The following is a 48,295-nucleotide window of genomic DNA, read 5'->3' as shown; positions in this document are numbered from 1 at the left end:
CCAACCGCGTCATGGACACCCTCCACGACACAAACCGCCAGGTCACCATAGGTATCCTAGGCAGAACTCCAGATAACCTGGGAACGGCTCAACAAGGAGATCCGCCGCCGCACCGACGTCGTCGGGATCTTCCCCCACCGCGACGCCCTGATCCGCCTCGTCGGCGCCGTGCTGGCCGAACAACACGACGAATGGGCCGAATCACGCCGATACCTGGGCCTCGACGTCCTCAGCAAATCCCGCCTGACCACCACCACAACACCAGAACAGGAGGACAACCCCGCGGCACTAACCGCATAAAACACGACATCGAAGAATCACACGACGAGGTCGTACACCACGTCCCTGGACTTGACCCTGTCCTGCCTGCCTTCGCTCTCCTCGATAACCGACTTCGGCAAGTTCCCAGCAGAGTCAACGAATATCCAGTCCACCACTCCGGCGACTTCAGCCAGCGGGTGAGTGCTGAGCAGGACCATGGCACTGGATTCCCAGCGCTCCAGACGCTCCTCGGCAATGGCTTCGACCTGCTTCCAACCCTTTTCTCTACGCTCCCGGTTCGTCCGAGCCATGACATAGCCACTGAAGTGAACAGTCAGCCACTGCGCTTGGGCGTAAAGGTCGCTCAACTTGGGGCCTGGGGCTGGCATGAGTGAACCCGGTTCAGGCCACCTTCTCACTGGCTCTGGGCTCCCGCAGGGCTCTGGTCCCCGGAGGGGGTTACCCCCGGTCACCCGCAGGGTGGCCGACGAGGTTCCCGACGGTAATACCTCCTCTACCTGTACTTCTGGAGAAGTACTTGAAGTACTAGAACTACTATTGCTCGCCCATTTTGACTGCACGCCCCCGGTTTGAGCAGCACCGTCATTTTGAGCGGTGCGGTCAAAATGAACGGACTCTGAGCTGGCTATTTGGTAAGCGTTGCTGATACGCCGATGGTTGAGAATGACGGGCTCCACCTTCAGAAGCCCTGCCTCGCACAGGAATTTGGAGTACCGGCGGCACGTGCTCGCACTGATTCCCATTGCGGCGGCGAGTTGCTTCTGGGGAATTACGGCGGCTTCGTCAGCGCCGAGGTGACTGAGGACGCCGAGCAGGACTGCGGGGCCTGGCCCCATCTGCTCAAGATGCTGGCTGTTGACAACGTATTTCGGTCTTTCGGGGGGTATCATCGGCTCTGGTCTCCTCGGTTGGTGGCCAACGTTTTTCTGGGAACGGAAAGCGTGTCCGAGGCCTCTGCTCTGGCGGGGGTCTCGGTCTTTATGAGCGTGTGAGCGATGGCGGCAGCGATGGCTTCTCTCCCTAGCCGGGCCTGCAGGAGGTCCAGCAGGTTGGACAGGCGTCGCTGATCAGTGCCGCCGGCAATTTCTCGGCAAAACATGGCCACGGCCTGACGTTGCAGCGCGTCAGTGGCCTGGACTGCATCGGAAGACAATCCCAACAACTGAGCCTGCAGCGCAGCGAAATTCGTGGCAGCCCCGCTCTGATCAGGTGGTGCTGACATGTGTGTCCTTACCTTTCTTGCAGGGTGGTTGTTGCCCTCGGCCGTAGGCTTCGAACTGCCCAGGGACGTCGGGTATGGCTTTCATGCGTTTGCGGTGTTTCATGGCCGAAGGAGATTGGCCGCCCGACGTCCCGCGACGACTCGACCGCTAATTGAGAGATGCGATTTGATCGCTGTGTAAGGACACGCCGGCGTGGTCGTCTGCTGGGTTGATAGGGATGCCAATGATCACGGAGGTGGCTGTGAGCCAACAGGTCTGGGCCGGTGTCGATGCCGGGAAGTCCGACCACCATTGCGTGGCTATCGATGCGGAGGGTCAGCGACTGCTGTCGCAACGGGTAGCCAACGACGAAACCGCACTGCTGGAGCTGATCGACGCAGTAGCGGCGCAATCCGACGGCGGTGAAGTTACCTGGGCGATCGACCTGAACGCCGGTGGTGCCGCGCTGCTGATCACCTTGCTCATCGCCGCCGAGCAGCGGCTGCTCTACATCCCCGGCCGCACCATCTACCACGCCTCGGCCGGCTACCGTGGCGACGGCAAAAGCGACGCCAAGGACGCCGCCGTCATCGCCGACCAAGCTCGGATGCGCCGCGACCTGCAGCCGCTGCGACCCGGTGATGACATCGCGGTCGAGCTGCGCATCCTGACCGCTCGGCGCACCGACCTGGTCGCCGATCGCACCCGGGTGATCAACCGGCTGCGTGCCCAGCTGCTTGAGTACTTCCCCGCCCTGGAACGCGGCTTCGATTACAGCGCCAGCAAGGCCGCGCTGATCCTGTTGACCGGCTACCAAACCCCCGACGGGCTGCGCCGCGCCGGCGCTGCCCGCCTGACAGCTTGGCTGCATAAACGCAAGGCCCGCAACGCCTCTGCTGTCGCGGCCACGGCTATCGAGGCCGCCAGCGCCCAACACACCACCGTGCCCGGCCAAAACCTCGCCGCCGCCATGGTCGCCCGCCTGGCTAAGGAGGTGATGACCCTCGACACCGAAATCGCAGAAACCGACACGATGATCGAGGACCGATTTCGCCGCCACCGCCACGCCGAGATCCTCCTGAGCATGCCCGGCTTCGGCGTCATACTCGGCGCCGAGTTCCTCGCCGCCACCGGCGGCGACATGAGCGCTTTCGACTCCGTCGATCGTCTTGCCGGCGTGTCCGGGCTGGCCCCGGTACCGCGGGATTCCGGGCGCATCAGCGGCAATCTCAAACGCCCCCGCCGCTACGACCGACGACTGCTGCGAGCCTGTTACCTGTCCGCCCAAATCGCCATCCGTACCGACCCCGCATCCCGGACCTACTACAACCGCAAAAGAGCCGAAGGCAAAACCCACACCCAATCCATCCTCGCCCTGGCCCGCCGGCGCCTCAACGTCCTGTGGGCCATGCTGCGCGACCACGCTGTCTACCAACCCGCAACCACTACTGCGGCGGCTTGACAACGTCATTGAGATTCTCCTTCCGTTGAATGCCGACCGCTTCTCGGCGTGCGAGGCCACGAGTCTGGTTGCCGCACAAGTCGCTTGATGAAAGCGCTGAGTAGCTGCAGGACCCGGCGGTGATCTGCCGAAGGGTTGTCGTGCTGCCGCGCCCTTGGCCACCGACGCCGCGACTCGATGGCCTGGCCGCACGGCCTGCTCATTTCCCGTCCCAGTGGAAGGTCATGACCTCGCTGCTGCGACGGGGGCGATCTGGCCAGTCATCCAGCCAGACCACGTTAGCGGCCTGGTTCGTTTCTTGCTGCTCGGCACGGTGTCGGCATCTGGGGTCAGCAGCAAGCAGCATCGCCTGTAAATTTGAGATCATTTCTGGCATCTCGGTATTCCTTTCAATTGGTGGACGTACTTGAGGTATCCGCGCACCGGACGGTGCAGATTCCGCTGTCTGCAGTCCCGCGCTGAAGTCGAAACACGCCGAAAACTGGGTCATATTGGCCGCACAAGGGCAGAAGCCACCGATGAACTGGTCGGCCAGATCAGAGGTATTCCGCATTTCGCCCCGCGTGCCCCCGAGGGGGTCGTGGCTTCGGCTGAATCTGACGCCGTTGCCGTTGGCCCACTGCTCGGCCACGAGGGACAGGGCAAATCCTGCACTGGCTTCCGTCTGGTCATCGGTGAACCCGAGCCGGAGCAGCGATTTCAGGGCCTTGCTTACTGAATCTTGCTGCTCGAAAGGCGAGTTCATCGTTAGGGCTGAGTGCTGGCCAATCGCGGGGTTATCGAAGAGCTGGGTTATCATGTCTTTGACGCTCCTTAAGGCAGGGTGTTGAGCAGGTGCCGGGGTCCCGTGTCAGCGGGGCCTCGGTTTTTTTGGGGTGATCTGGGTCTTGACAGGGACCAGAACTCACCCGGTACACATCAAAAACTGGGTCATAGCGGCCACAGGTTGGGCAGAACCCAATAACGAACTGGTCGGTCACGTTACGGCTGATCTCTATCCGCGGCCACGAGTTGCCTTGGGCTTAGTACGGTAGATGCAGCAAAAACTGCTGTGCTGCAGGCGTTATCACGTCTATTGGCGATCATGAGAGGCTCCTCTTTCGGATGAATTGTGGCTACAGGGCTACCTCCTCTCTCTCCTCGGGGATTGCTGAGCGTGTGTGTGGGCAGCAGTCGGGCAGCGCGAAGAGGTGCGCTCCTCCGAACCACTGTTGGGATCAGCACTCACCCCGGCGGACGCGTCGAGCAGTCGTCCTCGTCATCGAACTGCCCTGGGGCGCAGTACGTTCGCCGCCTGCCGAAGTTGCGAATGTCGGGCCAACTGCGCACAGGCGAAGGATTTCGTCCAAGTCCTCGCGGGTGAAATACCAGCGCCGCGAAACTTTTCGGCCTGGGAAGCGGCGGGCGCGAGCCTGATCGGCGAGCCATCGTTCGCTCGCTCCAATCTGCTGTGCCGCCGCCGCAATGTCGAAAACAAGCGGGAGTGGTAAATTGGGGTCGTTAGGCATAGGCGCGTTCCATCGCAAGATGAAGGTCCGACTGTCGACCGGTGGTCAGTAAGCCAGGGGAGTTCGGATGAACCACATTGGTACCGACCCTGAACTCCACTTGACGGTTACCGGGCTTCGCGCTTCCGATGCGCGCCTAGTGTGCGCTCGGCCAAGGGAGACTGGAAAACAGGGAAATGGGCCTTGCGCACCGCCAACGATACGACTCTTTCCGGCTCGATGCAACTCAAAGCGTTTGAGCTGTAACAGTATTGACCTACAGAGACCTACAGAGAATTTACAACCAGCAGGTCGGACGGCCTGACAACCTAGGTTACTTCTCTGTCGCCGTCGAGTCGAGGGCCTTGCCGACGACATCGGCAACCACCCGCGACGACCTGCGGTCTAGATGCCCGTAGCGGTCGGAAGTGGTCTGGATGGACTCATGGCCGAGATGACGCTGGATCACCGTCAGGGGAACTCCGGCCTGGATGAGCCAACTGGCGTTGGTGTGTCGGAGGTCGTGGACTCTGGGCTTCTTGGTCAAGCCCGCTTCTTTAGCCCGGAGCAAGGCGGGCACCCACACGTTGGGGTTGAAGTTGTGGGCTCGGACAGGTCCCGCATCCCCACGCCGACCTCGACCGGAGTTGGTGAACACCCAGTCCCCCGACATGTCCAACTTGGCCAGCGTGAGAGCTGGTATGTCGATGGTTCTTTCGCTCCGCCGGGTCTTGGGCGGCCCCAACTGGTACCCCTCACCGGACACATACCGCCACGCCCGCCGGATGGCGACGGTTCCCTCGGCCAGGTTGATGTCAGCAGGCTTCAGGGCGCTGGCTTCACCCCAGCGACACCCGCTGGCGACCAAGAACTCAACCAGGGGTCGCCATGGCTCGGTGACTGCGTCCAGCAGGATGGCGAACTCGTCATGGGTGAGGAACACCATCTCGTTGGGTTCATCGCGGCGCAGCTTGTTGCCGTCACACGGGTTCGCCGAGATGTGCCGGGCTCGCACCGCCCCGTTGAGCGCACCGGCCAAGAAGCCGTGTTTGTTGGCCGTGGTCTTGGCAGCTCCGGTCAAACCGTTGAGCCATGTGGCGACATCACTGTGGGTCAGTGCTGTCAGCGGCAAAGCCCCGATCTTGCTCGGGATGATGTCGTTGGCGATATAGCGCCGATACTTGGTCCTGGTCCCGTCGTTGACTCCAGTGAGGTGGTCAACGTAATGGTTACACCAGCTCGCCACGGTGAAGCCGTCAGCAGCCGGGCGCGCAGTTGCCCACACCTCCACAGCCTTGGCGGGGCTGGTCTTGTTGGCCAGCGTTTGGAAATCGACCGCTTCCCGATGATCGTTGAACGAGGACGACGATTGCTTGCCGTCGAGTACGTAAAGGACAGCCCAGTAGACCGAACCGTCCTTCCGCTCCCGTTGCCGAATTGACGCCATGTCAGCGCATGCTACGCCGAATCTTGACGGGAATCTTGACGTAGCGCCTGGTCAAGAGGGATTCTGCCCTCTGAACTGCGGGTTTCTTAGTGGAGCTAAGGGGACTCGAACCCCTGACCCCCACACTGCCAGTGTGGTGCGCTACCAGCTGCGCCATAGCCCCAAGAAGTCGTGCTCATCGAAGCTACACCACTGGCCACACGCACTCAAAGTCGCTGCCTACGAGGGGTGATATCGCCGGTGATATCACGTTTGCAGACAACTCATCACTTCCCCGGAGGTACTGGTGTGACGGATGTGACGCCGAAACCTACCCGATCACGGAATTGACCAGCTCGCGCGCAACCGCCTGCACCTCCGCCAGGTGCTCCGCACCCAGGAACGACTCGGCGTAGATCTTGTAGACGTCCTCAGTCCCCGACGGCCGGGCCGCGAACCACGCATTGGCCGTGGTCACCTTGAGTCCGCCCAGCGCCGCACCGTTGCCGGGCGCGGTGGTGAGCTTGGCGACGATCGGCTCTCCGGCAAGCGAGGTGGCGGTCACCTCCGACGAAGACAACCGCCCCAGCCGCGCCTTCTGCTCGCGATCGGCCGGCGCGTCCACCCGCGCATACACCGGCGCTCCATACTGAGCGGTCAGCTGCGCATACCGCTGCGACGGCGTCAATCCGGTCACCGCCAAAATCTCGGAGGCCAGCAACGCCAGGATGATCCCGTCCTTGTCGGTGGTCCACACCGAGCCGTCGCGCCGCAGGAATGACGCCCCCGCCGATTCCTCTCCCCCGAATCCGATGGTCCCGCCGATCAGCCCGTCGACGAACCACTTGAAACCGACCGGCACCTCCACCAGCTCCCGGCCTATGCCCGCCACGACGCGATCGATGATCGACGAACTGACCGCCGTCTTGCCGACGCCCACGCCGGACGGCCACGACGGCCGGTGCGTGTAGAGGTAGTCGATCGCCACCGCCAAATAATGGTTTGGGTTCAGCAGCCCCCCGTCGGGTGTGACGATGCCGTGCCGGTCGGAGTCCGCGTCGTTGCCGGTGGCGATCTGGTACCGGTCCGAGGTGGCAATCACCGAAATGAGCCGAGCCATCGCGTCCGGCGAGCTGCAGTCCATCCGGATCTTGCCGTCGTGATCCAACGTCATGAACCGCCAGGTCGCGTCGACGAGCGGGTTGACCACCGTCAGATCAAGGCCGTAACGCTCGCCAATCGCACCCCAGTAGTCAACGCTCGCCCCGCCCAGCGGATCCGCACCGATGCGCAACCCGGCCGCGCGGATGGCGTCGATGTCGACCACGTTGACCAGGTCGTCGACATAGGCGCCCAGATAGTCGTGACGCTGCACCGCACCCAGCGCACGCGCCAGCGGCACCCGACGCACACCTGACAGATCACGCAGAATCTCGTTGGCGCGCTTGGCAATGAGACCCGTCGCGGCACTGTCGGCCGGACCGCCGTTGGGCGGGTTGTACTTGAAGCCGCCGTCGGGCGGCGGGTTGTGCGAAGGCGTCACCACGATCCCGTCGGCCAGCCCCTCGGTGCGGCCCCGGTTGTAGGTCAAAATGGCATGGCTGATCGCTGGTGTCGGCGTGTAGCGGTCCCTTGAATCAACCACGGCCACAACGCCGTTCCCAGCCAGCACCTCCAGCGCCGACACCCAGGCCGGCTCTGACAACCCATGTGTGTCACGTCCGATGAACAACGGCCCGGTGGTGCCCTGCGCCGCCCGGTACTCGACGATCGCCTGGGTGGTCGCCAGAATATGCGCCTCGTTGAACGCACCGTGCAAAGCCGAACCCCGGTGACCGGAGGTGCCGAAGACCACCTGCTGAGCGACGTCGTCGGGGTCGGGCTCGATCGTGTAGTACGCCGTCACCAGGTGCGGCAGATCCACAAGGTCTTCGGGCTGGGCCGGCTGTCCGGCTCGCGGGTTGGCCATGTTCACCAATTCTGCCCGCAACGCGCGACACGCTTTAGGCTGCGTAGGCGCACAGTTGGCAGACCGGAAGGAAACAGCCCGTGGCACGGCCTGACTATCGCGAGTTGGCAGCCATCTTCGCCGGCGGTGCGCTCGGCTCGGTAGCGCGAGCCGCCCTGGCCACCCTCGCCGTCCCCGACCCGGCGCGATGGCCGTGGCCCACGTTCGTGGTCAACATCCTCGGTGCGTTCCTGGTCGGCTACTTCACCACCCGACTGCTCGAGCGACTGCCGCTGTCCAGCTACCGACGTCCGCTGCTGGGAACTGGATTGTGTGGCGGCTTAACCACTTTCTCCACCATGCAGGTCGAAACCGTCAAGATGATCGAGCACGGTCACTGGGTACTGGCCTGCACGTACACCCTCGTCAGCATCGCAGTTGGCTTCGTGGCGGTCTACCTGGCCACCGCCCTGGTACGCCGGGCGCGCATCCGATGACGACGGTCCTGGTCTGGCTCGGGGTCATGCTCATCGGCGGCATCGGTTCCGTGACAAGGTTCCTGGTAGATCGCACGGTGGCCCGGCGGGTGGGCCGGCCGTTCCCCTACGGCACGCTAACGGTCAACATCACCGGTGCCGCACTGCTGGGGTTCCTCACCAGCCTGGCCCTGCCCAAGGACGTGTCGCTGCTGATCGGCACCGCGTTCGTCGGCGCCTACACCACCTTTTCCACCTGGATGCTGGAGACGCAGCGCCTCAGCGAAGAACGCCAGGTGCTTGCGGCGTTCGCCAACATCGCCGTCAGCGTGCTGCTCGGGTTGGGCGCGGTGCTGCTCGGACAACGGATCGCGGGGCTGATATGAGCGAGAAGAGCCTGAAGCTGACCGCCTACTTTGGCGAGCGGCAGCGCGCGGTCGGCAAACCACGCCGATTCCTGGCCGACGAAATGCTGGACCTTTTCGGTACCCGCGGCGTAGCGACCAGCGTGATGATGCGCGGTGTCGCCAGTTTCGGGCCCACCGGCGGCTTGCACAGCGACGTCTCGCTGAGTCTGTCCGAGGACCCGCCGGTGACGATCGCCGCCGTCGACGTCGAATCCAAGATCCGCGGTCTCGTCGACGACGTCACCGCGATGACCGGCCATGGGCTGGTGACGCTGGAACGCGCGCGCCTGATCACCCGGGACAGCGGCACCGATGCGCTCAGCGAGATCGACAGCCGCACCGGCGACGCCGCCAAACTGACCATCTACGTGGGCAGGCAGGTGCGCGTCGCCGGATCCCCGGCCCACGTGGCGGTCTGCGACCTGCTGTGCCGACACGGGTTCGCAGGCGCCACAGTCCTTCTCGGCGTCGACGGCACCGCTTACGGCACCCGCCAGCGGGCCAGGTTCTTCGGCCGCAACGTCAACGTGCCGCAGATGATCATCGGCATCGGCCTGCCCCCTCAGGTGTCAGCGGCGGCCACCGAACTGGCCGCCTTGCTGCCCAACCCACTGTTGACCGTCGAACGCGTCCGGCTGTGCAAACGCGACGGGGAGTTGTTCGCCCGCCCGCAGGAGCTGCCCGCCACCGACAGCCAGGGACGCACGCTGTGGCAGAAGCTGATGGTGCACACCGCCGACTGCGACAACAACGAGGGCCAGCCGATCCACCGCGCAATCGTGGCGCAACTGATGCGCTCCCGAACCGCCCGCGGCGCGACGGTGCTGCGCGGCATCTGGGGCTTTCACGGCGAGCATAAGCCGCACGGAGACAAGCTGTTTCAGCTTGCCCGCAAGGTACCGCTGACGACCATCGTGGTCGACACTCCCGACGCGATCGCCCGCAGCTTCACCGTCATCGATGAGCTCACGACCCGCCACGGCCTCATCACCAGTGAGATGGTGCCGGCGGCCATGTCCCTGGACGGCACGCCGCGCATGCCCGAGACACCGCTGGCCGAGTACGACTACTGATCCTCGCGCATCCGCGGTATGTCATCGAGCGTGCGCGGCAGCACGTAGAGCGCCCGTCGCTGGTTCAGGCTGTCGTGCTCGCCCAGGAAGACGCAGCCACCCTTCTCGCAGAACTCCCGCAACGGCACATTGCGGTGGTGAGGATCGAACATGATCCGGCGGCATTGCGGCTCGGCATTGAAGACACTGGCCACGAAGTGCGGCAACAGCAGCAGCACCATGCCCTGGCTCAGCACCTTAAGATCGGCCATCGCCAGCCGGACACCCAGGTCGGACGGGTCGCATTCGTATTGTGTCGACACCAGATCCTTTGCGGCCCGGTATAACTCGACGTAGCCGTGGTCCTGCCCGTCGATGCTGCCGATGAACGGCCTGGAATAACTGCCGGCGAGTTGGGCGCGCAGGCACTCCCGCCATTTGGAAGCGGGCCAGGCTTGGTCCCAGTTGCGCAGGATGTGGGGCCGGTGCATCCACTCGGCGATCAGTTCGGCGTCGGCGTCCGGATCGGCCAGCCGGCAGGCATAGGGCGACGGCACCTCCGGCGTCGGAGGCGGCGGCACGCGGCGGATCTCGTCGGAAAGATCGGCCAGCTCTCGCGGTAACAACTCAGCGTTCATAGCGCGGATTTCCATTCGTCTGCCAAAGCCGAAATCCAGCCGGGCACAGCGTCGGCGGTGTCCGGCGGCGCCTCCACCAGTACCAGCTCGTCGACGCCAAGCTCGGCCAGAGCACCGACATCCTCAACCCTGGGTGCAGCCAAGGCTACCGCCAACCGCAACCCGGCCCGGTCACGCCCCGCTTCCGTGCACAACTTTTCGAGCCGGCCGATCCGGTCCCGCACCTCCTCGACACCGCCGAGGTTGAAGCCGTACCAACCGTCGCCCCAGGCGGCGACCCGAGCTAGCGCAGCGTCGCTGTTGCCGCCGATCACCACTGGGAGTCCCTGTCTGGCAACAGGTTTCGGGTTCACCCGGATGGCGTCGAAGGCGACGAACTCCCCATGGAACGACGCGACATCCTCGCGCCAGAGGGTACGCATCGCGGCGACGTATTCGGCGGTGCGCGCCGCGCGCCGCTCGAAGGGCACCCCAAGTGCCTCGAATTCCTCGCGCGACCAGCCGACGCCGATGCCCAGCGTGAGCCGGCCGCCGCTGAGCCTGTCCAGGCTGGCCGCCTGCTTGGCCACGATCACCGGGTTATGCTCGGGCAACAACAGCACACCGGTCGCCAGCCGGATCCGCGACGACGCGGCCGCGGCGAAGCTCAGCGCAATCACCGGGTCCAGCCAATCCGCCTCCGCGGGAACGGCAATCACGCCGCTGTCGGAATACGGGTAGCGCGACGTCAAGTCGTCCACCATCACCACGTGTTCGCCGGCCCACAGCGTGGCGAACCCGTGGCCCTCCGCCGCTGAAGCGACGGCATCGATCACCGCACGGTCAGCGCCGGACCCGATTCCCAACGCATGCAATCCCAGCCGCATCCCACGATGGTCTCACGTGAGTCAGCGCCTTCCGAGGAGCTTGGCCAAGACAGCCGCATGGCTGCCGTCCAGGTCGCGGTTGGCGGTGACCAGTGTCACCACACCTTGCCGGGCCAGCTCGCGCAGCTCATCCAGGGCCGGGCTGCCGGCCAGCTCCGCCTCGTAGCGCGCCGCGAACTCATCGAACAGCGCAGGCTGATGGCGGTACCACTCCCGCAGTTCTTTCGACGGCGCGACGTCCTTGAACCAGATGCCGACTCGTGGGTCGTCCTTACGGATGCCGCGCGGCCAGATGCGATCGATCAGAACGCGTTGACCGTCCTGCGCGCTGACCTCGGCGTAGATCCGTTCGGTGCGAACCACGGGCACGAGCGGTCAGTAGTGGTAGGTGTCCGAGGGGGCCGGCGAGTGCACCTGTTCGTCCTCGAACTCCGATGCCACGATGCCGTAGGACCGGGCGAGGTCGAGGATCTTGGTGGCGCGGGCGATGCGGGGCAGGTCCGAGCCGTTGCGGATCTCGCCGCCGTCCCGCTCGAACTCGGCGAAAAACTCTTTCGCCCAACCGATTTCGTCCTGCGACGGGGACAGGCCCTCGTTGACCACGGCACACTGGTCCGGCGACAGGCAGATCTTGCCGGTCATGCCGAATTCGACGGATACCGCGGTCGCCTCGATCAGCTTCAGCGGGTTCGAGCCGATGGTGGGGCCGTCGATCGCGCTGGGCAGGCCGGCCGCCTTGGCGGCGATCGTGAACCGGGAGCGAGCGTAGGCCAGGGTGGCGGGTTCTTCGCCGAAGCCGGTGTCCCGCCGGAAGTCGCCGATGCCGAAAGCGAGCCGGAAGGTGCCCTTGGCGGCTGCGATCTCGGTGATGCGCTCCAGCCCGCGTGCCGTTTCCACCAGCGCGACGATCGGCACATTCGGCAGGCGCTTGGCGGTCTCGGTGACGTGGTCAACCGACTCCACCATCGCCAGCATCACCCCGCCGACCGGGGTATCGGCCAGCTGCGCGAGGTCGTCGGCCCACCAGGGGGTGCCGAAACCGTTCACCCGGACCCAGTCGTTGTTGTCCGAGCCCAGCCACCGCACCACGTTGTCCCGGGCGCTGACCTTGTCCTTGGGTGCCACCGCGTCCTCGATGTCGAACACCACGATGTCAGCGCGGGAGTGCGACGCGGCCTCGAACCGGTCGGCATGCGTGCCATTGACCAACAGCCAACTCCGGGCCAGAACCGGATCGATGCGCGAGCCGACGTCGGCGGGATCCGTCGCGTCGTAATTGGCTTGGTCATACATTGCGTACTGTGCCGCCTTTTCGTGCCGGTCGGTGTCGGGCTAGTCGCCCATTACCGTAGCGACACCGCGAAGTCGTGGCCGCGTGACCTACGGAGCAGCCTCGCCGAGCAGCGCCGCGCCCAGATCGAGCGGCTCGACCTCCAAGCCGGCGAGATCGGAGTTGTAGTCGGGCCCCATCAGGTGACCGCGTTCATGCATCTGCCGCAACGGTCCGCTGAGGAATTCCTCCAGGTCCAGTGCCGCGGGCGTCATGTCCGCCCACGGTCCGGTGGCATGCCGGCGTGCGTACGCCGCGGCCGAGAACACCAGGTGAACGACGACGGGTTGGCCGTCGGGGCCATCGTAGTGATTCGACTGCACCCAGGCGCCTTGCATGTCCGGGTCGATCAACAGCCAGACCGTCCCTTCGCTGCGCACACGTGCCACAAAGCGCCGATAACCGGCGTCTAGTTCGGTGTTCAGATGCAGTGCCATGCCATCTATTACATAGAGAAACAGTAGTAGTTGTAAATAGTGTGACGTAGTTCGCATCGGGCTCGCGCCGAATCGCCGACAGGACTGGCGTCATGGTGTTGGATGGCGGGGTGGGAGATATCAGCCGCACTCGGACGATAGCGGCGCAGCCGCAAGCGATTTGGGATGTCCTTGCCGACTTCGGTGCGCTGAGCTCCTGGGCCGACGGCATCGACCACTCCTGCATCCTCAATCACGGTCCCGACGGCGGACCATTAGGAACCACCCGACGGGTCCAGGTGGGGCCGAACACCCTGGTCGAGCGCATCACCGAGTTCGACCCGCCCGCCACGCTCGCCTACGACATCGAGGGCCTGCCCAGCCGCTTACGTAAGGTCGCCAACCGCTGGACGCTGCGCCCGGTCGGCGCCCACACCGCGGTCGCGTTGATCAGCACGGTCGAGGTCGGCACCGGCCGGCCGGCCCGGATGGCCGAGTGGGTCGCGCTGCGGGTGCTGGCCAAGCAGTCCGATGCGCTCCTGGCCGGACTGGCACAACGAATGGAGAACGCGCATGTCTGAGCGCCCCGACATCGTCATCGTGATGACCGACGAGGAGCGGGCAGTACCGCCCTATGAGTCGGACGAGCTACTCGCCTGGCGGCAGCAGACGCTGACCGGCCGCCGCTGGTTCGACGAACACGGCGTGAGCTTCACCCGGCACTACACCGGGTCGCTGGCCTGCGTGCCGAGCCGTCCGACGATCTTCACCGGCCAATATCCCGATCTGCACGGCGTCACCCAGACCGATGGCATCGGCAAGCGCTTCGACGATTCGCGCCTGCGCTGGCTGCGCGCCGGCGAGGTGCCCACCCTGGGCAACTGGTTCCGGGCGGCGGGCTACGACACCCACTACGACGGCAAGTGGCACATCTCGCACGCCGACCTGGAGGACCCGGCGACGGGCGGCTCCCTGGCCACCAACGACGACGACGGCATCGTGGATCAGGATGCCGTGCAGCGCTACCTCGACGCGGACCGGCTCTCGGCGTACGGCTTCTCCGGCTGGGTGGGTCCCGAGCCGCACGGGGCGGGCAATGCCAACAGCGGCTACCGCCGCGACCCGTTGATCGCCGACCGGGTGGTGGCGTGGCTCAACGACCGCTATGCCCGGCGCCGCGCCGGTGACCCCGACGCACTGCGCCCGTTTCTGCTGGTGGCCAGTTTCGTGAACCCGCATGACATCGTGCTGTTCCCGGCTTGGGTGCGGCGCAGCCCGATCCAGCCCTCTCCGCTGGACCCGCCGCACGTGCCGGCGGCGCCCACGGCCGACGAAGATCTATCCACCAAGCCGGCCGCGCAGATCGCCTTCCGCGAGGCCTACTACTCCGGGTACGGTCCGTCACCCGCGATCAGCCGCTCCTACAAGCGCAATGCGCAGCGCTACCGCGACCTGTATTACCGGCTGCACGCCGAGGTGGACACGCCGATCGACCGGGTGCGTCGAGCGGTGACCGAAGGCGGCTCCGACAACGCCGTGCTGGTACGCACCTCCGATCACGGTGATCTGCTCGGAGCGCACGGCGGCCTGCACCAGAAGTGGTTCAACCTCTACGACGAGGCCACCCGGGTACCGTTCGTGATCGCCCGCATCGGCGCCAACGCGACCCAGGCACGCACGGTTGCGGCGCCCACCTCGCACGTCGATCTGGTGCCGACGCTGCTGGGCGCGGCCGGCGTCGACGTCGACGCGGTCGCGACTGAGCTGGCCGAGTCATTCTCCGAGGTGCACCCGTTGCCGGGCCGCGACCTGATGCCGGTCGTTGACGGCGCACCGGCCGACGAGGACCGAGCCGTCTACCTGATGACTCGCGACAATGTGCTGGAGGGCGACACCGGCGCTTCCGCGTTGTCGCGCCAATTGGGTCGCGATGTGAATCCGCCTGCGCCACTTCGCATCAAGCTGCCCGCGCACGTGGCCTCGAACTTCGAGGGCCTGATCGTCCGGGTAGCCGACGAGGACGGCGGTTCGGGGCACTTGTGGAAACTGGTCCGCACCTTCGACGACCCGGCCACCTGGACCGAACCGGGCGTGCGCCACCTGGCCGCCAACGGGATCGGCGGCGAGGCCTACCGCACCGACCCGATCGACGACCAGTGGGAGTTGTACGACTTGACCGCGGATCCCGTTGAGGCGCAGAACCGTTGGGCCGACCCGGACCTGCACGAGTTGCGGCAGCATCTGCGGATGCAACTCAAGCAGGCCCGGGCTTCGTCGGTGCCGGAGCGCAATCAGCCGTGGCCGTACGTCAACCGGCAGCCTCCGACCGGTGAGTCAGAGGGGCTGGTGCGCCGGGTGCTGGGGCGGTTCCGCTAGCGCTGCCCGCCGGCATTGCCGTGACGGTCGTGCCGCAGCGAATCACAACCAAGAGCGCAATCTCGGCGCCCGAGCTATCCGACCGGTTGCAGCTTGCCCAGGAACTCGTGGCAGCGCTGTGCGCGCTCGGAATCCTGCGCCATCACTTGTTCGAAGAACGACGCGACGTCATCGAGTCCCGCGTTCTTCGCGTCGCGGACATACTGTCCGTAATCGTGGCCGGCCTTCAGTGAGTGGTACTGCACGGAGATCAAATCGAAAGAGACGTCGTCGAATCCGGTTTCACCGGTTGCCATGTTTCCTCCTCGGGTTGTGTGCTGACCCGTCAGTCCTACCCCGGCGCCGGCCGCCTAAACGGTTGTCAGGACTGTAAATCCAGCGCCGCACCGATCAGCGCCAGATGGCTCAGGCCCTGCGGCAAGTTGCCCAGAAATGCCGTGTCGCCGGGATCGATCATCTCGGCATACACCCCGACGTCATTGCTCAGTGTCACAAGCTGATTCATCAGCTCACGCGCCTCATCGCCTCGACCCACATAATGCAACGCCGAGACCACCCAGAAGGAGCACGCGACGAACGCCCCTTCGCCTTGCTCACGCGCCCCGCTGCATCGGTACAACAGCGGCCCGCTGCCGAGGTCGCGCCGTAGCGCGTCGACGGTCGACGACATCCGCGGTCCGCGGTCATAGCCGCTGCCCGCGTGCAGCAGGATCGACGCGTCCAGTTTTCCGCTGCCCGGATACCACTCGTATGCGCCGAGCGCCTCGGACCAGCACGCCCGCTCCACCCACTCGCGGATGCGTTCGGCCTCGCGCGCCCACCGCTCCGGATCGCCGGGAATCTGACCTTGCTCGGCCAGACCCACCGCACACCGCAGCGCGTGCCAGCAGCCGAGCTTGGAGGTGGTGTAGTGCTCGAGTTGTTCCAGCTCCCACATGCCGGCGTCCCGGTTGCGCCAGGCGTCGCAGGCCTGGTCGGCGAAGTCGGCCAACAAGTGGCCGGTCTGGGTGTCCAGGGCGTGCCCGGCATCGACATACAGCCGCACCGTATTGAACAGGTCGGCGTAGATGCTCAGCTGCAGCTGGCTGTGGGCGCGATTGCCGGTCACCACCGGGCCGATCCCCCGCCACCCGGCTGCTTCGCGCTCGATCACCGGATCGACAGGTGACCCGTCGAGGCTGTAGAACACGCCGGTACCCGCGCCGTGCCGGCGGACGGTTCGCAGCAGCCAGCTGATCGCCGCATGGGTCTCCTCGCGAATGTCCAACCGCCGCAACGCGTCGAGGGCGTAGGCGGTGTCGCGAACCCAGGCGTATCGATAGTCCCAGTTCTTGCCGCCCGACAACCGCTCAGGCAGCGACGTGGTGGCGGCCGCGGCCACCGCCCCGGTGGGGCTGAAAATCAGCAACTTCAGCAGCAGCACGCTGCGGTGCACCGCGGCATCCCAGTCACCGTCGCAGTCGAACTGGCCCGACCAGTTGGTCCAGTGCTCGATGGTCCGGTCCAATCCGTGGTCGATATCGGCCACCTCCGAGAGCATCAACGGCTCGGCGTCGGTGGCCACCACTCCGATGACCCGCCGGGTGCCGCCGTCGACCGTGCAGGTGCCCGACACCGCCTGATCGGTTACTTCGGCGTGCATCCCCTCGGAGACGCTGACCCCCAGGTTCAAGTCCTTGAGTCGCAACACGATTCCGTGCGGCGTCTGCCGGGCCCACGGTGACGCCGTGTTGAAGCAGGTACCGGGAGCGACACGCCAACGCATCGGCACCTCGCCGTCGATGCCGTCGATGCGTCGCACCAACTCCGTCCACGGCAACCGGCCGTCGAGTCCCAAGTTCAAGGCGTCCGTGACCCGCACCCGACCCGATTCAGTGACGAAAGTCGTTTCCAGCACGTTGGTTTGGGGCAGATAGCGGCGCGAAGAGGTGAAGGAAACCGCGGGCGTGAGTTCCAGCCGGCCGCCGTTGGACGAGTCGAGCATCGCCGCGAACGCCGGGATCGAGTCCAGGTTGGGGATCGGAAACCAGTCAATGGCGCCATCTTCGGCGACCAGTGCGATGGTGCGCCCGTCGCCGATCGGGGCATAACTGCGCAGTGCAACGAAACTGTCTTCTCGACAGGGGGATTCGCTCGGCGCCGAGGTGACTGGGTCGAGTTCGGGTGCCGGCACGCCTCCGCGTTCCCCGAATCCCCCTCGATAAACACCGAAATCCCCCGTCTGACTGGGTCAAGAGCGGGTAACCGGGTGCGATGTCGACTATCGGATACTTCTTGTCCTGCGAGCAGTACGGACCAGCAGAACTCATCGACCAAGCCAAACGTGCGGAGGCAGCGGGTTTCGACGCGCTGTGGATCTCCGATCACTTCCACCCGTGGAACGACGATCAGGGCCAGAGCCCGTTCGTCTGGGGCGTCATCGGCGCGCTGTCGCAGGTGACCTCGCTGCCGGTCACCACCGCGGTCACCTGCCCCACGATCCGCATCCACCCGGCGATCATCGCCCAGGCCGCCGCCACCGCCGCGGTGCAACTGCACGGGCGCTTCATCCTCGGAGTGGGCAGCGGCGAGGCACTCAACGAACACGTGCTGGGCGATCGCTGGCCGTCGGTCGGGGTGCGCCAGGAGATGCTCGAAGAGGCGGTCGACGTAATCCGCCTGCTGCACAAGGGTGACGAGGTCAGCCACCACGGCAAGTACTACGAGGTGCAGGAGGCGCGCATCTACACCCTCCCGGAGCAACCCGTCCCGATCTATGTCTCCGGATTCGGACCGCAGGCAGCCGAACTCGCCGGCCGCATCGGCGACGGGTTCTGCCTGGTGATGCCGGAAGCCGAGCTGGTGGAAACCTTTCGCGGGGCGGGCGGAGGCGACAAGCCCGTCCAGGCCGGCACGAAGGTGAGCTGGGATCGCGACCCGGACAATGCCCTCAAGGTGGCTCATCGGCTGTGGGCCAACGACGCGCTGCCCGGTCAGTTGCCGCAAACCTTGCCGCGGCCAAAAGATTTCGCATCGCTGATGTCTTTGGTTTCTCCGGAGCAGGTGGCCGAAGCCATCACCTGCGGACCTGATCCCGACAAACATGCCGCGACGGTCCGCCAACACTTCGACGCCGGCGTCGACGAGGTGTACGTGCAGCAGATCGGCCCGGACATGGACGGGTTTTTCGCGGCGTGGGAGCGCGACGTGCTTCCGCAGCTGCGTCAGTGACTTTCGGAGAGATCGCGGTAGCGGTCGTGGTCTCGCGCCGATCACAGCCATAGCGGCAATCTCGCGGCAGTGCGGGCGGAACGTCCCCCAGCTGACCGGACGTGAACGCCGACGCTGGTCGTTACTGAGGATTCCCCGACAGTGACTTCGTCGCCCTTTGCTGCCGCGCGGCATAGAGGATAGAACCCGCCGTCTGGAACGGCACGGTGTCTTGGTGGGCGGTCGCGATGGGCAGGTCGGCGGCCCGGCGCAGCATCATCAGGGCGAGAGTGCCGTTCGTGGAGTAGGGGACGATCAACACATTGGCCAGCGCGTCGGCACCGGTGACCGTCATCACGTGCTGCTGTTTGTGCTGCCAGCCCTGCCAGTTCAAGTCGGGCGGTCGTTGCAGCGGCGGCCAGTTCACCGCGATATTGGTGATCTCGCCAAGGCGCCCCCGCAGCGCAAGAGTCAGCTCCGGCAACTCAACGCCGATCCGATCGGTGCGCGGCCACCAGGCGCCGTCGATGTCATGCCCGAGCTCGGTGGCCAGGGTGAGGCGTATCGGGGTGGACTGGCGTCGCACCCCCAGCGAGTGGTTCACCGGGGCTGTTCCTTCATGCTCGGCGACGTCCGCCCCGCGGGTGCGGGACGACGGAGGAATCGCATTGCCCACCGGCACGGCCCGTAGCTGGGACCATCGCTGACAACGAAAAGGCTCACGCGTGACGCTACGCCACCACGAGAGCGGTCGGACCGCGGGTCAGGAATCGGGATCGGCGACGGTTGCTCCCGACATAGGGGAGGATGGATGGATGACCACAGACAATTGGTGCGACGCACCCGAGATTCATCCGTCGGAGATCCGGGTAGGTGACACCATTGGCACGGTGGACTCCGAACATCTCCCATACCAGGTCAAGATGATCAGCACCCCACAGGCAGGCTCAACTAGGTGGACCTTTTTCGGCCGCGACAAGAACGGCCGGCAGCACTCCAGCACGTTCCGAGATGGTCAACTGGTTCGCCGATACGCCAAAGCATCCTAAGACCCGGGACCGAAAAATAGATGCCGAAGTTTTCGCTGCCCGAGGAGAAACCCGACGGCCTGGCGTCACCCGCGACGGCCAAGATCATCAAGTACTCGGCGAAGGCGCACGTCGCGATCTTCAAGCTGACCAACGGCCGCATCGGCAACAAGTGGCGCATCGGCGCCGGCTTCGACAAGCCGGTGCCCACGCTGCTACTCGAGCATCGCGGGCGCAAATCCGGCAAGCTGTTCACCACTCCGCTGCTCTACCTGCGCGACGGGGACAACTTCGTCATCGTCGCCTCACAGGGCGGCCATCCCAAGAATCCGCAGTGGTACTTCAACCTCGTCGCGGCTCCCGACACCCGCATTCATGTCAAAGGCCAACGCAACCTTGAGGTTTCGGCCCGCGTCGCATCGCCCGCGGAGCGTGCCGCGCTGTGGCCCCGGTTGGTCGATCTCTACGCCGACTTCGAGAAGTATCAGCGGTGGACGGACCGGGAGATCCCGGTGCTCATCCTCTCCCCGCGCTAGCGGTCAGCCGGAATAAGGCGCGGTCCAGCGTCGGCAAAATCTCGGTGATCGGGATCTCCCCGGCGGCAAATCGTGCGACCAGACCGTAAGCCAGGTTCGACACGATCGGCGGCAACTCCTCCACCAGCTCGGGTTCCGCGTGGGAGAGCACGGCCATCGCGGCGGGGATCACCGCGTCCACACCGCGGCTGACCAGCCGCTGCCCGCCCGGGGCTGAGCGCGCGCGAAAGTAGGCACGCAGCATGTCGGGATGACGCTCCCACGGCTCGAAAATGGTGCGGAAAACCCGCATCAAACCCTGGTAGACGGACTCACCGGGCGCGGGCGTCTGGGTAGCCAGACCGGCATAACGGTTCTCGTCCATCCAGCGCTGCAAAGCCGCCAAGATCAAGGTGTCCCTGGTGGGGAAACGTTTGTAGATGGTGGTCAACGAGGTGCGCGCCCGCTTGGCGACTTCGCGTAGCTGCACCGCGTCATAGCCGTCGGTTTCCAGAATTTCGACGACCACATCAAGGATCGGATCGGACTCGTCGGCCACAACCTCAGCGCTGACCACATTCCCCCTTCCTCCTTGCCACCGCGGCAGTAACACGGTTACTGTACCGGGAGTAACGAGGTTACTCCACGAGGAGGATGCCGATGCCCGGCCGAGTAGCAGGCAAGGTGGCGTTCATCACCGGCGCGGCGCGCGGCCAAGGGCGCAGCCACGCTGTGCGACTGGCACAAGAAGGCGCTGACATCATCGCCATCGACATCTGCCAGCCGTTCGACAATTCCCCCGCTCCGGCGTCGACACCAGAAGATCTCGCCGAAACCGCCGATCTGATCAAGGGCCTCGACCGGCGGGTGGTCACGGCCGAGGTCGACGTCCGCGACTACGACGCCCTCAAGGCAGCGCTCGACAGCGGGGTCGAGCAACTCGGCCGCCTGGACATCGTCGTCGCCAACGCCGGCATCGGCACCGGCGGCGTCCGGTTGGACCGGATGGACGAAGACCTGTGGCAAGAGATTATCGACGTCAACCTCAGTGGTGTCTGGAAGACGGTGAAAGCCGCTGTGCCACATCTGCTTACAGGCGGCGGCGGCTCCGTGGTGTTGACCAGTTCGGTGGCCGGCCTGAAGTCCTATGCGCACACCGGTCATTACGTGGCGGCCAAGCACGGCGTGGTCGGACTGATGCGGTCGTTCGCCGTGGAACTCGGCCCGCGCAACATCCGGGTCAACTCGGTGCACCCGACCCATGTGAACACGCCATTGCTCATCAACGAGACCACTTTTCGGCTGTTCCGGCCGGACCTGGAGAACCCGGGACCCGATGATCTGGCGCCGATCTGTCAGAGCTTCCACACCCTGCCCATCCCCTGGGTCAATGCCGAAGACATCAGCAACGCGGTGTTGTTCCTCGCCTCCGACGAAGCGCGGTATATCACCGGCGTCACGCTGCCGGTGGACGCGGGCAGTTGCCTGAAGTAGCGAAAGGACCTGCCGTGACCATCACTTCGGACACCGACGTCTATTACGACCCGTACGACGTCAACATCACCGCCAACCCCTACCCCACCTTCGCCCGCCTGCGCGACGAGGCTCCGCTGTACTACAACGAGCGCTACAACTTCTGGGCGATCTCCCGCCACGCCGACGTCGAGAAAGCGCTGTCGGACTGGGAGACGTTCTCCAACAGCCGAAGTGACATCCTGGAGCTGATTCAGTCCAAGTTCCCGATGCCTCCGGGCGTGATGATGTTCGAAGACCCCCCGACCCACACCATGCTGCGGGGGGTGATGTCGCGGGTGTTCACTCCACGCCGGATGGCCGCGATCGAGGATCAGATCCGGGCATACTGCGTGCGCTGCCTGGATCCACTCGTCGGTTCGGACGGCTTTGACATTATTGCCGAACTCGCGTCGATGATGCCGATGCGCGTGATCGGGATGCTGCTGGGCATCCCAGAGGCCGACCAGATCGGTGTGCGCGACGCCAACGACGCCAACCTGCGCACCAAACCCGGCACACCGATGAAGGTGGCCGACCCGGATTCGATTGCCGACGGCCGTATCTACGCCGACTACGTGGACTGGCGCGCCAACAACCCGTCCGATGATCTGATGACCGCGCTGCTCAACGTCGAGTTCGAGGACGCGAGCGGCGTCACGCGCAAACTGACCCGCAAGGAAGTGCTGCACTACACGCAGGTCGTCGCCGGCGCCGGCAACGAAACGACCGGACGGCTGATCGGTTGGCTGGCCAAGGTGCTCGCGGAGCATCCCGACCAGCGGCGGGAAGTCGAGCAGGACCGTTCGCTGCTGACCCGCGCGGTAGACGAGACGTTGCGCTTCGAGCCGACCGGCCCGCACGTGGCGCGCTACACCCTGCGCGACTTCGAGGCCTACGGCACCACCGTGCCCGCGGGTAGTGCGGTCCTGCTGCTCTTCGGATCAGCGAATCGGGATCCGTTGCGCTACAAGGACCCTGACACCTTCAGCCTGCACCGCGACAACATCTCACACCTCACCTTCGGCAAGGGCGTGCATTACTGCCTGGGCGCCAACCTGGCCCGCCTCGAAGGCAGGGTCGCGCTCGACGAACTGCTGAACCGGTGGCCCGAATGGGACGTCGACTATGACAGCCTCAAGCTCGCGCCGACCTCGACGGTCCGTGGCTGGGAGCGCCTGCGCATCGTCTTTCCCTGACACGTCAACGCAATTGGGCCAGCTCGGCCAGCTCGTCCAGGCTTCGCAGCGACTCGTCGCGCGGCTGGGTCTCCAGGTCGAGCAAGACCCGCTCCACCCCCAGCGGTGCATAACCCTGAAGAGTTTCCGCCGTCGCGGGTCCCCATTGGCACACCGTCACCGGAACGTCGAGGCCGGCGACCGCACGCAACTCCTCCAGCGGACCCGCCAGCAGTTCCGGGGACGGGCTCAGCGCGATCCAGCCGGCATTGAACCGGGCGATGCGCTTGAAGCAGGCCGGTCCTCCCCCGCCCACATACAGCGGCGGGTGGGGCTTCGTCACGGGCTTCGGCCAGCAGTAAATCGGGTCGAAATCGACATAGTCACCGTGAAACTCGGCTTCTTCCCGCGTCCAGATCTCGACCATCGCGCGTAGCCGCTCGTCGGAGACTCGGCCGCGCACGGCGGGATCGACGCCGTGGTTGGCGACCTCCTGCCGCAACCACCCCACGCCCACCCCGAAGGCGAATCGGCCCCCGGAGACGAGATCGAGGGACGCGACCTCTTTGGCGGTGATGATCGGATCCCGTTCCGGCAGTAGCACTATTCCAGTACCCAGCAACAACTCTCGGGTCGTGGCGGCCACCGCCGTCAACGCCACGAACGGGTCGAGTGGCCGATAGTACTTCCGCGGAATTGGCCCGCCGCTGGGGTACGGGCTGTTGTGGGTGACCGGGATGTGCGTGTGCTCGGCAATGAACAGGGAATCGAAGCCCCGCTGCTCGAGCGCCGGACCCAGTTCGATCGGGCTGACGCCCTCGTCGGTGATGAACGTGAGAATCCCGAAGCGCATGTTCTTCCCTTTCGTCGGGGTCCACTCTGACAAGAAAACGCAGCCGTGGGAATTAATTTCTGCACGCGGCGGTAGAACAACGCATGAAGCTCAACGACGCGGCACGTGAATTGATCGGCAAGGGCGCCGACGCCACGCTGGTCACCCTCAATCCCGACGGCAGCCCCCAGGTGAGCGTGGTCTGGGTGGCGCTGCAGTCCACACCCGACGGCGACGAACTGGTCACCGCACACCTGGCCGAACACAAGAAGGTGCGCAATGTCCGCAACGATCCCCGGGTTGCCGTGACCGTCGTCTCGACCGACGACCCGGGCGGTGCGATGCGGCCTTACCTCGCCATCAACGGCACGGCGCGCATCGTCGAAGGCGGCGCGCCGGAACTGTTGAAGGAACTCGCCCAGACGCTGTCCGACCCGAATGTGTTCCCCCCGGCCGGTGCGCCGCCGGGATTCCTCACCCGCATCCGCATCGACAAGATCGGTGGCATCGGGCCCTGGAGTTAATCGGTAGCGAGCGCTTCAGGCGCACGCCTGGCCGGGCGGGCCGCGCCCCACAACCCCACGCCGATGCCGACAATGGCGCCGCCGAGTCCGATGATCTGTTGGGAGCGCTTGAGTTCACCGTGCACCGATAGCCCGCCCAGCAGATCGGCCGCGTCCGCACCGCCGGAGGCCAGAAACCAGCCGCGAGTGTTCTTGCCGCGCAACGCAGATGTGGCCAGCAACCCGCCGATCAGCGCATCGCGGTAGCCCATCGACCGCAACAGCAGTTGCGCCGTGGCGGTCTGATCGTCCGGGTCTCCCCACAGTTTGTTCGCCTTGATGGGATCGACGAGGAACGAGATTCCCGACGCGAGTCGGATACTGCCCGCGATGAGTGCGGCACGATCGATGGCCATGGCGGCAGCTTAGAGTCTTCCCACACCACAGGAGAAGGAGTCTGGGATGACGTGGCAGATCGTGATGTTCGTCGTGAGCCTGATCGTGGCCGGGGTCGCGGCACTGGGATGGCTGGCCACTAGTGAAGACAAGGCCCGCACCCGGCGCAGGACGGTGGTGATCGGAGCGCTGGCCGCTGCGGTCCTGTTTTTCCTGCTGGGCTGTTTCACCATCGTCGGAACCCGTCAGATCGCCATCGTCACCACCTTCGGCCGCCCCACCGGAGTCAGTTTGAACAACGGATTCCACGGCAAGTGGCCCTGGCAAATGACGCACCAGATGGACGGCGCGGTGCAGATCGACAAGTACGTCAAGGACGGCAACCACGACGAACGCATCATGGTGCGACTGGGCAATCAATCCACCGCCTGGGCCGACGTCAGCATCCGCTGGCAACTCAAGCAACCCGCCGCCCCCGAACTCTTCCAGCAGTACAAGACCTTCGACAACGTTCGCGTGAATCTCATCGAGCGGAATCTGTCGGTCGCGCTCAACGAGGTGTTCGCCGCGTTCAATCCGCTGGACCCGCAGAACCTCGACGTCTCGCCATTGCCCAACCTCGCCAAGCGCGCCGCTGACCTGATGCGCAAGGACGTAGGCGGGCAAGTCGACATCTTCGACATCAACGTCCCCACCATCCAGTACGACCAGGGCACCGAGGACAAGATCAACCAGCTCAACCAGCAGCGCGCGCAAACGTCCATCGCGGTGGAATCTCAGCGCACCGCCGAAGCGCAGGCCAAAGCCAACGAGATCCTGTCCCGCTCGATCAGCAACGACCCCAACGTCGTCGTCCAGAACTGCATCACTGCCGCCATCAACAAAGGCATCAGCCCGCTGGGTTGCTGGCCCGGTACCACGGCAATGCCCACGGTACCCGTGCCCGGACGGTAGCCATGCCCGGCTGATCGCCATGAGAGGGTGGTTCCTCATGGAGCTCCCGTTCGCCGACGTACTGCGGGGCCGATTCGGCCCTCGAAAGGCGCCTACGTTCGATCTCGCGCCGGCTCCCGAGGATCTTCAAGACCTCGAAGACCCTGAGACCAAAGCCACCGACGCGGCCCTGGACACCGTCGACCTGCCGTCGGCGGACCCGGCCCTGCTGCTGCAGAAAATGGAAAACCGGCTGGTGCGTCATCACCTGGCCAACCCGGATGTGCTCACTGAGGAGGAAGTGCGCAAGCTCCGCTACATCCTGAACTTCGCCCGGCTCGCCGACTTCGAACCCGGGGTCGCGGGACCGGGGGGCCGGCGGGGCCGCGGGGACATTTCGGTGGGCGCGGAGATCGGACCCTGGCGCTCAAGGGTCGTCGATGCGTTGTTCGGGCCGTTGCGTGAGGAACCCGATCAGATCAAGGCGTTGACGGCGGCACGCGAACTGCTGGCCGGCCTGGCTGAAGACCAGGACGACCAACGGCAGGTACTCATCGATCGCCACCGCAATGATTTCTCGGCCGCCGAACTCGACGCCGAAGTGGGTTACAAGAAGCTCGTCACCGTGCTCGGCGGGGGTGGAGGCGCGGGCTTCGTCTATATCGGCGGCATGGCACGCCTACTCGAAGCCGGGCAGGTACCCGACTACATGATCGGCTCGTCGTTCGGCTCCATCATCGGCAGCCTGGTCGCCCGCGAATTACCGGTGCCGATCGAGGAGTACGTGGCCTGGGCCAAGACGGTGTCCTACCGCGCCATCCTCGGACCCGAGCGGGTGCGCCGCCGACACGGCATGGCCGGCTTGTTCGCGCTGCGCTTCGACCAGTTCGCCCACGCCCTGCTCAGCCGGGAAGACGGTGAGCGGATGCGCATGTCGGACTTGCAGATTCCGTTCGACGTCGTGGTCGCGGGGGTGCGACGGCAGCCGTACGCGGCCCTGCCCTCGAGGTTCCGCCGCCCCGAGCTGGCGGCGCTGCAATTTCGCTCAATTCCCTTCCGGCCCATCGGCATCGGTCCGCTGGTGGCGGCACGCATGTGGCAGGTTTCGGCGTTCATCGACCTGCGGGTAGTCAAGCCGATCGTGCTATCCGGCGACGACCCGGCACTCGACTTCGACGTCCTCGACGCGGCGTCGTTCTCCTCGGCGATTCCCGGTGTGCTGCACCACGAAACCCGTGACGCCCGGATGGTGCCACTGCTCGAGGACCTCTTCGCCGAGAGGGACATCGCGGCACTGGTGGATGGTGGTGCGGCCAGCAACGTACCCGTGGAACTGGCGTGGAAGCGAGTCCGGGACGGCAAACTCGGCACCCGCAACGCCTGCTATCTGGCCTTCGATTGTTTTCACCCGCAATGGGATTCGCGGCATTTGTGGCTGGCCCCGATCTTGCAGGCGATTCAGCTGCAGATGCTGCGCAACCTGCCCTATGCCGACCATCTGGTGCGCTTCGAGCCCACCTTGTCACCGATCAACCTGGCCCCGTCGACCACCGCGATCGACCGCGCGTACCGATGGGGACGGGCCAGTGTCGATCAGGCGATCCCGGTCACGTCGGCGCTGTTGACGCCCACCTGGTGGGTAGGTGAGGCTCCCCCGATCCCCGCCGCGCAACCGCAGGAACACGCGAAGTCAGTGGCGTCGTCGATGAGCTCGGTGATGGCGGCGATCCAATCGCCCAGCGGTCGCCTCTCCCGCTGGCGAAACCGCCACCTGACCTGAGACGGTCTCTGCGGACTACCATGACCCCATGGTCGACCGGGTCGGAGGAGCCGACTACAACGCGGGCGAGACAGCAGAGTCGGCAAGCCTGGCATGGTCGAGCGGTAACGAACTGCCGGACGTTGCGGACCCGTCGGCAGTCGCCGGCATTCCCAGCCGGGCGAACCCCGCCGCAGTCCCCGACGAACCCGATCTCGACCAATCCTGGACCACCGCGTGGACCCGGGCTGCCACCGTCCTGCTGGTCTGCCTGGCGCTGGCCGTGGTGATCGTTGTCGCGGGTTGGTTGATGCACAAGAACAACACCTCCGAGACGGCCTCTGCGCCGGCGCGTACCACGACCGCGCCGGTGACCACCGCGGCGCCGGCCACGACCACCGTCTCATCCACGCCGGACCAGGACAGCCGCTACATCGCTGCGCTCAACGACAAGGGCATCCAGTTCGCCAACCCTGAGGCCGCGGTCTTCAACGGAAAGACGGTGTGCCAGAACATCGGGCAGGGCATGACGGTGCAGGAGGTGGTGGCGCAGTTCAGGTCCAGCAGCCCGGACTTCGCCGGCCATGCCGAAGACTTCGTCGCCATCTCGGTCCGCACCTACTGCCCGCAGTACAACAAGCTGGTCGCCGCGATCTAGGTCAGTCCGTCACCTTTCGGAAGGCGCTCACCAGCTCCGTCAACACCTCGTGCGCCTGTCCCGGATCTGAGGGCAGCGTCCCCGAAAACCGGATGTCGGTGGCGCCGTCGGCCACGATCCGCGGGACCACCGCAACCGAAGCGTGCACATCGATGCGGCGATCGGAACCTCTCAAAAGGCCCGCCGAACCTTGCACCTGCAGATCAGCCGGGTCCGCCCCGGTGTCGGCGATCGCCCGCTTCATCGCCGGGATGGCGCCGTTGAGGTCCGTGATCGCCGGGCCCCAGGGGATCCAGCGCATCCCGAACCGGCTCAATCGCCGCGCCACTGCCGGGTTGACAGTCCCGCTGACCCAGATGGGAATTCCGTTGGACTGCAACGGCTTCGGCATTTGATGGATGCCTTCGAACGACAACTCCTCCGAGCTGTAGGTGCCACGCTGCTGTGTCCACAGGGTTTGGCACACCTCCAGCGTGTGATCGAGCAGGCGGCCGCGGCGCTCGAAGGGTAGCCCGGCCGCCTGGTACTCCTCGCGCTGCCAGCCGATCCCGACACCGAGATCGATCCGCCCGCCCGACAACACATCCATCGATGCAAGCTGCTTGGCCAGCACGGCGGGGCGTCGCAGCGCGGCCAGCAACACCGACGTTCCCAGCCGGATGCGCGTCGTCGTGGTGGCGATCGCGGTCAGCAGGACCAGGGGTTCCAGCCACTGGCCGTCGGGACCAGTTGGTTGCCGGCCACCCGTCGTCCCTCCGACCGCTGGATCGGCGTAGGCGTCGAGGTTCTCGCCGAACACCACATGGTCGGACACCACGACGCGATCGACGCCGGCGGCATCCATGGCACGGGCGGTGTCGAGGGTGGCGTTCCAGTCTGGGTTCGGGTCGTCGCTGAAATTGCGCAGGTAGACCGTCAGCTTCGGGCGATCCGTCATATGCCAGTTCCCATCACCCACGGAGTATCTCGGATGGTCGCGGCCGGGCGGCGGGCGCGGCAGCCGATTGACGGCTGATTCGATCTCTATCAATATAGACACGTGTCGATGAGCGCCAAACCTTCGGTGTTGTTCGTCTGCATCCACAACGCCGGCCGCTCCCAGATGGCTGCCGGGTTTCTCGCGGCACTGGCCGGTGATGCCATCGAGGTGCGCTCGGCGGGCAGTGCGCCGGCCGATGCGATCAACCCCGCTGCCGTGGCCGCCATGGCCGAGGTCGGCATCGACATCTCAGCAGCTAACCCGAAGATTCTGACCACCGACGCGGTCGTGGCGTCCGACGTCGTGATCACCATGGGCTGCGGAGACACCTGCCCGTTCTTCCCCGGCAAGAGTTACCGCGACTGGGTGCTCGAGGACCCCGCCGGCAAGGGCGTGGACGCGGTACGGCCCATCCGCGACCAGATCGAAGCCCGCGTCAAAGACCTCATCGCCGAGCTGCTGCCGGACACCGAAAAACGCTCAAAATCGTTCTAGCGACAGCAATTCGGGTCGAGGACCCCCACCAGGGCAGCCACCGCGGCGCGGTGCGGGCGGTGGTACACATTCGTGCCACGCCTGGTCGACTCGACCAGGCCGGCGTTTCGCAATTGGTTGAGATGGTGGCTCACCGTCGACTCGCCCACTCCTATGGCCGCTGCCAACTCCCCGCTGTTGCATCCATCCGTTGCACTGCCGAACAACAGCGACATGATCTTCACCCGTGCCGGATCGGCCAGCGCCTTCAATCGCAACGCGACATGCAGGGCATCGTCGTCGCTCATCACACCCGCCGCCACCGGCGCGCAACACACGGGCGCAGAGATATCGATGACCGGCAACGCTTTGGGCATGAACCCATCATGCCACAATGTTTGACATATATCGAAAAAGTGGCATGCTGGGCAGTGTCCCATTAGTTCGACATATGTCGCAAAGGTTGCCAGGAGGCCACCCCATGTCCCGTATTCAGTTGGCGCTCAACGTCGATGACATCGACGAGGCCATCGCGTTCTACTCCAAGCTGTTCAATACGGCACCGGCCAAGATCAAGCCGGGCTATGCCAACTTCGCCCTCGAAGAGCCGCCACTGAAGCTGGTCCTGCTGGAGAATCCAGGCCAGGGCGGCACGCTCAACCACCTCGGGGTGGAGGTCGACTCCAGCGATCAGGTACACACCGAGATCGCGCGCCTCAGCGCCGAGGGCCTGTTCACCGAGGAAGAGATGGGCACCACGTGCTGCTTCGCCAAGCAAGACAAGGTGTGGGTCAACGGTCCGGGCGGACACCGCTGGGAGATCTACACCAAGCTGGCCGATTCGGACACCTTCTTCGCCTCGGAGCCGGACGTCGAACAGGCCCGGTGCTGCGGCGCCGAGGTGCCAGCGCAGTGAGGGTGGAGGTCGCCGCGCATGCCCCCTCGGTGTGGACACCGCGAGATTTCCCGGACGAGGCGCTGTGGTCGTTCGACCTCTCCCCCGCCGATCGACAGGCGCTGATCTCCTACGGCCGGGGCGGCGAATTCACCGAACTGGCAGGCCACTTCGGCGCAGCTGCGCAGGGGTGGAGTGAACTGCTCAGCCGTGGACCGGGTTTCGTTCGGCTACGACAGTTCCCCATCCACGAGCTCACCGAGCCCCAGACCGAGGTTGCCTACCTCGGTCTGGGCCGGCTGCTCGGCGAGCCGGTCGGCCAGGACCGAGATGCCAACGTTCTCACCCACATCCGGGATGAACGCCTGCCCGCGGCCGCTGGAGTGCGCAAGTACCGGACGAACCTGCGTCAGGATTTCCACAGCGACGGCTCCGACCTGGTCGGGCTGTTGTGCCTGCACCCGGCAGCCGCCGGCGGTGAATCCAGGATCGTCAGTGCGCACGCCGTCTACAACGAGATGCTTGCGCGCGCACCGGAACTGGTCGAGGTGATGTACCAGCCGATGCCGTGGGACCGCAATGACGAGCAGGGTGCCGGCGAACCACCCTTCTTCGAGTTGCCGCCGATCACGGACCTCGGCGGGACGCCGCGGCTGTTCTTCATCGCCTGGTACATCCGCGATTCCCAACGCCATTCGGACGCACCCAGACTCACCGGGAAACAACGGGCTGCCCTCGATCTCGTGGAGCAAATCGCGAACGACCCGGCCTTCCACATCGAAATGCGCTTCGAGCCGGGAGATGTTCAGCTGCTCAACAACGCCGTCGTCCTGCACTCGCGGGAGGCCTACACCGACGTGGCCGATCCCGCGCGCCGACGGCACCTGCTGCGGCTGTGGCTGAAAACCACCACCGCCGCCACCCACGAACTGCTCCGCGGCGGCGTCCCACGACAACGTCGCCGCTGAGCCGACTTGCCGCCGTATTCGATGCCTGTCAATATCGATGAGTGTCGAAATACAGGACGCTTACCACGGACAGTGGTTGCGAGGTGGCGCCACTGCTGGCTGAACCCCTCTCAGCGCAGCAGGCGGCCGAATTGGTCGTGAAGCTCAAAGCGCTGGCCGACCCAGTCCGGCTCCAGCTGTTCAGTGCGGTCGCGAGCCGGGCCGGCGGCGAGGCGTGTGTCTGTGAGGTCTCCGAGGGTGTAGCCGTCTCACAGCCCACGATCTCCCACCACCTCAAGGTGCTGCGCGACGCCGGATTACTGACATCGCAGCGCCGCGGCTCGTGGGTGTACTACGCGGTCGTACCGGAAGCAGTGCACATCCTGTCCGCAGCCCTCGCCGTCCGCAGCACCACCGTTTCAGGAGCACCCGCGTGACCGACGCAACCGATCAACACCATGCACCAGTGGTAGCCAGACTCTCGACCCTCGACCGTTTCCTCCCGGTGTGGATCGGCATCGCCATGGCCGCCGGCCTGCTGCTGGGCCGAGGGGTACCCGGGCTGAACACCACTTTGGAAAAGGTTCAGATCAACGGCATTTCGCTGCCGATAGCCCTAGGGCTGCTGATCATGATGTACCCGGTGCTGGCCAAGGTGCGCTATGACCGCCTCGACACCGTCACCGCCGACCGCAGAATGCTGGTCAGTTCCCTCTTGCTGAACTGGGTCCTCGGTCCGGCGCTGATGTTCGCCCTCGCCTGGCTGCTGCTGGGCGACCTGCCCGAGTACCGCACCGGCCTGATCATCGTCGGGCTCGCCCGTTGCATCGCCATGGTCATCATCTGGAACGACCTCGCCTGCGGTGACCGCGAGGCCGCCGCGGTGCTAGTCGCGCTGAACTCGGTGTTCCAGGTGCTGATGTTCGCGGTACTGGGCTGGTTCTATCTGTCGGTGCTGCCCGGCTGGCTGGGTCTGCCCCAGACCTCGATCTCCACGTCACCCTGGCAGATCGCCAAATCCGTCCTCATCTTCCTGGGGATTCCGCTGTTGGCCGGCTACCTGTCGCGCCGCTTCGGCGAACGCGCGAAGGGCCGCGACTGGTACGAGGGGCGGTTTCTACCGATCGTCGGCCCGTGGGCACTCTACGGGCTGCTGTTCACCATCGTGATTCTCTTTGCGTTGCAAGGTGAGCAGATCACCCACCGACCGTTGGACGTGGCCAGGATCGCGCTGCCGCTGTTGGCTTACTTCGCGATCATGTGGGGCGGCGGCTACCTACTCGGCGCCGCGCTCGGTCTGGGTTACGAACGCACCACGACGCTGGCCTTCACTGCCGCCGGCAACAACTTCGAGTTGGCCATCGCCGTCGCAATCGCCACCTACGGCGCCACCTCCGGACAAGCCCTGGCCGGTGTCGTCGGACCCCTGATCGAGGTGCCGGTTCTTGTCGCGCTGGTGTACGTGTCGCTGGCGCTGCGCCGGCGTTTCCCAGCGCCCGGCCCCGTCTGCGGGGAGCATGCTTGACGTCGATGGTGAAAATCGGCGTCCAAATTCATCCGCAGAACACCACCATGGCCGGCTTGCGGGCGGCATGGCAGGCCGTCGACGACCTCGGGGTGGACAGCCTGTGGACCTGGGACCACTTCTTCCCGCCGCTGTACGGCGCCGCCGACGAAGCACATTTCGAGGGCTGGCAGATCCTTGCCGCGATGGCCGTCACGACCGCGAACGTCTCCCAGATCGGGATGCTGGTGACCGGCTGCTGCTACCGCAACCCGGACCTACTGGCCGACATGGCCCGCACCCTGGATCACCTCTCGGGGGGCCGTGCGGTGCTGGGCATCGGGTCGGGATGGATGGATAAGGACGAGATCGAGTACGGCTATCCCGTGCGCACACCCGCGCAACGACTCGACCTGCTCGCCACGTCGCTGCCCCGCATCCGCCGGCGCCTGGCCCTACTGCAGCCGCCACCGCTGGGCCCGTTGCCGATCCTGATCGGGGGCAACGGGGAACGACGCACGCTTCGCCTGGTGGCGCAGCACGCCGACATGTGGAACGGCTACGGCGACGCGGACACGATCCGGGCCAAGAATCTGGTCCTCGACCAGTGGTGTGACGAGGTCGGTCGCGACGCGCGCGAGATCGAACGCACCGTTTGGATCGAGCGCGCCGATCCCGTCCTGATGACGTCCCTGGTCGAGGCCGGCGCCGAGCATTTGATCCTCGGGCTGCGCGCGCCGTACGACTTGGCAGAAGTGAAACGCCTGGTCGACCGACGACCTGAGTTTTAGCACCCCGTTGCCCGGGTATGCGCCGAAAAGCGGTGCACAGCCCCCCGCCCGCAATTTCCGACCCCCCTCACCGGAGGTTTATTCGCTATGCCCGAAATGATTGTTGAAACACCCGAGGAAGTCATCGCTTTCCTCAAAGCGCAGCACGACCTGATCGAGGACATGTTCGACCAGGTGCTGCTCGCGTCGGATCCGCAAGCGCGCGAGAAACCGTTCATCGAATTGCGCCAGCTTCTCGCGGTACATGAGACCGCCGAGGAGATGTTCGTCCATCCGCGCGCCCGCCGCGAAGTCGAGTCCGGCGATGCGATCGTCGACAGCTTGCTGCAGGAAGAGCACAGCGCGAAGGAGCAGCTGTCCAAGATCGAAAGCCTCGACATCACCTCGGAGGAATTCATCGACGAGTTGACGAAGCTGCGCGAGGCGGTGCTGGCCCATGCCGAGCACGAGGAACTCGAGGAGTTCGAGAAGCTGCAGAGCGACATGAACGCCGAGGAGCTCAAGCGGTTGGGCACGGCGGTGAAACTCGCCGAGGCCATTGCACCGACCCGGCCGCACGCCGGGGTGGAATCGGCCAAGTTGAACTTCGCCGTCGGACCGTTCGCATCGATGCTCGACCGCGCACGGGACCTGATCAAGCAAGCCGTCAGCTAGGAGCACTGGATGAGCCACCCCGAATCGCCGGATGACCCGCAGCGAGACGATGCCGCCACCGAGCACGACGACAGCGTCGTGTCGCCGCCGGCCTACCCCGCGTATTCCACTCCTCCCCCGGAAGGTTTGGCCACCAACGAGGACGGATGATTCTCCGTAGTGTGTGACAAGTGAGCGTTACCCCCGACATCACCATCACCCTGCAGGACCGCTTCGCGCGCGAGTTGCCCGAGATGGCGGTCCCCTGGCAGGCCGAAGTGCCACCCGAGGCACGGCTGCTGGTGCTCAACGAACCGCTGGCCGACGCTCTCGGTCTCGATACCACGTGGCTGACCAGCCCCGACGGACTACGGTTTCTGGCCGGCAACCTGGTGCCCACCGGCGCTGCACCGGTAGCCCAGGCCTACGCCGGGCACCAGTTCGGCGGTTACGTACCGCGGTTGGGGGACGGGCGCGCGCTGTTGCTCGGCGAGCTCACCGACGCCGACGGGCGCCTGCGCGACATCCACCTCAAGGGTTCTGGGCGCACACCGTTCGCTCGCGGCGGCGACGGATTGGCCGCCGTCGGGCCGATGGTGCGCGAGTACGTCATCAGCGAGGCCATGCACGCGTTGGGGATTCCGACGACCCGATCGTTGGCCGTGGTGGCCACCGGTCGTCCGGTGGCTCGCGAGACGATGCTGCCGGGCGCGTTGCTGGTGCGTGTGGCGAGCAGCCATCTGCGCGTCGGAAGCTTCCAATATGCTGCTGCCACAGGCGATCTGGACCTGCTGCGGCGGCTCGCCGACCACGCCATCGCCCGCCACCATCCGGACGCGGCCAGCGCCGAGAACCGCTACCTCGCGCTGTTCGAAGGGGTGGTCGCCGCTCAGGCATCGTTGGTGGCGCGCTGGATGCTGGTCGGTTTCATCCACGGGGTGATGAACACCGACAACATGACGATCTCCGGCGAGAGCATCGACTACGGTCCGTGCGCATTCATGGAGGCCTACGACCCCGACACCGTCTTCAGCTCGATCGACGCCTGGGGCCGCTACGCCTACGGCAATCAACCGACCATCGCCGCCTGGAATCTCGCGCGGTTCGCCGAGACGCTGCTGCCGTTGCTCGGCGACGATGTCAACGAGTCGATTGCCTTGATAGAGCACGCATTTGACGGGTTTCACGCCTACCATTCCGCATGGCTCTCCGGTATGCACGCCAAACTGGGGGTGGCCACCGACGTGGACACCGTGGTGCCGTTGATCGACGAACTGCTGCCCATGCTGCAGGAGAGCCACGTCGACTTCACCTCGTTCTTCCGCCACCTTGCCGGAGCCGCGCGCGGCAACGACGAAGCGGCACGGGGGCAATTCGTCGATCCCGCACGGTTTGACGACTGGGCGCGACGCTGGCGTGCCCTAGGCCCCGACCCCGAGGCCATGGACCGGGTCAACCCGCTGTACATCCCGCGCAACCACCTCGTCGAGGAGGCATTGACCGCGGCGACCGCCGGTGACCTCGAACCGTTGCATCGACTCCTCGATGCGATCGGCGATCCGTACACGGAGCGGCCCGGGCTGGAGCGGTACGCCTCCCCCGCGCCCGTGGACTTCGGTGTCTACCGAACCTTCTGCGGCACCTGAGCTCCGGCGTTCTCCGGGGTGCTTGCCGTGATCCCGATCGCGATCATCACGTCGATGTAGGTGATGAAAAGGCCCCACCAGTAGGCCCACTTCATGTGCGGATCCATTGGCGCGGAGAAGAATATGATCAGGAAGATCGGGCCGACGATGCCGCACACGAACACCATCGCCTGGATGACGAGATAGCGCTTGAAGGTGGACACCGTCCACAGCATAGCGCGCACAATGAGCGGCATGGCCGACGTCTACCGCGCTCCAATGCGCTCCCGCAGCAACGAGATCGATTGGCGAGCCACCCTCGAACGCGCCCTCAGGCTGGGGCTGTGCGGCTTCGGCCGGCTGGTGCGCAACGCGGCCGAGGAGGAACGCCTGGCCCGCCGGGTCGACCGCTTCGCCGCCTTACCCGAAGGCTCGTTCGTGTGGACCCGCGATCAGGACCGATTGTTCTGGCTCGGCCGGGTGGCCGGACCCTATTTTCGCGACGAGGACCCCGGCGCGGTGGCCGTCGACCTGGTGCACGTACGGCGTTGCACGTGGCTGGCTGAGCCGCTGCTCGAATCCGGCGCACCCGCCGCGGTCGTCGCGACGTTCGGCCGAGGCGGGCGCAACTTCCAGCAGACCCATCATCGGTCGGTTAGCCAAGAGACACAGCACATCTGGGACGCAGGGGAGCCGGCGGACTAAGTCGGCGAGCCGGGCCGGCGCACCCGTTGCAGCAGATGCACGAAGGGCAACACGGCAGCTCCGATCACGGATCCGACCACAGCGGACATGGCGGTGTTGACCAACCAGCCGAGTATTCCGCCGACCGGTCCCGCTGCGTGGTGCATCCACTCCTGCGCGTGGTGCACCAATCCATAAGGTGTGTGCCAACCGAGATGGTCAGCGCCCATCAGCAGAATGTGGCCGCCGACCCAGAGCATGGCCACCGTCCCGACGGCGGACAGCAGCCCCAGCAGTTTGGGCATCCCCGCTACCAAACCGCGCCCGATCTTCCTGCCGAGCCCAGACGAGGTCCGGCTCAGGTGCAGGCCCACGTCGTCCATCTTGACGATGCCGGCGACGACCCCGTATACGGCCAGGGTGATGACCAACGCAACGATCACCAAGATCACCAAGCGGGGTACGAACGCCTGAGCGGCCACCTCGTTGAGTGCGATCACCATGATCTCGGCTGAGAGGATGAAGTCCGTCCGGATTGCGCCGGCCACCATGTGACCCTCGCTCTCCGGCTCTTGCGTCCCGTGGTCGTGACCGCGCAGCGTGCCCCACACCTTCTCGGCGCCTTCGTAACACAGGTACGTAGCCCCCAGCATCAGAATCGGGCTCAGCAACCACGGCGCGAACTGGCTGAGCAACATTGCGCCGGGCAGGATGAAGAACAGCTTGTTCCGCAGCGACCCCAGCGCAATGCGCTTGATGATGGGCAATTCACGCTCGGCCGAGATCCCGTCTACGTACTGCGGCGTGACGGCGGTGTCATCGATGACCACGCCCGCCGCCTTGGCGGTCGCCCGTCCGGCGGCACCGCTCACGTCGTCCAACGATGCGGCGGTGAGCCGCGCAAACAGCGCGACGTCGTCCAACAGGCCGAACAGGCCCGCGCTCATCGCGTCCGCCTCATGGCGTTGCAGCGTACCCAATTCTGCATGTGTCGGCTGACCAGTCGGCTCGTCATGACGGTCGGCTGCCGACCTCGAGGCCGGCCAGCGTCGATGTGCCCTCGAAAAAGACGCGACCCCATTCCCGGATCCGGCAGTGCAACGTGCCGGCCAGGTTTTCGTAGTCAGAGTCGATATTGCGGCGCTCGGCCGGCAGCGGCACGGGCAGCACGTGCTGCCCCTGCGGGGTGCCACGCCCGTCGAGTTCGACGCGATAGCGCGGGGTGCGGGCATCGATGTGCCACCGTTGCGCGTCGCAGTGCGATGACACCCAAGCGGGAGGAGTGATGCGTATCACCCGATCTCCCAGTCGCACAACGACTCCCGTGACATGACGGTTGAGTGGTCCGAGCTCCAGCAGACCTCCCGAGAACGCCACGGAGACGTCGGCTTCGCCGAAGTCGTGAGCCTGACCCCACCACCACCTCAGCGGAAAGCCCGCTCCCCAATTGCGTTCGCAGTAAAGAGCGGCGTCGGTGAATTCCCAACGCTGGTCTTGATGGGTCACGGTGCCCGAGGCTTTGCCGCCCAACCGGTACGGATGCCAGTACTGGTTGAGGAACGGCACCGAGGAGAAGATGCCGCCGCCGCCGAACGGCTTGGGCCATTGATACGCGTCGTGAAACTTCAGGTCGACCGCGGTGTCGCCGAGCACCATCTTGAGGCGTTCTGCGCCGGCATCGATCAGATTGGCACCCGATTCCGCGCGCACATCGAACCGCGTCTGACTCGCGGTCACACCGTCGACCGCCGCCGAGCGCACGACCCCGCCGGGATGCAGCGCGATCGCCGCTGTCGACCAGTCGCCGTCACGGTGCCGGTTGGCGCTGCAGAGTGCGACGACCACCCGTCCCTCGTGGCGGTCCGACAGGCGCCAGAACCAGCCCTCCATTTCGGTGCCGTGCGACGGGACCGGATCCCCGAAGGGCACGTCGGCGCCCGTTCGTCGATAAATCTGCACGAGCCGTGCAGCCAGACCTTTCACACACCCTTGGTACCCCACCCTTGGGCGATATGAACGCGCGATCCCCAAGCTTTCGCTCAGTCACCGTCCGGCGCCGTCCAGTGCACCACCTTGACAGCGGTCATCTCGTCGAGCAGTTCCGGGCCGAAGCCGAAACCACTGCCGCTGGCCCGGCGCGGCTCCGATGCCCCGCCCGGGGCCCCGCCGAATACCGCGTTGACCTTGACCGTACCCACTGGCAAGGTACGCCAAGCTGCTTGTGCGCGAGCCATATTCGGGGTCAATACGGTCGCGGCGAGTCCGTACCGGTCGCGGGCGGCTTCGGCCAGCGCCGTCTCGAAATCATCCACCACGCGCACCGGCGCAACCGGGCCGAACGTCTCTTCGGTGAAGACGAGCATGTCCGTTTCGCAACCGGTCAGCACTGTCGGGGGGTAGAACGAGCCCGGCCCCGGGCCGGGTTCACCCCCGGTCAGCACAGTCGCGCCCTTGTCGACCGCGTCCTGGACGTGCCGGTGTACGTGCTCGCAGTGACGCTGGTCCACCAGAGGTCCGATCCGGGTCTCCCAGGTGCCGGCCTGCTCCACGAGCGCGTCGAGGAAGCGTTGTGCCACCGACGCCACCACGTAGATGCGTTCGACCGACACACAGATCTGGCCGGCGTTGGCGAACGCGCCGGTCGCCGCCTGCTCGGCGGCCCACCGCGGGTCCACCCCGGCATCGACGATCAAGGGGTCGTTGCCGCCGTTCTCGAGTAGCGCCTTGGCTCCGCGGTCCGCGCAGGACCGGGCGATCTCGCGGCCAGTGGCCGAACTGCCGACATGGGCCACCACGTCGACGTCCGCTGCGGCCAACCGGGCGCCGACGCCCGCCTCGCCGTCGACGATCTCCAGCACACCCTCGGGGAGATGCGCGGCGATCAGTTCGGCGAAGCGCCGGCCCGCCGATGGGCAGCGTTCGCTGGGTTTGTGCACCACGGTGTTGCCGGTCACCAGCGCAGCACCGAGCAAGCCGGCCGCGACGGCGACCGGGTCATTCCACGGCGTCAGCACCGCGACCACGCCTCGCGGCTCGGCGATCATGAAATCGGTTGCAGCCCAGTTGCCTTGGAGACTCCGGCCGCGGTGCAGCGGACCAAGTTCGGCGTACTGCCGCAGGGTGTCCACGCCGGCCTGCACACCCCCCAGCGCATCGTCGAGCGGCTTGCCGGTCTCGCGCTGCACCAGTTCGGCGAGTTCTTTGGCCACGGCTTCCACCGCCGCGGCGGCATCCCTGACGCGGGTGGCGCGCTCCGCCGGCGCGGTACGCGCCCATGCGGTGCCGGCCGCGCGGGCGCGCGCAACCGCCTGGTCACATTCCTGTTCTTCCGCGACCCGCGTTCGGGACGCCACGTCGCCGGTGCGCGGGTCGAGGACTGTCAGTTCGTTCGTCTGTGGCACGCCCCTGTCGTACCCAGTCGCCGGGCGGTGAATCCTGTCAGATTGCGCGGGCCGACTCCGCCAGGTAGGCGACGATCGCGTTGGTCAGTCCGCGGCGCGCCTCGTCGAGGTCGGCGTAGCTGCCGAGCTGGCGTTCGGAGACCAGACCGCGCATGGCGCCCGGGATCAACGTCGCGATCTCGTGCACCCGTTGGGGGTCTACCTGCAGGTCGGCGAACGCCTTCTGACAGGTCGCGTGCCAGCCCTGGCCCCACGACCGCAGTTCCGCGGCGGTGCGCGGGTAGAGCCGATCCAGCTCGCTGGGATCACGCGGCAACGCCGCGCGCAAATTCTCGATCGCCCGCGAGTCGGGCGAGGTCAGCCCGTCGTACAGCGTGTCGATGATCTCCGCGACCCGTTCCCGCAACGACGCCCCGGCGTCGGGGTTGGCGAACACGTTGGCCCGCCGCTGCGCCGTGTGGTGCAACACCGCCGCCCAAAACCCGTCGGCGTCCCCGAATTGATATTGCACGGTGCCCCAGGTGACCCCGATCTGTTTGGCGATGCGGTTCGCCGAAACCGCTCCGGGATCCCCAGAGGCCAGGGCCGTCACGGCGGCCTGCAGCATCGCCTCGCGCGTGGCCAGCCCCCGCTTGTTGGCCCTGCGATTCGCGCTGTCCGCCACTGCCATGTGCGAATGGTAACGCGGACAGCGCAGTTTCGTTGACTCATCTATGACTTTTTCATAGAGTGCTTGATGATCACCCCGGAAAGGACTGGTGCATGGCCAAGCCGCCTTTGTCGATGAAGCCCACCGGCTGGTTCCAGGTCGCGTGGTCCGAGGAGATCGGCATCGGTGACGTCCACACGATGAAGTACTTCGACCAGGAGATGGTCGCCTGGCGCGCCGATTCGGGCCAACTGACCGTGATGAACGCGTACTGCGAACACCTCGGCGCTCATCTGGGCTACGGCGGCACGGTCGTCGGCGAGGTACTGCAGTGCCCGTTTCACGGCTGGCAGTGGAGCCAGCAGGGGCGCAATGTCTGCATCCCGTACCAGGACCGTCCCAACCGGGGACGACGCATCCGCACCTACCCGGTGGTCGAGCGCAACGAGTCGGTCTACATCTGGCACGACATCGAGGGCCGCGCACCGTTTTTCGAGGCACCTGACATCTTCGAAGACTTCGGCGACGGTCGCCGAAAAGCCGACTACTACCCACAGCAGCGACTGTTCCGGCAGGGGCTGGAGTTACACCCGCAGTACGTGCTGGAGAACGGTGTCGACTTCGCCCACTTCAAATACGTCCACAACACACCGATCGTGCCGATCTTCACCCGGCACGACTTCGACGAACCGGTGTCCTACGTCGACTTCACCATCACCTTCGAAGGCGACGACCAACAGAGCATCGAGGACGTCAGAAGCGGTGTCGAGGCCATCAACGGCGGACTGGGCGTGGCCGTCACCAGAAGCTGGGGGATGGTCGACAATCGCACCATCTCGGCGATCACCCCGGTCGACGAGCGCACCTCCGACGTCCGGTTCATGGTGTATATCGGCCGAGTTCCGGGCCGGGACGACGAGCGCGCCCAAGCCAAGGCTCGCATGTTCGGTGAAGAGGTGATCCGCCAGTTCGCCCAGGACGTGCACATCTGGGCGCACCAGCGCTACTCCGACCCGCCGGCGCTCGCGAACGCGGAGTACGAGGGATTCACTGCGATCCGTAACTGGGCCAAGAAGTTCTATCCCGATGGAAAGGGCGGCACCGCCGCCGAACTCAACAGCTCCGGAAAGGCACAACAATGACGCCTCCGATCAAGGTCTTCCAGGTCGCCACCGGCAACGTCGGTTCCGAGATGATCAAGCGCATCGCCACCCATCCGGACCTGCAATTGATTGGCGTGCACTGCTATTCACCGGAGAAGGTCGGCCGCGACGTCGGTGAGCTGGTCGGGTTGGCGCCCAACGGTGTCAAGGCCACCGGCAGCGTCGAGGAAATCATCGCCGCCAAGCCCGACGTGCTGACCTTCCACGGCGTCTTCCCCGACGAGGACCTGTACGTCAAAGTCCTCGAGGCCGGCATCAATATCGTCACCACCGCCGACTGGATCACCGGCTGGCACCGCGACCGCAACCATCCGCACCACTCCGGCAAACCCGTCACACAGCTGCTGGCGGAGGCTTGCGCGAAGGGCGGCTCGACGTTCTACGGGACGGGCATGAACCCCGGCGTCAACCAGATCTTGGGCGTGGTCTGTTCGGCCGATGTCGCCGAGATCGAGAACGTCACCACCATCGAGTCGGTTGACGTGTCGTGCCACCACTCCAAGGACACCTGGATCGAGGTGGGTTACGGCCTGCCGGTTGACGATCCATCCATTCCGGGCAAATTGGAGAAGTACACCCGCGTGTTCGCCGACAGTGTCCTGATGATGGCCGACTGCTTCGACCTCGAACTCGACGAGGTCAAGTTCACCTACGAATTGGGCGCTTGCACCAAGGATGTCGATTTGGGCTGGTACACGCTGCCGAAGGGTTCGCTGGGCGGAAACTACATCAAGTATCAGGGCATGGTGGACGGGGTGCCCCGGGTGGAAACGCACCTGGAATGGCAGATGACCCCGCACACCGACCCCAACTGGGATATCAAGGGCTGCTACATCACTCAGATCAAGGGTGATCCGTGCATCTACAACAAGCACATGATCTTCCCGAAGCCTGGCGTCGATCTGTCCAACCCGGACAACTTCGCCTCCATCGGCATGACGGTCACCGGTTTGCCGGCGCTGAACTCGATCAGGTCGGTCGTCGCCGCTCCCCCAGGCCTGATCACCAGCGCCGACTTGCCGCTGCGCGCGTTCGCCGGCCGCTTCAATATCTAGATGCACCGGGCAATCTTTGGCAACTCAGCCGTCGGTCTCGACGACTAGCAAGCCGTCGGCGGCGGAAACGAAACCCGCCGGCGTCAGGACGCGAGCGCCAGGATCAGTTTGCCGGTGTTGTCACCGCGGAACAGCTTGAGCAGCACCTCGGGAAAGTCGCCGATGCCTCCTTCGACGACCTGCTCGCGTGACCGCAAATCACCACTGCGCAGCCAATCCGCCAGTTGCACAACGGCTTCCCGGTATCGGTCGGCGTAGTCGAAGATCACGAAGCCGGTCATCGACGCGCGTGCGACCAACAGTTGCATGTAGTTCGCCGGGCCGCGAAGTTCGCCGCTGGCGTTGTACTGCGAGATCGCACCGCAGATCACCACGCGTGCGCCGCGGGCCAGCCGGGACAGCGCGGCTTCCAGGGTGGCGCCGCCGACGTTGTCGAAGAAGACGTCGATGCCCTCGGGCGCAGAAGTTTTCAACTGGCTGCGCAGATCGCCGGACTTGTAGTCGATGGCGGCGTCGAACCCGAGTTCCTCGACCAGCCAGCGGCACTTGTCTTCACCGCCGGCGATGCCGACCGCGCGGCAACCCTTGATGCGCGCGATCTGACCGGCGATGCTGCCCACCGATCCGGCAGCGCCGGAGATGACGACGGTCTGGCCCGGCTGTGGCCGGCCCACGTCGAGCAGCCCGAAGTAGGCGGTCAGCCCGCTGATGCCCAGCGCGCCGAGGTGCACCGGGGCGGGCGCCAGCGTGGTGTCGACCGGGGTCACGTCGCGGCCGTCGGAGACCGCGTAGCGTTGCACCCCGAACGCGCCGAACACCTCGTCGCCGGTCGCGAAGTCCGGGTGTCGCGACTCGATAACGCGCCCGATGGCGCCGGCTCGCATCACCTCCCCGATCTCCACCGGCGGCACGTAGGACCGGCCGGCATTCATCCATGTCCGCATCGCCGGATCGACCGACAGGTACTCGACCTGCACTAGGAACTCACCGTCAGCGGGAGCCGCGGCCGGCTCGTCGCTGATCCGCCAATCGGAGACCTTCGGCAGGCCGACCGGACGGGCAGCCAGCCGGCACACGGTATTGGTGAGCGTCATGGCATCTCCTGACTCAATGCGTTGAGAACCCTGCGGCCGCCGGCATCCTCTGCGGTGGCGGGTACCACCGCGACACAGTCCGCACCGGCATCCCGGTACTCGCGCAGCCGTTGCCCTATGCGGGTCGGCGGACCCAGGGCGCACACCGTGTCGAGCAGCTCGACGGGAATGGCGGCCGCCAGTGCACGACGGGACGATCCGGCGCGGGCCCGCTGCACCAGCTCCCCAAAGCCCAACGCGCTGAACATCTCTCCGTAACCCGGCGGTGAAAGATAGACGCCCAGCTGACCGGCCAGCTGGGCATGCGCCGCGGAGCCCGGATCGAGGCCGACCGGCACCCAAACCGTGAGGCGGGGGACGGGACGACCGGCAGCGACACGCTCGATCGCTTCCCGCACCTGGGCCACCCGGGCGGGCGAGGCGAGGTTGAGCACCACCTCGTCAGCCTGCTGCGCGGCCAGAGAGATCATCCCGGGACCGAACGCGCCCAACGCAATTCGCGCCTCAGGGACCGGGTTGCGCAGCCGGAACCCCTGGCTGTTGACGTGCCGGCCGTGATAGGTGACGCGCTCGCCGGCCAGCATCGGCCGCAGGCATTCGATGGTTTCCCGCATCACCGACACGTGGTTAGCCCAGACACGGTTGTGCCAGCCGGTCACGATCGCCGGGCTGGATGCGCCGAGGGCGAGGTCGACACGGTTGCCGGTCAGAGACGCCACGGTACTAACGCCGAGCGCGAGCGTCACCGGGCCGCGCACTCCGACGGCCAGCGGCCCGATCTTCAGTGGCAGCTCCGATGCTCGCAGCCCGATCGCCGTCGCCAGGGCGAACGCGTCGTAGGTGGCCATCTCCCCGATCCACAACGCATCGAAACCGGATTCCGCTACCGTCCGCGCGATCTCCAGCGCCTCACGGTCGGGCCGGTCGAGCCAAAACGGAAGGACGACTTCGAGTTTCGTCACAGCATCGAGGTGTCGGCGTGCTGGTCCAGTAGCAGACGGCCGGGCAGTTCGCGCGATGCTTCGTTCACTTGGAAGTGTGCGGTGGCGGTGAAGGCGTCGCGGAACCGGCGCTGCAGCGGCGAGGTGTCGTAGATGGCGGTGCCGCCGGCCAGGTCGTACATGGTGCGCACCACGTCGGCGGAGGTGCGTGCGGCGTGGGTGGCCGCCAGGCGTAGCCGGTTGCGCAGGGCAATCGGCACGGGGTCGGGCTCCTGACTGGCCTGCCAAGCGTTTTCGGTCGCCTCGTAGTAAAGCGCCCGGGCCGCGGCCAGTGCCGACTCCGCGGCCGCCACCGCGGACTGCGTCGCCGGGCGCTCTGCGAGGGTCCGCGTCGACCCGAGTCCCTTTTTGCCCCCTGCGAGTTCAACGAGATCGTCAATCGCCGCACGGGCATTGCCGAGGGCGGCAGCGGCCACTGACAGCGCGAAGAACCCGAACACTGGAAAGCGATACAGCGGCCGGTTTACCGTCGGCCCGTCGAATACTGAGAACACGCGGTCGGCGGGCACGAAGACCTCCTCGGCGACGGTGTCGTGGCTACCGGTGCCGCGCAGTCCGAGGGTGTGCCAGTTATCCAGGACCTGCAGGTCTTCCTTCGGCAGCGCGACAACAGAGGGCACCCGGCTCTCCCCGACGAAGCATCCGGCAAAGAGTATGTCCGCGTGCGTGATTCCGCTACAGAACGGCCAGCGTCCGGACACCACCACACCGCCGTCGACCGACTCGGCCTTGCCACGTGGCGCCCACACCCCGGCCGCGACGCCCCGGCCGCCGCCGAACATCTCGTCTCGCGCGGCGTCCGGCAAGTAGGCCACCAGCAATGCGCTGGTGATCGCGATCGACACGCACCATCCCGTCGCCGCGTCGCCCCGGGCTATCGCCTCAGCGCACCGCAGGGCCGTCGGCGGCGACAATTCGAGGGCGTCGACCTCGCGCGGCATGGTGGCGCGCAGCATGCCGGCCTCGTTCAGTCGCGTGACCAGTTCGGGTGGAAGCCGGCGCTCGCGGTCGATCTCGGGCGCCAGATCCCGGGCCGACAGCGCGATCTTTTCCGCGAGGACCTCGGGGGTATCTGCATGGTTCATCGGCGACTCCCGGTAACGGTGACGGTGCAGTCAAGCTACCACGTGCGGTTCAGTATTTGAACCGGTACAGTGATTGAACTATGGCGGCTACCGATCTGTCTCACCGCTTCCACGGGGAGTCGGTCGGCCGGGCGCTGGAGTTGGTGGGCGAACGGTGGACCCTGCTGATTCTGCGTGAGGCGTTCTTCGGTGTACAGCGCTTCGGTCAACTCGCCCGCAACCTCAACATTCCGCGGCCGACACTGTCGTCGCGGCTGCGAATGCTCGTCGATGCGGGACTGCTTGAGCGGGTGCGCTATTCGCAGGATCCCGAACGCTACGAGTACCGCCTCACCGACGTGGGGCACGAGCTGTTCGGCGCGGTAGTGGTGTTGATGCGCTGGGGCGACGAGCACCTGCCGAACCCGAATGGGCCACCAATCCTGTTGCGGCACCAGCCTTGTGGCGAGGTCGCCGATCCGCGGCTGATCTGCGCCCACTGCGGTGACGAGATCACCGCTCGCAATGTGACGCCCGAGCCGGGGCCGGGGTTCTCCGGCGAGTCACATCCGTCACTTTAGCACCGGGAATCCTCGGCATGATGCCGCTGCAAACGTGATAGCGCATGCGATATCAGTGTCGGCGCCGGACAGGCGACCTGGTTCGCGCAGCAGTCGTGTGCCCCGCCCGGCTCAACCGGTCAGCTGCGCGATTTGAATCAGGTTTCCGCAGGTGTCATCGAGGACCGCGGTGATCACGGGGCCCATGGCCACGGGCTCCTGGGTGAACCGCACGCCCAGGCCGGTCAAGCGTTCGAATTCAGCGTGAGTGTCGTCGACGGCGAAGGACGTGAAAGGTATGCCGTCGGCAACGAGCGCCTCTTTGAACGGCTTGACCGCGGGATGCCCGTCCGGCTCGAGAACCAGTTCGGTGCCGTTCGTGTCCTCGGGTGACACCACCGTGATCCAGCGAGCCTCGCCCATCGGGATATCGGCCTTGGTCACGAAGCCGAGAATCTCGGTGTAAAACCGCAGCGCCTTATCCTGGTCGTCGACGAGGATGCTGGCCAGATTGATTCTCATGGTGATCCCTTTCCCCTGTTGAGCCATCGCGCGACGATCGGTTCCAACGGCGCGGTGTTGATGTAGTGGAACTTGTATCGGCCCTCGCGGCGGGTCTCGACCAGACCCGCTTCCTCGAGCACATCGAGGTGCTGCGAAACCGCCTGCCGAGACGAGCCCAGCCCGTGCTTGGTCGCCAGCCGAGCGCAGATCTCAAAGAGCGTCTGCCCGTTTCGGTCGGTCAGTTCGTCGAGGATGATGCGTCGCGTGGGATCGGCCAGGGCCTTGAAGACGTCCCCCACGAGCTCACGTTAGGCAAGTAGCTACTTGCCTGTCAAGGTCACTGCGGGTGGCTCGCCAGGTAGTCGGCGACGGGAATCCGCTCGGAAGCCAGGTATCCGACCGGCAGCAGGACGTCACCCGAGGTGGTCAGGTAATAGACATCCCACCGGTGGTAGTCCGGAAGGACGGCCGGGTCGGCGGCGATCGCCGCGGCGTAGTCCTTGACGGCTCCGACGTAGTGGCTGGAGTGGTTGTAGCTGTAGACGGCGCCGTCAGGGTTGCTTGCGAACCCGTTGGCGGCGAGCATCCGGCCGGCCGCCATGATGCTGTCGCGCGCCGAGTGGATGTCGCCCCCCTCGGCGTACGACGCAAAGGTGGAGGGCAGGAACTGCATGGGCCCCTGCGCGCCGGCGGTGCTGACACCGTTGATGCGGCCGAAGTCGGTTTCGACCATGTTGATCGCCGCGAGGTAATTCCAGGCGACACCGGTGGCCGCCGCGGCCGCCTGGTAATAGCCGGCGAGTTCACCGACCGGCGCCGGCGCGTCGATGCGCCACGCGGGCAGGGTGGGTTTGGCTTCTCCGGCGTTGAGCGCCATCAGGTGGTGGCGCGCATCAACGTTGAGGTCGTAGATGCCGACCAGCGATGCGGGGATGACGGGCCGCACGATCGACTCCCACTCCGGGTGGCGTCCGATGGCACGGTAGGCCGCCTGTTGACGCAGCGCGGCCGCCTGCAACACCGCGTCCGTCGACGCCGGGTCGCGCAGTGCCTGCTCGTCGGCGACGAGGTCGCGGGCCAGCAGCGCGGGGTCGGCAGCTAGCGCGGGGGCAGCGGGAAGTGGGGCGGCGGCCGCTTGCCCGGGCGTAACGAGCACGGCCGTGGCTACTAAAAGGCTTGCACCGCAACGGCTTACACGACTGACCAGGTGGTGGCTGCGAACGTGCATGATGGCGACCTCAACGCAGATGTGCGACCCGACGTCGTCGGCTCGCGCGGGCATTTCGCTCTCCATCTTGTCGGCTGGGCGCTCGCGCGACCAAGCCGGGTCACACCTCCGCGCCGAAGGCGCGCAAAAGTACAGGATTTACGGCGTGTCGCCGTACACACGCGCGCGCTCGC

Annotated in this window: 57 protein-coding genes, 1 tRNA gene and 3 pseudogenes; 29 read left to right on the top strand and 32 right to left on the bottom strand. The window is 65.7% G+C overall.

Annotated elements, in window-relative coordinates; translation table 11 throughout:
- Positions 1 to 81: 81 nt before the first annotated feature.
- A pseudogene (locus AWC08_RS08600) lies at positions 82 to 300 on the top strand (transposase); the annotation flags it as partial.
- Between the two features lie 17 nt (positions 301 to 317).
- Here the strand turns inward: AWC08_RS08600 and AWC08_RS38005 are convergent.
- The 3 genes and pseudogenes from AWC08_RS38005 to AWC08_RS08590 form a co-directional block, all read right to left on the bottom strand.
- Positions 318 to 629 (bottom strand): hypothetical protein, encoded by a 312-nt coding sequence (locus AWC08_RS38005; RefSeq protein ID WP_232007838.1) that lies wholly within the window; start codon positions 627 to 629, stop codon positions 318 to 320.
- Positions 630 to 971: 342 nt separating this feature from the next.
- Positions 972 to 1,118: pseudogene (locus tag AWC08_RS39560) on the bottom strand (winged helix-turn-helix domain-containing protein); the annotation flags it as partial.
- A 50-nt stretch (positions 1,119 to 1,168) separates the two neighbouring features.
- Positions 1,169 to 1,504, bottom strand: coding sequence for a hypothetical protein (locus AWC08_RS08590; protein WP_142283475.1), 336 nt, complete (start codon positions 1,502 to 1,504; stop codon positions 1,169 to 1,171).
- Positions 1,505 to 1,746: 242 nt separating this feature from the next.
- Between AWC08_RS08590 and AWC08_RS08585 the strand changes: the two genes are divergently transcribed.
- Positions 1,747 to 2,946 carry an IS110 family RNA-guided transposase gene (locus AWC08_RS08585; RefSeq protein WP_174900762.1) on the top strand — a complete coding sequence of 400 codons (1,200 nt, stop codon included), beginning with the start codon at positions 1,747 to 1,749 and terminating at the stop codon, positions 2,944 to 2,946.
- 199 nt (positions 2,947 to 3,145) lie between these two features.
- Here AWC08_RS08585 and AWC08_RS08580 read toward each other — a convergent pair whose 3' ends face one another.
- The 5 genes from AWC08_RS08580 to pgm form a co-directional block, all read right to left on the bottom strand.
- Complete coding sequence (locus AWC08_RS08580; RefSeq protein ID WP_069433467.1) at positions 3,146 to 3,745, bottom strand: hypothetical protein; 600 nt, start codon at positions 3,743 to 3,745, stop codon at positions 3,146 to 3,148.
- Between the two features lie 418 nt (positions 3,746 to 4,163).
- Positions 4,164 to 4,454 carry a helix-turn-helix domain-containing protein gene (locus AWC08_RS39555; protein ID WP_142283474.1) on the bottom strand — a complete coding sequence of 97 codons (291 nt, stop codon included), beginning with the start codon at positions 4,452 to 4,454 and terminating at the stop codon, positions 4,164 to 4,166.
- Between the two features lie 313 nt (positions 4,455 to 4,767).
- The gene (locus AWC08_RS08575; protein ID WP_069433466.1) at positions 4,768 to 5,880 is read right to left on the bottom strand and encodes a tyrosine-type recombinase/integrase; all 1,113 of its coding nucleotides are present in this window, start codon (positions 5,878 to 5,880) and stop codon (positions 4,768 to 4,770) included.
- A 90-nt stretch (positions 5,881 to 5,970) separates the two neighbouring features.
- Positions 5,971 to 6,043: transfer RNA gene (locus AWC08_RS08570), tRNA-Ala, on the bottom strand.
- A gap of 147 nt (positions 6,044 to 6,190) precedes the next feature.
- A complete protein-coding gene (gene pgm, locus AWC08_RS08565; RefSeq protein WP_069433465.1) occupies positions 6,191 to 7,828 on the bottom strand; it encodes a phosphoglucomutase (alpha-D-glucose-1,6-bisphosphate-dependent) in 1,638 nt (545 codons plus the stop codon).
- Between the two features lie 80 nt (positions 7,829 to 7,908).
- Here pgm and crcB (AWC08_RS08560) point away from each other — a divergent pair, with 80 nt between their 5' ends.
- From crcB (AWC08_RS08560) to AWC08_RS08550, 3 genes are read left to right on the top strand one after another with little or no spacing between them, the layout of a single operon-like run.
- Complete coding sequence (gene crcB / locus AWC08_RS08560) at positions 7,909 to 8,304, top strand: fluoride efflux transporter CrcB (protein ID WP_069433464.1); 396 nt, start codon at positions 7,909 to 7,911, stop codon at positions 8,302 to 8,304.
- Positions 8,301 to 8,669 carry a fluoride efflux transporter CrcB gene (gene crcB / locus AWC08_RS08555; RefSeq protein WP_065133849.1) on the top strand — a complete coding sequence of 123 codons (369 nt, stop codon included), beginning with the start codon at positions 8,301 to 8,303 and terminating at the stop codon, positions 8,667 to 8,669. The genes crcB (AWC08_RS08560) and crcB (AWC08_RS08555) overlap by 4 nt, the downstream gene beginning before the upstream one ends.
- A complete protein-coding gene (locus tag AWC08_RS08550) occupies positions 8,666 to 9,763 on the top strand; it encodes a DUF190 domain-containing protein (protein ID WP_069433463.1) in 1,098 nt (365 codons plus the stop codon). Before crcB (AWC08_RS08555) ends, AWC08_RS08550 begins: the two co-directional genes overlap by 4 nt.
- Here AWC08_RS08550 and AWC08_RS08545 read toward each other — a convergent pair.
- The 5 genes from AWC08_RS08545 to AWC08_RS08525 form a co-directional block, all read right to left on the bottom strand.
- Positions 9,757 to 10,380: a GNAT family N-acetyltransferase gene (locus AWC08_RS08545; RefSeq protein WP_069433462.1), complete on the bottom strand. Its 624-nt coding sequence runs from the start codon at positions 10,378 to 10,380 to the stop codon at positions 9,757 to 9,759. The two genes, AWC08_RS08550 and AWC08_RS08545, sit on opposite strands and share 7 nt — an antisense overlap.
- Positions 10,377 to 11,246, bottom strand: coding sequence for an LLM class F420-dependent oxidoreductase (locus AWC08_RS08540; protein ID WP_069433461.1), 870 nt, complete (start codon positions 11,244 to 11,246; stop codon positions 10,377 to 10,379). Before AWC08_RS08540 ends, AWC08_RS08545 begins: the two co-directional genes overlap by 4 nt.
- A 21-nt stretch (positions 11,247 to 11,267) precedes the next feature.
- Positions 11,268 to 11,615, bottom strand: coding sequence for a DUF488 domain-containing protein (locus AWC08_RS08535; RefSeq protein WP_069433460.1), 348 nt, complete (start codon positions 11,613 to 11,615; stop codon positions 11,268 to 11,270).
- Between the two features lie 6 nt (positions 11,616 to 11,621).
- Positions 11,622 to 12,539, bottom strand: coding sequence for an HpcH/HpaI aldolase/citrate lyase family protein (locus AWC08_RS08530; RefSeq protein ID WP_069433459.1), 918 nt, complete (start codon positions 12,537 to 12,539; stop codon positions 11,622 to 11,624).
- A gap of 87 nt (positions 12,540 to 12,626) precedes the next feature.
- Complete coding sequence (locus AWC08_RS08525) at positions 12,627 to 13,013, bottom strand: DUF2750 domain-containing protein (protein ID WP_069433458.1); 387 nt, start codon at positions 13,011 to 13,013, stop codon at positions 12,627 to 12,629.
- Positions 13,014 to 13,105: 92 nt separating this feature from the next.
- Between AWC08_RS08525 and AWC08_RS08520 the strand changes: the two genes are divergently transcribed.
- Positions 13,106 to 13,573 carry an SRPBCC family protein gene (locus AWC08_RS08520; protein ID WP_069433457.1) on the top strand — a complete coding sequence of 156 codons (468 nt, stop codon included), beginning with the start codon at positions 13,106 to 13,108 and terminating at the stop codon, positions 13,571 to 13,573.
- On the top strand, positions 13,566 to 15,368 hold the full coding sequence (locus AWC08_RS08515) for a sulfatase family protein (protein ID WP_069433456.1): 1,803 nt from the start codon (positions 13,566 to 13,568) through the stop codon (positions 15,366 to 15,368). The genes AWC08_RS08520 and AWC08_RS08515 overlap by 8 nt, the downstream gene beginning before the upstream one ends.
- A 74-nt stretch (positions 15,369 to 15,442) precedes the next feature.
- Here the strand turns inward: AWC08_RS08515 and AWC08_RS08510 are convergent, their stop codons facing one another.
- Both AWC08_RS08510 and AWC08_RS08505 read right to left on the bottom strand, forming a co-directional pair.
- Positions 15,443 to 15,664, bottom strand: coding sequence for an acyl carrier protein (locus tag AWC08_RS08510; protein ID WP_069433455.1), 222 nt, complete (start codon positions 15,662 to 15,664; stop codon positions 15,443 to 15,445).
- A gap of 65 nt (positions 15,665 to 15,729) precedes the next feature.
- Positions 15,730 to 17,541 carry a glycoside hydrolase family 15 protein gene (locus tag AWC08_RS08505; RefSeq protein WP_069433454.1) on the bottom strand — a complete coding sequence of 604 codons (1,812 nt, stop codon included), beginning with the start codon at positions 17,539 to 17,541 and terminating at the stop codon, positions 15,730 to 15,732.
- 80 nt (positions 17,542 to 17,621) lie between these two features.
- On the opposite strand from AWC08_RS08505, the gene AWC08_RS08500 reads away from it, so the two are divergent.
- Positions 17,622 to 18,578 (top strand): LLM class F420-dependent oxidoreductase, encoded by a 957-nt coding sequence (locus AWC08_RS08500; RefSeq protein WP_069433453.1) that lies wholly within the window; start codon positions 17,622 to 17,624, stop codon positions 18,576 to 18,578.
- Between the two features lie 121 nt (positions 18,579 to 18,699).
- Here the strand turns inward: AWC08_RS08500 and AWC08_RS08495 are convergent, their stop codons facing one another.
- The gene (locus tag AWC08_RS08495; protein WP_174900761.1) at positions 18,700 to 19,161 is read right to left on the bottom strand and encodes a DUF5994 family protein; all 462 of its coding nucleotides are present in this window, start codon (positions 19,159 to 19,161) and stop codon (positions 18,700 to 18,702) included.
- A 211-nt stretch (positions 19,162 to 19,372) separates the two neighbouring features.
- Between AWC08_RS08495 and AWC08_RS08490 the strand changes: the two genes are divergently transcribed.
- The gene (locus AWC08_RS08490) at positions 19,373 to 19,606 is read left to right on the top strand and encodes a hypothetical protein (protein WP_069433452.1); all 234 of its coding nucleotides are present in this window, start codon (positions 19,373 to 19,375) and stop codon (positions 19,604 to 19,606) included.
- A gap of 20 nt (positions 19,607 to 19,626) precedes the next feature.
- Positions 19,627 to 20,121, top strand: coding sequence for a nitroreductase family deazaflavin-dependent oxidoreductase (locus AWC08_RS08485; protein ID WP_069433451.1), 495 nt, complete (start codon positions 19,627 to 19,629; stop codon positions 20,119 to 20,121).
- On the opposite strand, the gene AWC08_RS08480 is transcribed toward AWC08_RS08485, so the two are convergent.
- On the bottom strand, positions 20,102 to 20,677 hold the full coding sequence (locus tag AWC08_RS08480; RefSeq protein ID WP_232007837.1) for a TetR/AcrR family transcriptional regulator: 576 nt from the start codon (positions 20,675 to 20,677) through the stop codon (positions 20,102 to 20,104). The genes AWC08_RS08485 and AWC08_RS08480 overlap by 20 nt on opposite strands.
- 83 nt (positions 20,678 to 20,760) lie before the next feature.
- On the opposite strand from AWC08_RS08480, the gene AWC08_RS08475 reads away from it, so the two are divergent.
- Together AWC08_RS08475 and AWC08_RS08470 are read left to right on the top strand one after the other, a co-directional pair.
- Positions 20,761 to 21,594, top strand: coding sequence for a mycofactocin-coupled SDR family oxidoreductase (locus AWC08_RS08475; RefSeq protein ID WP_069433473.1), 834 nt, complete (start codon positions 20,761 to 20,763; stop codon positions 21,592 to 21,594).
- Between the two features lie 14 nt (positions 21,595 to 21,608).
- Positions 21,609 to 22,811, top strand: coding sequence for a cytochrome P450 (locus AWC08_RS08470; RefSeq protein ID WP_069433450.1), 1,203 nt, complete (start codon positions 21,609 to 21,611; stop codon positions 22,809 to 22,811).
- A gap of 4 nt (positions 22,812 to 22,815) precedes the next feature.
- Here AWC08_RS08470 and AWC08_RS08465 read toward each other — a convergent pair whose 3' ends face one another.
- Positions 22,816 to 23,643: an LLM class F420-dependent oxidoreductase gene (locus tag AWC08_RS08465; RefSeq protein ID WP_069433449.1), complete on the bottom strand. Its 828-nt coding sequence runs from the start codon at positions 23,641 to 23,643 to the stop codon at positions 22,816 to 22,818.
- A gap of 83 nt (positions 23,644 to 23,726) precedes the next feature.
- Here AWC08_RS08465 and AWC08_RS08460 point away from each other — a divergent pair, with 83 nt between their 5' ends.
- On the top strand, positions 23,727 to 24,146 hold the full coding sequence (locus AWC08_RS08460) for a PPOX class F420-dependent oxidoreductase (protein ID WP_069433448.1): 420 nt from the start codon (positions 23,727 to 23,729) through the stop codon (positions 24,144 to 24,146).
- Here the strand turns inward: AWC08_RS08460 and AWC08_RS08455 are convergent.
- Positions 24,143 to 24,541: a DUF4267 domain-containing protein gene (locus tag AWC08_RS08455; RefSeq protein ID WP_069433447.1), complete on the bottom strand. Its 399-nt coding sequence runs from the start codon at positions 24,539 to 24,541 to the stop codon at positions 24,143 to 24,145. The two genes, AWC08_RS08460 and AWC08_RS08455, sit on opposite strands and share 4 nt — an antisense overlap.
- Positions 24,542 to 24,587: 46 nt before the next feature.
- Between AWC08_RS08455 and AWC08_RS08450 the strand changes: the two genes are divergently transcribed.
- Genes AWC08_RS08450 through AWC08_RS08440 form a run of 3 tightly spaced genes read left to right on the top strand, consistent with a single transcriptional unit; the run spans position 24,588 to position 27,871 of the window.
- Complete coding sequence (locus tag AWC08_RS08450) at positions 24,588 to 25,475, top strand: Rv3090 family protease (protein ID WP_069433446.1); 888 nt, start codon at positions 24,588 to 24,590, stop codon at positions 25,473 to 25,475.
- 37 nt (positions 25,476 to 25,512) lie between these two features.
- Entirely contained in the window at positions 25,513 to 27,234 is a 1,722-nt protein-coding gene (locus tag AWC08_RS08445; RefSeq protein WP_069433445.1) for a patatin-like phospholipase family protein, read from the top strand.
- A 28-nt stretch (positions 27,235 to 27,262) separates the two neighbouring features.
- A complete protein-coding gene (locus AWC08_RS08440) occupies positions 27,263 to 27,871 on the top strand; it encodes a DUF732 domain-containing protein (protein WP_082986746.1) in 609 nt (202 codons plus the stop codon).
- Between the two features lies 1 nt (position 27,872).
- On the opposite strand, the gene AWC08_RS08435 is transcribed toward AWC08_RS08440, so the two are convergent.
- Positions 27,873 to 28,808: a TIGR03619 family F420-dependent LLM class oxidoreductase gene (locus AWC08_RS08435; RefSeq protein ID WP_065137127.1), complete on the bottom strand. Its 936-nt coding sequence runs from the start codon at positions 28,806 to 28,808 to the stop codon at positions 27,873 to 27,875.
- A 108-nt stretch (positions 28,809 to 28,916) separates the two neighbouring features.
- Between AWC08_RS08435 and AWC08_RS08430 the strand changes: the two genes are divergently transcribed.
- Positions 28,917 to 29,345: an arsenate reductase ArsC gene (locus tag AWC08_RS08430; protein ID WP_065137128.1), complete on the top strand. Its 429-nt coding sequence runs from the start codon at positions 28,917 to 28,919 to the stop codon at positions 29,343 to 29,345.
- Here AWC08_RS08430 and AWC08_RS08425 read toward each other — a convergent pair.
- Entirely contained in the window at positions 29,342 to 29,701 is a 360-nt protein-coding gene (locus AWC08_RS08425; RefSeq protein WP_065137070.1) for an Rv2640c family ArsR-like transcriptional regulator, read from the bottom strand. The genes AWC08_RS08430 and AWC08_RS08425 overlap by 4 nt on opposite strands.
- Before the next feature lie 104 nt (positions 29,702 to 29,805).
- Here AWC08_RS08425 and AWC08_RS08420 point away from each other — a divergent pair, with 104 nt between their 5' ends.
- The 8 genes and pseudogenes from AWC08_RS08420 (at position 29,806) to AWC08_RS08390 (ending at position 35,740) form a co-directional block, all read left to right on the top strand.
- Positions 29,806 to 30,240 carry an ArsI/CadI family heavy metal resistance metalloenzyme gene (locus tag AWC08_RS08420; protein WP_065137071.1) on the top strand — a complete coding sequence of 145 codons (435 nt, stop codon included), beginning with the start codon at positions 29,806 to 29,808 and terminating at the stop codon, positions 30,238 to 30,240.
- A complete protein-coding gene (locus AWC08_RS08415) occupies positions 30,237 to 31,187 on the top strand; it encodes a TauD/TfdA family dioxygenase (protein WP_065137129.1) in 951 nt (316 codons plus the stop codon). Before AWC08_RS08420 ends, AWC08_RS08415 begins: the two co-directional genes overlap by 4 nt.
- Before the next feature lie 41 nt (positions 31,188 to 31,228).
- Complete coding sequence (locus AWC08_RS08410) at positions 31,229 to 31,603, top strand: ArsR/SmtB family transcription factor (RefSeq protein ID WP_065137072.1); 375 nt, start codon at positions 31,229 to 31,231, stop codon at positions 31,601 to 31,603.
- Positions 31,600 to 32,664: pseudogene (arsB, locus tag AWC08_RS08405) on the top strand (ACR3 family arsenite efflux transporter); the annotation flags it as partial. The gene AWC08_RS08410 and the pseudogene arsB, both read left to right, overlap by 4 nt.
- 23 nt (positions 32,665 to 32,687) lie before the next feature.
- Positions 32,688 to 33,461 (top strand): LLM class F420-dependent oxidoreductase, encoded by a 774-nt coding sequence (locus AWC08_RS08400; RefSeq protein WP_372513551.1) that lies wholly within the window; start codon positions 32,688 to 32,690, stop codon positions 33,459 to 33,461.
- An 87-nt stretch (positions 33,462 to 33,548) separates the two neighbouring features.
- Positions 33,549 to 34,115, top strand: coding sequence for a hemerythrin domain-containing protein (locus AWC08_RS08395; RefSeq protein WP_065137075.1), 567 nt, complete (start codon positions 33,549 to 33,551; stop codon positions 34,113 to 34,115).
- Positions 34,116 to 34,124: 9 nt separating this feature from the next.
- The gene (locus AWC08_RS36345; RefSeq protein ID WP_156781477.1) at positions 34,125 to 34,265 is read left to right on the top strand and encodes a hypothetical protein; all 141 of its coding nucleotides are present in this window, start codon (positions 34,125 to 34,127) and stop codon (positions 34,263 to 34,265) included.
- Positions 34,266 to 34,285: 20 nt separating this feature from the next.
- Positions 34,286 to 35,740 (top strand): protein adenylyltransferase SelO, encoded by a 1,455-nt coding sequence (locus tag AWC08_RS08390; RefSeq protein WP_065137076.1) that lies wholly within the window; start codon positions 34,286 to 34,288, stop codon positions 35,738 to 35,740.
- Here the strand turns inward: AWC08_RS08390 and AWC08_RS08385 are convergent.
- Positions 35,716 to 35,943, bottom strand: a complete 228-nt coding sequence (locus tag AWC08_RS08385; protein ID WP_069433472.1) for a hypothetical protein — start codon at positions 35,941 to 35,943, stop codon at positions 35,716 to 35,718. The genes AWC08_RS08390 and AWC08_RS08385 overlap by 25 nt on opposite strands.
- 31 nt (positions 35,944 to 35,974) lie before the next feature.
- Between AWC08_RS08385 and AWC08_RS08380 the strand changes: the two genes are divergently transcribed.
- Complete coding sequence (locus AWC08_RS08380; RefSeq protein WP_065137131.1) at positions 35,975 to 36,424, top strand: hypothetical protein; 450 nt, start codon at positions 35,975 to 35,977, stop codon at positions 36,422 to 36,424.
- Here the strand turns inward: AWC08_RS08380 and AWC08_RS08375 are convergent.
- The 4 genes from AWC08_RS08375 to AWC08_RS08360 all read right to left on the bottom strand — a co-directional run bounded on the left by AWC08_RS08375 (position 36,421) and on the right by AWC08_RS08360 (position 40,474).
- A complete protein-coding gene (locus AWC08_RS08375; RefSeq protein ID WP_069433444.1) occupies positions 36,421 to 37,350 on the bottom strand; it encodes a DUF808 domain-containing protein in 930 nt (309 codons plus the stop codon). The two genes, AWC08_RS08380 and AWC08_RS08375, sit on opposite strands and share 4 nt — an antisense overlap.
- 64 nt (positions 37,351 to 37,414) lie before the next feature.
- Positions 37,415 to 38,386, bottom strand: coding sequence for a tocopherol cyclase family protein (locus AWC08_RS08370; protein WP_232007836.1), 972 nt, complete (start codon positions 38,384 to 38,386; stop codon positions 37,415 to 37,417).
- Positions 38,387 to 38,442: 56 nt separating this feature from the next.
- Positions 38,443 to 39,804, bottom strand: coding sequence for an aldehyde dehydrogenase family protein (locus AWC08_RS08365; protein ID WP_232007835.1), 1,362 nt, complete (start codon positions 39,802 to 39,804; stop codon positions 38,443 to 38,445).
- A gap of 37 nt (positions 39,805 to 39,841) precedes the next feature.
- Positions 39,842 to 40,474: a TetR/AcrR family transcriptional regulator gene (locus tag AWC08_RS08360; protein ID WP_142283473.1), complete on the bottom strand. Its 633-nt coding sequence runs from the start codon at positions 40,472 to 40,474 to the stop codon at positions 39,842 to 39,844.
- A gap of 92 nt (positions 40,475 to 40,566) precedes the next feature.
- Between AWC08_RS08360 and AWC08_RS08355 the strand changes: the two genes are divergently transcribed.
- Together AWC08_RS08355 and AWC08_RS08350 are read left to right on the top strand one after the other, a co-directional pair.
- Positions 40,567 to 41,595: an aromatic ring-hydroxylating dioxygenase subunit alpha gene (locus tag AWC08_RS08355; RefSeq protein ID WP_069433470.1), complete on the top strand. Its 1,029-nt coding sequence runs from the start codon at positions 40,567 to 40,569 to the stop codon at positions 41,593 to 41,595.
- Entirely contained in the window at positions 41,592 to 42,671 is a 1,080-nt protein-coding gene (locus AWC08_RS08350) for an NAD(P)H-dependent amine dehydrogenase family protein (protein ID WP_069433442.1), read from the top strand. The genes AWC08_RS08355 and AWC08_RS08350 overlap by 4 nt, the downstream gene beginning before the upstream one ends.
- 83 nt (positions 42,672 to 42,754) lie before the next feature.
- On the opposite strand, the gene AWC08_RS08345 is transcribed toward AWC08_RS08350, so the two are convergent.
- From AWC08_RS08345 to AWC08_RS08335, 3 genes are read right to left on the bottom strand one after another with little or no spacing between them, the layout of a single operon-like run.
- A complete protein-coding gene (locus tag AWC08_RS08345; RefSeq protein WP_069433441.1) occupies positions 42,755 to 43,765 on the bottom strand; it encodes an NADP-dependent oxidoreductase in 1,011 nt (336 codons plus the stop codon).
- Positions 43,762 to 44,727, bottom strand: coding sequence for an LLM class F420-dependent oxidoreductase (locus AWC08_RS08340; protein ID WP_069433440.1), 966 nt, complete (start codon positions 44,725 to 44,727; stop codon positions 43,762 to 43,764). The genes AWC08_RS08345 and AWC08_RS08340 overlap by 4 nt, the downstream gene beginning before the upstream one ends.
- Positions 44,724 to 45,851: an acyl-CoA dehydrogenase family protein gene (locus AWC08_RS08335; protein WP_085087682.1), complete on the bottom strand. Its 1,128-nt coding sequence runs from the start codon at positions 45,849 to 45,851 to the stop codon at positions 44,724 to 44,726. Before AWC08_RS08335 ends, AWC08_RS08340 begins: the two co-directional genes overlap by 4 nt.
- Positions 45,852 to 45,931: 80 nt before the next feature.
- On the opposite strand from AWC08_RS08335, the gene AWC08_RS08330 reads away from it, so the two are divergent.
- Positions 45,932 to 46,411 carry a winged helix-turn-helix transcriptional regulator gene (locus tag AWC08_RS08330; protein ID WP_069435659.1) on the top strand — a complete coding sequence of 160 codons (480 nt, stop codon included), beginning with the start codon at positions 45,932 to 45,934 and terminating at the stop codon, positions 46,409 to 46,411.
- Between the two features lie 111 nt (positions 46,412 to 46,522).
- On the opposite strand, the gene AWC08_RS08325 is transcribed toward AWC08_RS08330, so the two are convergent.
- From AWC08_RS08325 to AWC08_RS08315, 3 genes are read right to left on the bottom strand one after another with little or no spacing between them, the layout of a single operon-like run.
- On the bottom strand, positions 46,523 to 46,912 hold the full coding sequence (locus tag AWC08_RS08325) for a VOC family protein (protein WP_069435660.1): 390 nt from the start codon (positions 46,910 to 46,912) through the stop codon (positions 46,523 to 46,525).
- A complete protein-coding gene (locus tag AWC08_RS08320) occupies positions 46,909 to 47,193 on the bottom strand; it encodes an ArsR/SmtB family transcription factor (protein ID WP_065137085.1) in 285 nt (94 codons plus the stop codon). The genes AWC08_RS08325 and AWC08_RS08320 overlap by 4 nt, the downstream gene beginning before the upstream one ends.
- 38 nt (positions 47,194 to 47,231) lie before the next feature.
- Entirely contained in the window at positions 47,232 to 48,122 is an 891-nt protein-coding gene (locus AWC08_RS08315; RefSeq protein ID WP_085087688.1) for a lytic transglycosylase domain-containing protein, read from the bottom strand.
- Positions 48,123 to 48,295 lie beyond the last annotated feature (173 nt).

The sequence above is a fragment of the Mycobacterium gordonae genome, assembly GCF_002101675.1.
GTDB lineage: Bacteria > Actinomycetota > Actinomycetes > Mycobacteriales > Mycobacteriaceae > Mycobacterium > Mycobacterium gordonae.
This window is presented reverse-complemented; position numbering and strand designations above follow the sequence as displayed.

Bases quoted from the DNA above. Each gene is read 5' to 3' on its own strand.
- AWC08_RS08445 (WP_069433445.1), top strand. From the start codon at position 25,513: ATGGAGCTCCCGTTCGCCGACGTACTGCGGGGCCGATTCGGCCCTCGA.
- AWC08_RS08350 (WP_069433442.1), top strand. From the start codon at position 41,592: ATGACGCCTCCGATCAAGGTCTTCCAGGTCGCCACCGGCAACGTCGGT.
- AWC08_RS08550 (WP_069433463.1), top strand. From the start codon at position 8,666: ATGAGCGAGAAGAGCCTGAAGCTGACCGCCTACTTTGGCGAGCGGCAG.
- AWC08_RS08475 (WP_069433473.1), top strand. From the start codon at position 20,761: ATGCCCGGCCGAGTAGCAGGCAAGGTGGCGTTCATCACCGGCGCGGCG.
- AWC08_RS08330 (WP_069435659.1), top strand. From the start codon at position 45,932: ATGGCGGCTACCGATCTGTCTCACCGCTTCCACGGGGAGTCGGTCGGC.
- AWC08_RS08325 (WP_069435660.1), bottom strand. From the start codon at position 46,912: ATGAGAATCAATCTGGCCAGCATCCTCGTCGACGACCAGGATAAGGCG.
- AWC08_RS08455 (WP_069433447.1), bottom strand. From the start codon at position 24,541: ATGGCCATCGATCGTGCCGCACTCATCGCGGGCAGTATCCGACTCGCG.
- AWC08_RS08525 (WP_069433458.1), bottom strand. From the start codon at position 13,013: ATGGCACTGCATCTGAACACCGAACTAGACGCCGGTTATCGGCGCTTT.
- AWC08_RS08500 (WP_069433453.1), top strand. From the start codon at position 17,622: ATGTCGACTATCGGATACTTCTTGTCCTGCGAGCAGTACGGACCAGCA.
- AWC08_RS39555 (WP_142283474.1), bottom strand. From the start codon at position 4,454: ATGCCTAACGACCCCAATTTACCACTCCCGCTTGTTTTCGACATTGCG.
- pgm (WP_069433465.1), bottom strand. From the start codon at position 7,828: ATGGCCAACCCGCGAGCCGGACAGCCGGCCCAGCCCGAAGACCTTGTG.
- AWC08_RS08450 (WP_069433446.1), top strand. From the start codon at position 24,588: ATGACGTGGCAGATCGTGATGTTCGTCGTGAGCCTGATCGTGGCCGGG.
- AWC08_RS08430 (WP_065137128.1), top strand. From the start codon at position 28,917: ATGAGCGCCAAACCTTCGGTGTTGTTCGTCTGCATCCACAACGCCGGC.
- AWC08_RS08515 (WP_069433456.1), top strand. From the start codon at position 13,566: ATGTCTGAGCGCCCCGACATCGTCATCGTGATGACCGACGAGGAGCGG.
- AWC08_RS08380 (WP_065137131.1), top strand. From the start codon at position 35,975: ATGGCCGACGTCTACCGCGCTCCAATGCGCTCCCGCAGCAACGAGATC.
- AWC08_RS08355 (WP_069433470.1), top strand. From the start codon at position 40,567: ATGGCCAAGCCGCCTTTGTCGATGAAGCCCACCGGCTGGTTCCAGGTC.
- AWC08_RS08460 (WP_069433448.1), top strand. From the start codon at position 23,727: ATGAAGCTCAACGACGCGGCACGTGAATTGATCGGCAAGGGCGCCGAC.
- AWC08_RS08440 (WP_082986746.1), top strand. From the start codon at position 27,263: ATGGTCGACCGGGTCGGAGGAGCCGACTACAACGCGGGCGAGACAGCA.
- AWC08_RS08335 (WP_085087682.1), bottom strand. From the start codon at position 45,851: ATGAACCATGCAGATACCCCCGAGGTCCTCGCGGAAAAGATCGCGCTG.
- AWC08_RS08425 (WP_065137070.1), bottom strand. From the start codon at position 29,701: ATGCCCAAAGCGTTGCCGGTCATCGATATCTCTGCGCCCGTGTGTTGC.
- crcB (WP_065133849.1), top strand. From the start codon at position 8,301: ATGACGACGGTCCTGGTCTGGCTCGGGGTCATGCTCATCGGCGGCATC.
- AWC08_RS08345 (WP_069433441.1), bottom strand. From the start codon at position 43,765: ATGACGCTCACCAATACCGTGTGCCGGCTGGCTGCCCGTCCGGTCGGC.
- AWC08_RS08490 (WP_069433452.1), top strand. From the start codon at position 19,373: ATGACCACAGACAATTGGTGCGACGCACCCGAGATTCATCCGTCGGAG.
- AWC08_RS36345 (WP_156781477.1), top strand. From the start codon at position 34,125: ATGAGCCACCCCGAATCGCCGGATGACCCGCAGCGAGACGATGCCGCC.
- AWC08_RS08510 (WP_069433455.1), bottom strand. From the start codon at position 15,664: ATGGCAACCGGTGAAACCGGATTCGACGACGTCTCTTTCGATTTGATC.
- AWC08_RS08590 (WP_142283475.1), bottom strand. From the start codon at position 1,504: ATGTCAGCACCACCTGATCAGAGCGGGGCTGCCACGAATTTCGCTGCG.
- AWC08_RS08575 (WP_069433466.1), bottom strand. From the start codon at position 5,880: ATGGCGTCAATTCGGCAACGGGAGCGGAAGGACGGTTCGGTCTACTGG.
- AWC08_RS08520 (WP_069433457.1), top strand. From the start codon at position 13,106: ATGGTGTTGGATGGCGGGGTGGGAGATATCAGCCGCACTCGGACGATA.
- AWC08_RS08485 (WP_069433451.1), top strand. From the start codon at position 19,627: ATGCCGAAGTTTTCGCTGCCCGAGGAGAAACCCGACGGCCTGGCGTCA.
- AWC08_RS08435 (WP_065137127.1), bottom strand. From the start codon at position 28,808: ATGACGGATCGCCCGAAGCTGACGGTCTACCTGCGCAATTTCAGCGAC.
- AWC08_RS08530 (WP_069433459.1), bottom strand. From the start codon at position 12,539: ATGTATGACCAAGCCAATTACGACGCGACGGATCCCGCCGACGTCGGC.
- AWC08_RS08395 (WP_065137075.1), top strand. From the start codon at position 33,549: ATGCCCGAAATGATTGTTGAAACACCCGAGGAAGTCATCGCTTTCCTC.
- AWC08_RS08315 (WP_085087688.1), bottom strand. From the start codon at position 48,122: ATGCACGTTCGCAGCCACCACCTGGTCAGTCGTGTAAGCCGTTGCGGT.
- AWC08_RS08360 (WP_142283473.1), bottom strand. From the start codon at position 40,474: ATGGCAGTGGCGGACAGCGCGAATCGCAGGGCCAACAAGCGGGGGCTG.
- AWC08_RS08375 (WP_069433444.1), bottom strand. From the start codon at position 37,350: ATGAGCGCGGGCCTGTTCGGCCTGTTGGACGACGTCGCGCTGTTTGCG.
- AWC08_RS08545 (WP_069433462.1), bottom strand. From the start codon at position 10,380: ATGAACGCTGAGTTGTTACCGCGAGAGCTGGCCGATCTTTCCGACGAG.
- AWC08_RS08540 (WP_069433461.1), bottom strand. From the start codon at position 11,246: ATGCGGCTGGGATTGCATGCGTTGGGAATCGGGTCCGGCGCTGACCGT.
- AWC08_RS08465 (WP_069433449.1), bottom strand. From the start codon at position 23,643: ATGCGCTTCGGGATTCTCACGTTCATCACCGACGAGGGCGTCAGCCCG.
- AWC08_RS08420 (WP_065137071.1), top strand. From the start codon at position 29,806: ATGTCCCGTATTCAGTTGGCGCTCAACGTCGATGACATCGACGAGGCC.
- AWC08_RS08580 (WP_069433467.1), bottom strand. From the start codon at position 3,745: ATGATAACCCAGCTCTTCGATAACCCCGCGATTGGCCAGCACTCAGCC.